52 protein-coding genes (1 of these 52 cut by a window edge) are annotated in these 56,401 nt (G+C 65.6%); 19 read left to right on the plus strand and 33 right to left on the minus strand.

The genetic code is table 11. The features are described from left to right. Window positions 1-58: 58 nt before the first annotated feature. Genes IF803_RS29850 through IF803_RS29860 form a run of 3 tightly spaced genes read right to left on the minus strand, consistent with a single transcriptional unit; the run spans window position 59 to window position 2,087 of the window. Entirely contained in the window at window positions 59-703 is a 645-nt protein-coding gene (locus IF803_RS29850) for an N-acetyltransferase (RefSeq protein WP_461194521.1), read from the minus strand. Window position 704: 1 nt separating this feature from the next. Then, the gene (locus IF803_RS29855; protein ID WP_018268725.1) at window positions 705-1,355 is read right to left on the minus strand and encodes a 3-oxoacid CoA-transferase subunit B; all 651 of its coding nucleotides are present in this window, start codon (window positions 1,353-1,355) and stop codon (window positions 705-707) included. 24 nt (window positions 1,356-1,379) lie between these two features. Further along, window positions 1,380-2,087 (minus strand): CoA transferase subunit A, encoded by a 708-nt coding sequence (locus IF803_RS29860; protein ID WP_461194522.1) that lies wholly within the window; start codon window positions 2,085-2,087, stop codon window positions 1,380-1,382. 245 nt (window positions 2,088-2,332) lie between these two features. On the opposite strand from IF803_RS29860, the gene IF803_RS29865 reads away from it, so the two are divergent. The 4 genes from IF803_RS29865 to IF803_RS29880 all read left to right on the plus strand — a co-directional run bounded on the left by IF803_RS29865 (window position 2,333) and on the right by IF803_RS29880 (window position 7,764). Further along, the gene (locus IF803_RS29865; RefSeq protein ID WP_028340606.1) at window positions 2,333-4,297 is read left to right on the plus strand and encodes an AsmA family protein; all 1,965 of its coding nucleotides are present in this window, start codon (window positions 2,333-2,335) and stop codon (window positions 4,295-4,297) included. A gap of 160 nt (window positions 4,298-4,457) precedes the next feature. Beyond that, window positions 4,458-5,843, plus strand: a complete 1,386-nt coding sequence (locus IF803_RS29870) for an ABC transporter substrate-binding protein (RefSeq protein WP_028340607.1) — start codon at window positions 4,458-4,460, stop codon at window positions 5,841-5,843. A 203-nt stretch (window positions 5,844-6,046) separates the two neighbouring features. Next, window positions 6,047-6,916: a carbohydrate ABC transporter permease gene (locus IF803_RS29875; protein WP_092085065.1), complete on the plus strand. Its 870-nt coding sequence runs from the start codon at window positions 6,047-6,049 to the stop codon at window positions 6,914-6,916. Next, window positions 6,913-7,764 carry a carbohydrate ABC transporter permease gene (locus IF803_RS29880; RefSeq protein ID WP_461194524.1) on the plus strand — a complete coding sequence of 284 codons (852 nt, stop codon included), beginning with the start codon at window positions 6,913-6,915 and terminating at the stop codon, window positions 7,762-7,764. The genes IF803_RS29875 and IF803_RS29880 overlap by 4 nt, the downstream gene beginning before the upstream one ends. 92 nt (window positions 7,765-7,856) lie before the next feature. On the opposite strand, the gene IF803_RS29885 is transcribed toward IF803_RS29880, so the two are convergent. From IF803_RS29885 to IF803_RS29895, 3 genes are read right to left on the minus strand one after another with little or no spacing between them, the layout of a single operon-like run. Then, window positions 7,857-8,675 carry an ABC transporter permease gene (locus IF803_RS29885; RefSeq protein WP_461194525.1) on the minus strand — a complete coding sequence of 273 codons (819 nt, stop codon included), beginning with the start codon at window positions 8,673-8,675 and terminating at the stop codon, window positions 7,857-7,859. After that, entirely contained in the window at window positions 8,675-9,589 is a 915-nt protein-coding gene (locus tag IF803_RS29890) for an ABC transporter permease (protein WP_461194527.1), read from the minus strand. Before IF803_RS29890 ends, IF803_RS29885 begins: the two co-directional genes overlap by 1 nt. Then, window positions 9,586-10,686 (minus strand): ABC transporter ATP-binding protein, encoded by a 1,101-nt coding sequence (locus IF803_RS29895; RefSeq protein WP_461194559.1) that lies wholly within the window; start codon window positions 10,684-10,686, stop codon window positions 9,586-9,588. The genes IF803_RS29890 and IF803_RS29895 overlap by 4 nt, the downstream gene beginning before the upstream one ends. Before the next feature lie 296 nt (window positions 10,687-10,982). Between IF803_RS29895 and IF803_RS29900 the strand changes: the two genes are divergently transcribed. Further along, window positions 10,983-12,212 carry a tetratricopeptide repeat protein gene (locus IF803_RS29900; protein WP_461194560.1) on the plus strand — a complete coding sequence of 410 codons (1,230 nt, stop codon included), beginning with the start codon at window positions 10,983-10,985 and terminating at the stop codon, window positions 12,210-12,212. Window positions 12,213-12,459: 247 nt separating this feature from the next. On the opposite strand, the gene IF803_RS29905 is transcribed toward IF803_RS29900, so the two are convergent. The 3 genes from IF803_RS29905 to IF803_RS29915 form a co-directional block, all read right to left on the minus strand. Beyond that, on the minus strand, window positions 12,460-13,926 hold the full coding sequence (locus IF803_RS29905) for a glycerol-3-phosphate dehydrogenase (protein WP_461194528.1): 1,467 nt from the start codon (window positions 13,924-13,926) through the stop codon (window positions 12,460-12,462). 337 nt (window positions 13,927-14,263) lie between these two features. Further along, a complete protein-coding gene (locus IF803_RS29910; protein WP_461194529.1) occupies window positions 14,264-15,787 on the minus strand; it encodes an ABC-F family ATP-binding cassette domain-containing protein in 1,524 nt (507 codons plus the stop codon). Between the two features lie 352 nt (window positions 15,788-16,139). Continuing rightward, window positions 16,140-18,827: a sensor domain-containing protein gene (locus tag IF803_RS29915; protein WP_461194530.1), complete on the minus strand. Its 2,688-nt coding sequence runs from the start codon at window positions 18,825-18,827 to the stop codon at window positions 16,140-16,142. Between the two features lie 262 nt (window positions 18,828-19,089). Between IF803_RS29915 and IF803_RS29920 the strand changes: the two genes are divergently transcribed. After that, window positions 19,090-20,205 carry an NAD(P)/FAD-dependent oxidoreductase gene (locus IF803_RS29920; RefSeq protein WP_461194561.1) on the plus strand — a complete coding sequence of 372 codons (1,116 nt, stop codon included), beginning with the start codon at window positions 19,090-19,092 and terminating at the stop codon, window positions 20,203-20,205. A gap of 96 nt (window positions 20,206-20,301) precedes the next feature. Here the strand turns inward: IF803_RS29920 and IF803_RS29925 are convergent, their stop codons facing one another. Beyond that, window positions 20,302-20,487: a YdcH family protein gene (locus IF803_RS29925; RefSeq protein ID WP_016847370.1), complete on the minus strand. Its 186-nt coding sequence runs from the start codon at window positions 20,485-20,487 to the stop codon at window positions 20,302-20,304. 240 nt (window positions 20,488-20,727) lie between these two features. Here IF803_RS29925 and IF803_RS29930 point away from each other — a divergent pair, with 240 nt between their 5' ends. The 3 genes from IF803_RS29930 to IF803_RS29940 all read left to right on the plus strand — a co-directional run bounded on the left by IF803_RS29930 (window position 20,728) and on the right by IF803_RS29940 (window position 21,634). Then, window positions 20,728-20,934: a YdcH family protein gene (locus IF803_RS29930; protein WP_016847372.1), complete on the plus strand. Its 207-nt coding sequence runs from the start codon at window positions 20,728-20,730 to the stop codon at window positions 20,932-20,934. A 196-nt stretch (window positions 20,935-21,130) separates the two neighbouring features. Beyond that, window positions 21,131-21,340: a hypothetical protein gene (locus IF803_RS29935; protein WP_411781816.1), complete on the plus strand. Its 210-nt coding sequence runs from the start codon at window positions 21,131-21,133 to the stop codon at window positions 21,338-21,340. 42 nt (window positions 21,341-21,382) lie between these two features. After that, a complete protein-coding gene (locus IF803_RS29940; RefSeq protein WP_018268738.1) occupies window positions 21,383-21,634 on the plus strand; it encodes a hypothetical protein in 252 nt (83 codons plus the stop codon). 88 nt (window positions 21,635-21,722) lie between these two features. Here IF803_RS29940 and IF803_RS29945 read toward each other — a convergent pair whose 3' ends face one another. Next, on the minus strand, window positions 21,723-22,418 hold the full coding sequence (locus tag IF803_RS29945; protein ID WP_461194532.1) for a GGDEF domain-containing protein: 696 nt from the start codon (window positions 22,416-22,418) through the stop codon (window positions 21,723-21,725). A 145-nt stretch (window positions 22,419-22,563) separates the two neighbouring features. Between IF803_RS29945 and purE the strand changes: the two genes are divergently transcribed. Both purE and IF803_RS29955 read left to right on the plus strand, forming a co-directional pair. Further along, on the plus strand, window positions 22,564-23,052 hold the full coding sequence (gene purE / locus IF803_RS29950; RefSeq protein WP_461194534.1) for a 5-(carboxyamino)imidazole ribonucleotide mutase: 489 nt from the start codon (window positions 22,564-22,566) through the stop codon (window positions 23,050-23,052). Continuing rightward, on the plus strand, window positions 23,049-24,155 hold the full coding sequence (locus tag IF803_RS29955; protein WP_461194536.1) for a 5-(carboxyamino)imidazole ribonucleotide synthase: 1,107 nt from the start codon (window positions 23,049-23,051) through the stop codon (window positions 24,153-24,155). Before purE ends, IF803_RS29955 begins: the two co-directional genes overlap by 4 nt. Window positions 24,156-24,328: 173 nt before the next feature. Here IF803_RS29955 and aqpZ read toward each other — a convergent pair whose 3' ends face one another. Next, window positions 24,329-25,051 carry an aquaporin Z gene (gene aqpZ, locus IF803_RS29960; RefSeq protein WP_016840586.1) on the minus strand — a complete coding sequence of 241 codons (723 nt, stop codon included), beginning with the start codon at window positions 25,049-25,051 and terminating at the stop codon, window positions 24,329-24,331. 264 nt (window positions 25,052-25,315) lie between these two features. Here aqpZ and rpsU point away from each other — a divergent pair, with 264 nt between their 5' ends. Further along, window positions 25,316-25,612, plus strand: coding sequence for a 30S ribosomal protein S21 (gene rpsU / locus IF803_RS29965; RefSeq protein WP_021078544.1), 297 nt, complete (start codon window positions 25,316-25,318; stop codon window positions 25,610-25,612). Window positions 25,613-25,725: 113 nt separating this feature from the next. After that, a complete protein-coding gene (locus IF803_RS29970) occupies window positions 25,726-26,388 on the plus strand; it encodes a tetratricopeptide repeat protein (RefSeq protein ID WP_461194538.1) in 663 nt (220 codons plus the stop codon). A 223-nt stretch (window positions 26,389-26,611) separates the two neighbouring features. On the opposite strand, the gene IF803_RS29975 is transcribed toward IF803_RS29970, so the two are convergent. The 10 genes from IF803_RS29975 to IF803_RS30020 all read right to left on the minus strand — a co-directional run bounded on the left by IF803_RS29975 (window position 26,612) and on the right by IF803_RS30020 (window position 35,653). Beyond that, window positions 26,612-27,526, minus strand: coding sequence for a hypothetical protein (locus IF803_RS29975; protein ID WP_461194539.1), 915 nt, complete (start codon window positions 27,524-27,526; stop codon window positions 26,612-26,614). Between the two features lie 276 nt (window positions 27,527-27,802). After that, window positions 27,803-28,087 (minus strand): cupin domain-containing protein, encoded by a 285-nt coding sequence (locus tag IF803_RS29980; RefSeq protein WP_028340624.1) that lies wholly within the window; start codon window positions 28,085-28,087, stop codon window positions 27,803-27,805. Window positions 28,088-28,124: 37 nt separating this feature from the next. Beyond that, on the minus strand, window positions 28,125-29,222 hold the full coding sequence (locus tag IF803_RS29985; protein WP_028340625.1) for a calcium:cation antiporter: 1,098 nt from the start codon (window positions 29,220-29,222) through the stop codon (window positions 28,125-28,127). 53 nt (window positions 29,223-29,275) lie between these two features. Next, a complete protein-coding gene (locus tag IF803_RS29990; RefSeq protein ID WP_461194540.1) occupies window positions 29,276-30,094 on the minus strand; it encodes an alpha/beta hydrolase in 819 nt (272 codons plus the stop codon). 15 nt (window positions 30,095-30,109) lie between these two features. Continuing rightward, a complete protein-coding gene (locus IF803_RS29995; protein ID WP_461194541.1) occupies window positions 30,110-30,280 on the minus strand; it encodes a hypothetical protein in 171 nt (56 codons plus the stop codon). 10 nt (window positions 30,281-30,290) lie between these two features. Then, entirely contained in the window at window positions 30,291-31,688 is a 1,398-nt protein-coding gene (locus IF803_RS30000) for an NAD(P)(+) transhydrogenase (Re/Si-specific) subunit beta (protein ID WP_018268744.1), read from the minus strand. A 43-nt stretch (window positions 31,689-31,731) separates the two neighbouring features. Next, window positions 31,732-32,049, minus strand: a complete 318-nt coding sequence (locus IF803_RS30005; RefSeq protein WP_016841609.1) for a proton-translocating transhydrogenase family protein — start codon at window positions 32,047-32,049, stop codon at window positions 31,732-31,734. Between the two features lie 11 nt (window positions 32,050-32,060). Continuing rightward, the gene (locus tag IF803_RS30010) at window positions 32,061-33,185 is read right to left on the minus strand and encodes a Re/Si-specific NAD(P)(+) transhydrogenase subunit alpha (RefSeq protein ID WP_304497216.1); all 1,125 of its coding nucleotides are present in this window, start codon (window positions 33,183-33,185) and stop codon (window positions 32,061-32,063) included. Between the two features lie 145 nt (window positions 33,186-33,330). Then, window positions 33,331-33,483 (minus strand): aa3-type cytochrome c oxidase subunit IV, encoded by a 153-nt coding sequence (locus tag IF803_RS30015; RefSeq protein ID WP_016841611.1) that lies wholly within the window; start codon window positions 33,481-33,483, stop codon window positions 33,331-33,333. 238 nt (window positions 33,484-33,721) lie between these two features. Next, window positions 33,722-35,653 carry a M3 family oligoendopeptidase gene (locus tag IF803_RS30020; protein WP_461194543.1) on the minus strand — a complete coding sequence of 644 codons (1,932 nt, stop codon included), beginning with the start codon at window positions 35,651-35,653 and terminating at the stop codon, window positions 33,722-33,724. Window positions 35,654-35,795: 142 nt separating this feature from the next. Here IF803_RS30020 and IF803_RS30025 point away from each other — a divergent pair, with 142 nt between their 5' ends. The 3 genes from IF803_RS30025 (at window position 35,796) to IF803_RS30035 (ending at window position 41,749) form a co-directional block, all read left to right on the plus strand. Beyond that, on the plus strand, window positions 35,796-37,286 hold the full coding sequence (locus tag IF803_RS30025; RefSeq protein WP_461194544.1) for a sigma-54-dependent transcriptional regulator: 1,491 nt from the start codon (window positions 35,796-35,798) through the stop codon (window positions 37,284-37,286). A 307-nt stretch (window positions 37,287-37,593) separates the two neighbouring features. Next, the gene (locus IF803_RS30030; protein ID WP_461194546.1) at window positions 37,594-39,885 is read left to right on the plus strand and encodes a L,D-transpeptidase family protein; all 2,292 of its coding nucleotides are present in this window, start codon (window positions 37,594-37,596) and stop codon (window positions 39,883-39,885) included. Between the two features lie 265 nt (window positions 39,886-40,150). Further along, complete coding sequence (locus tag IF803_RS30035) at window positions 40,151-41,749, plus strand: DUF882 domain-containing protein (RefSeq protein ID WP_461194547.1); 1,599 nt, start codon at window positions 40,151-40,153, stop codon at window positions 41,747-41,749. A gap of 36 nt (window positions 41,750-41,785) precedes the next feature. On the opposite strand, the gene IF803_RS30040 is transcribed toward IF803_RS30035, so the two are convergent. From IF803_RS30040 to IF803_RS30050, 3 genes are all read right to left on the minus strand, one after another. Further along, window positions 41,786-43,549 (minus strand): adenylate/guanylate cyclase domain-containing protein, encoded by a 1,764-nt coding sequence (locus IF803_RS30040; protein ID WP_304497221.1) that lies wholly within the window; start codon window positions 43,547-43,549, stop codon window positions 41,786-41,788. 172 nt (window positions 43,550-43,721) lie between these two features. Continuing rightward, complete coding sequence (locus IF803_RS30045; protein ID WP_016841616.1) at window positions 43,722-43,994, minus strand: DUF2312 domain-containing protein; 273 nt, start codon at window positions 43,992-43,994, stop codon at window positions 43,722-43,724. Window positions 43,995-44,168: 174 nt separating this feature from the next. After that, window positions 44,169-44,471, minus strand: a complete 303-nt coding sequence (locus IF803_RS30050) for a DUF1244 domain-containing protein (protein ID WP_026191804.1) — start codon at window positions 44,469-44,471, stop codon at window positions 44,169-44,171. A 196-nt stretch (window positions 44,472-44,667) separates the two neighbouring features. Here IF803_RS30050 and IF803_RS30055 point away from each other — a divergent pair, with 196 nt between their 5' ends. Next, window positions 44,668-45,276 carry a DUF1036 domain-containing protein gene (locus IF803_RS30055; RefSeq protein WP_035631531.1) on the plus strand — a complete coding sequence of 203 codons (609 nt, stop codon included), beginning with the start codon at window positions 44,668-44,670 and terminating at the stop codon, window positions 45,274-45,276. Beyond that, window positions 45,273-46,709 carry a pyruvate kinase gene (gene pyk, locus IF803_RS30060; RefSeq protein WP_028340635.1) on the plus strand — a complete coding sequence of 479 codons (1,437 nt, stop codon included), beginning with the start codon at window positions 45,273-45,275 and terminating at the stop codon, window positions 46,707-46,709. Before IF803_RS30055 ends, pyk begins: the two co-directional genes overlap by 4 nt. A gap of 77 nt (window positions 46,710-46,786) precedes the next feature. Here pyk and IF803_RS30065 read toward each other — a convergent pair whose 3' ends face one another. Both IF803_RS30065 and IF803_RS30070 read right to left on the minus strand, forming a co-directional pair. After that, window positions 46,787-47,215 carry an OsmC family protein gene (locus tag IF803_RS30065; RefSeq protein ID WP_016841620.1) on the minus strand — a complete coding sequence of 143 codons (429 nt, stop codon included), beginning with the start codon at window positions 47,213-47,215 and terminating at the stop codon, window positions 46,787-46,789. Window positions 47,216-47,298: 83 nt separating this feature from the next. Beyond that, complete coding sequence (locus tag IF803_RS30070; protein ID WP_069280141.1) at window positions 47,299-47,973, minus strand: TetR/AcrR family transcriptional regulator; 675 nt, start codon at window positions 47,971-47,973, stop codon at window positions 47,299-47,301. A gap of 394 nt (window positions 47,974-48,367) precedes the next feature. On the opposite strand from IF803_RS30070, the gene IF803_RS30075 reads away from it, so the two are divergent. Beyond that, the gene (locus IF803_RS30075; RefSeq protein ID WP_461194548.1) at window positions 48,368-49,870 is read left to right on the plus strand and encodes a hypothetical protein; all 1,503 of its coding nucleotides are present in this window, start codon (window positions 48,368-48,370) and stop codon (window positions 49,868-49,870) included. Between the two features lie 170 nt (window positions 49,871-50,040). Here the strand turns inward: IF803_RS30075 and IF803_RS30080 are convergent, their stop codons facing one another. The 6 genes from IF803_RS30080 to pal all read right to left on the minus strand — a co-directional run. After that, window positions 50,041-51,240, minus strand: coding sequence for an ABC transporter substrate-binding protein (locus IF803_RS30080; RefSeq protein ID WP_461194549.1), 1,200 nt, complete (start codon window positions 51,238-51,240; stop codon window positions 50,041-50,043). 120 nt (window positions 51,241-51,360) lie between these two features. Continuing rightward, window positions 51,361-51,747 (minus strand): DUF3052 domain-containing protein, encoded by a 387-nt coding sequence (locus IF803_RS30085; RefSeq protein ID WP_461194550.1) that lies wholly within the window; start codon window positions 51,745-51,747, stop codon window positions 51,361-51,363. Window positions 51,748-51,786: 39 nt separating this feature from the next. Continuing rightward, window positions 51,787-53,709, minus strand: a complete 1,923-nt coding sequence (ftsH, locus tag IF803_RS30090) for an ATP-dependent zinc metalloprotease FtsH (RefSeq protein ID WP_018268750.1) — start codon at window positions 53,707-53,709, stop codon at window positions 51,787-51,789. A 259-nt stretch (window positions 53,710-53,968) separates the two neighbouring features. After that, window positions 53,969-55,003, minus strand: a complete 1,035-nt coding sequence (gene tilS / locus IF803_RS30095) for a tRNA lysidine(34) synthetase TilS (RefSeq protein ID WP_461194551.1) — start codon at window positions 55,001-55,003, stop codon at window positions 53,969-53,971. 52 nt (window positions 55,004-55,055) lie between these two features. Beyond that, the gene (gene ybgF, locus IF803_RS30100) at window positions 55,056-56,105 is read right to left on the minus strand and encodes a tol-pal system protein YbgF (protein WP_461194552.1); all 1,050 of its coding nucleotides are present in this window, start codon (window positions 56,103-56,105) and stop codon (window positions 55,056-55,058) included. A gap of 250 nt (window positions 56,106-56,355) precedes the next feature. Continuing rightward, a protein-coding gene (gene pal, locus IF803_RS30105) for a peptidoglycan-associated lipoprotein Pal (protein WP_016846948.1) crosses the window boundary here: on the minus strand, window positions 56,356-56,401 show its end. It continues 437 nt past the right edge of the window; the window shows 46 of its 483 coding nt (coding positions 438-483); its start codon lies off the right edge, out of view; it ends in the stop codon at window positions 56,356-56,358.

Genomic DNA, 56,401 nt, shown 5'->3' on the forward strand with positions numbered 1-56,401 from the left:
ATTGCGCACTAGGCCGGGACGACAGATGTATATGCGGGCCGTTCGCCGTGCACCCCGTTCACATCATCCGCACAAATCTGCGAAAGCCCGGCGCGCCGGTCATCGCTTCGAAGGCGGCGTCGCGCTTCTCTTCGGCGAAGGCGAAGCCGGCCTTGGCATAGCAGCGTTCGGCGGCGGCGTTGCCGATCAGGAACGAGATCGATGCCTGCGTGTAACCGGCCGCCTTGCCGTCGGCGAGTGCGCGGCGGATCAAGTCCTGCACCAGACCGCCGCTACGATGGGACGCTTGTCGGGCGACATGCTCGATCAGCCAGTCGCCCTCGCCGCCTTGCACCCAGCAGTTACGGGCATAGCCGCCGCGCGCGACGATGGCATCGGCATCCATGCCGGTCTCTGCCGCGACCTCCTCGATCGCCGCACGTGCCGCGACGACCGTTCCGGATGCCGGCATCGCGCACAGCGCGGCGGCCGGCGCGCCATCGACTTCAGCGATCAGGAAATGGGCGACGTGATACCATGACCGCACCCGCGCCACGGCAAGCCGCGTCATGAACGCCAGGCATTCCGCCTCGCCCCGATCGAGCGCGATATCGAACCAGCCGCGCGGCAACGGGCCGCGCTGCGCGGCCAGGACGATGCCGGCGATGAAGCCGGCGTCGTCGGATCGTGCGGGACGGATCGAGGATCGTCCCGCGCCGATCATCTCAGGTGTTCTTCAGCGCGACGCGGAATTCGGCCTCGGTCTTGGCCTTGACCTCGTCGAGCGTGACCCCGTCGGCGAGCTCGATCAGCGCCATGCCGTCCTTGCCGTGCTTGTCGATGGTGAACACCGCAAGGTCGGTGACGACCATGTCGACCACGCGCTCGCCGGTCAGCGGCAGGTTGCACTGCTTGAGCAGCTTGGGGCCGTCCTTGGCGGAATGCTCCATCACGACCACGACGCGCTTGACGCCGGCGACGAGGTCCATGGCGCCGCCCATGCCCTTCACCATCTTGCCGGGGATCATCCAGTTGGCGAGGTCACCGTTCTGCGCCACCTGCATGGCGCCGAGGATCGACAGATCGATATGGCCGCCGCGCACCATGCCGAAGGAATCGGCCGACGAGAAATAGCTGGTCGAGGGCAGCTCGCTCACGGTCTGCTTGCCGGCATTGATCAGGTCGGCGTCGACCTCGTCCTCATAGGGGAACGGGCCCATGCCGAGCATGCCGTTCTCGCTCTGCAGGCTGACGTCGATGCCGTCGGGAATATAGTTCGAGACCAGCGTCGGAATGCCGATGCCGAGATTGACGTAATAGCCGTCGCGCAACTCCTTGGCGGCGCGGGCGGCCATCTGTTCACGGGTCCAGGCCATGAGGCTCTCCTGAAGGATTATGTTTTAGGCGGCGGGACGCGGACGGGTGTTGCGGAACTCGATCCGCTTCTTGCCGGTCCCGACCTCGATGATGCGTTTGACGAAGATGCCGGGGGTGTGGATGTGGTCCGGGTCGATCTCGCCGGCCGGCACCAGGTGCTCGACCTCGGCGACGGTGACTTTGGCGGCGGTCGCCATCATCGGGTTAAAGTTGCGCGCGGTCTTGCGGTAGACGAGGTTGCCGGCGGTGTCGCCCTTCCAGGCATGGACGATGGCGACATCGGCGAACAGGCCGCGTTCCATGATGTACTTCTCGCCCTCGAATTCCTTCACTTCCTTGCCTTCGGCGATCAGCGTGCCGACGCCGGTCTTGGTGTAGAAGGCCGGGATTCCGGCGCCGCCGGCGCGGATGCGCTCGGCCAGCGTGCCCTGCGGGTTGAACTCGAGCTCGAGCTCGCCGGCGAGATATTGCTGGGCGAACAGCTTATTCTCGCCGACATAGGACGAGATCATCTTCTTGATCTGGCGCGTTTCCAGCAGCCGGCTGAGGCCGATGCCGTCGACGCCGGCATTGTTGGAGACGACCGTGAGCCCCTTCACGCCGGAGTCGCGGATCGCGTCCGACAGGGTCTCGGCGATGCCGCAGAGGCCGAAGCCGCCCGACATGATCATCATGCCGTCCTTGAGGAGACCATCGAGTGCCGATTTGGCGTCGGGATAAACTTTGTTCATGCAGCGAATACCTGATGGAGGGCGCGGAACGGCTGTGGCAAAGCGGATTATTAGGCGAAATCTTCGCAGTGCGTCAATCATGGCCGGGTGCGGCGACGGGCGGCGGCCTGCGGCGATCAACATGGCCTTGAAAGCGACAAGAAAACCCTTCAAGTTGCGTGGGTTGGCAGGGGCCTCCGGCGAGAGCCCGCTGTGTTCGACGACGACCCGACAAAACTCAACCCGACCCGGATATGTCATTGACGATGGCCCAAGGAATTAAGCGCCTGGGGATGCCGATCGCGGCGCTTTTCGGCCTGGCGCTGGTCGGGCTGGTCGGAACGTCGTGGTTCCTCAACCGGGACGCGCTGCAGCGGGCGGTGGAAGCGCAGATCCGCGCCGTGACCGGGCTCGATCTCGTCGTCAACGGGCCGATCGACGTCTCGGTTTTTCCCGGCAGCTACGTCTCCTTTCATAATGTCGGGCTGAAGGGCGCCGATACCATCGGTCCCGCCCTACAGGTCGACGTGTTGACCGCCAATCTGCGCCTGCTGCCGCTGCTGCTGCGGCGGTTCGAGATTGCCGACGTCATGATGCTCCGTCCGCATATCCATGTGGTCCGCGACGGCGCCGGCGAGAGCAATTGGACGCCGTTCGTCGAGACCATCGCCAAGGCGATGACGCCCGGCGCCGAGAACCAGGTGTCGTTCTCCGAAATCCGGATCCAGGACGGCGAACTGAACTACCAGGACGGCACCAACAACATCTCCGAACAGCTTGGCGATATTGACCTGTCGCTGGCCTGGCCCTCGATCTCGCGCTCCTTTGCCGCAACCGGCCAGTTCGACTGGCGCGGCGAACGCGTCGACGGCTCGATCAGCGCCAGCGACTTCGTCGCGCTGTTGTCGGGCGACCGCTCCGGCCTGAAGGCACGGCTCGCCAGCGCGCCGCTGAAGGTTGCCTTCGACGGAACCGTCGCCAACCGCACCAGCCTGATGATGGAAGGCGTCGCCACAATGGACAGCCCGTCGCTGCGCAACGCGTTGCGCTGGATGGGACAGGCCCCGCCCGGCGGCGGTGGCGGCTTCGGCCGCTTCGCGCTGAAGGCCCGCGCCAATGTGGTCGGCGGCTCGGTCGCGCTCACCAATGTCAATGTCGAGCTCGACGGCAACGTCGCCGAGGGCGTGATGACCTATGCCAATAACGGCCGGCAGACGCTGCAGGCGACGCTTGCCGCCGGCAATCTCGATTTCACGCCTTACATCTCGACGTTCCGCCTGCTGGCCAGCGGTCAGCGCGACTGGAACAGGCAGCTGTTCGACCTGTCCTCGCTGTCGTCGACCGATCTCGACATGCGCCTGTCGGCGGCCAAGGTGACGGTCGGCCCGTCCAAGCTCGGCCGCACCGCATTCGGCGCCAATCTGCGCGGCGGCGCGCTGGCGCTCAGCGTCGGCGAGGCGCAGATGTATGGCGGCATCGCCAAGGGCTCGTTCGCGATCGCGCGCTCGGATGCGGTCGCCGACGTCAGGGCGCAATTCCAGTTCACCGATGTCGATCTGCAGGCCTGCGCCAGCGAATTGTTCGGCATCAACAAGCTGTCCGGCCGCGGCAACCTCAACGTCTCGCTGACGGCCTCGGGCTCGAGCCCGTTCGGGCTCGCGTCGTCGCTCGACGGCACCGCCACGCTGAACGGGCATGACGGCGCGATCGCGGGCTTCAATGTCGAGCAGCTGTTGAAGCGGCTGGAGAAGCGGCCGCTGTCCGGCGGCGGCAATTTCCGCTCCGGCTCGACGCCCTACGACAATCTCAGCATCTCGGTGAAATTCGCCGATGGCGTCGCGACCGCTGACGACATTCATGTCGAAAGCCCCACGGCGAAGATCACGCTGACCGGCACGGCCTCGGTGCCGTCGCGCGAATACGATCTGAAAGGTGTCGCCAGCCTGACCTCGGCATCGGCCGGCGGCAACGGTTTCGATCTGCCCTTCGTGATCCAGGGGCCGTGGGACGATCCGCTGATCTTCCCCGATCCGGAAAGCCTGATCCGCCGCTCGCCGGCGTCCGCCCCGCTGCTCGATGCGGTGAAGGATCGCAAGACCCGCGACGCGGTGCGCTCGGTGATCGAGCGCTTCACCGGCGGCGCCGCACGGCCCGCGGCGGCGCCCGATGCTGCGGCAGGCGCGCCCGGCGGCGCACCGGCGGCGTCGGCCGAGAATGCGAAGTCGAACTGATCGAATCCATTCACTTTGCGCATCGATGCACCGGGACCGATCCACGCGCTCGCCGCAAACCCCTACACAAGTCGGCGGCGCGACATCTTTATCGGGTCACGGGCATGCGCTAGTGTTTTCTCCAACCGGTTAAAAAGCCGGCCTCATGAGGGAGAACAACGTGAGATCCAAGGTTATCGGTGCGCTATCAATTGCGGTCGCCGCGGTCGGCCTGTTTGCCGCAACTGCACCCGCTCTCGCCCAGGGCAAGACGATCACCGTCTGGTGGGGCAAGGGATTTTACAAATCCGAAGACGACGCGCTGCTCGAGACGATCAAGAAATTCGAAGCCAAGACCGGCATCAAGGTCGAACTGTCGCAATACGCGATCCAGGACATGATTCCGAAGACGGTCGCCGCGCTCGATTCCGGCACCGTGCCCGACGTCGCCTATTCCGACTCCTACGACGTGCAGGCGCAGGGCAAATGGGCCTATGAAGGCAAGCTCGAGGATCTCTCCGACATCCTGCTGCCGATGAAGGACGCGTTCGCGCCGAACACGCTGGAGACGGCGCTGCTCTACAACGACGTCGCCAAGAAGAAGGCCTATTACGGCTTCCCGCTGAAGCAGCAGAGCATGCACGTCCAGATCTGGGGCGACATGCTCGAGAAGGCCGGCTTCAAGGCCGCCGACATCCCGACCAAGTGGGAGGATTACTGGTCGTTCTGGTGCGACAAGGTGCAGCCGGCAATCCGCAAGGCGACCGGCCAGCGCATCTACGGCGTCGGCCAGCCGATGGGCGTGGAATCCACCGACTCGTTCCAGTCGTTCTACACCTTCATGGACGCCTATCACGTCAAGCTGGTCGACGACGACGGCAAGCTCTTGGTCGACGATCCCAAGGTGCGCGACGGGTTGATTCACGCGCTGAAGGACTACACCGACACCTACATCAAGGGCTGCTCGCCGCCCTCCTCCACGACCTGGAAGGACCCGGACAACAACGTCGCGTTCCACAACAAGACGATCGTGATGACCCACAACTTCACGATCTCGATCGCGGCGAAGTGGTTCGAGGATTCCACCAACCCGGCGCTGACCGACGCGCAGCGCGCCGCCGGCAAGCAGGCCTATGAGCAGGACATCATCACCGCGTCCTTCCCGAAGGCGCCGGACGGATCGACGATCCGCTACCGCTCCGACGTCAAGACCGGGCTGATCTTCGCCAACGCCAAGAACAAGGCGGAAGGCAAGCAGTTCATTGCCTTCCTGATGCAGGAAGACAATTTGCGGCCCTATGTCGAGGGCGCGCTTGGCCGCTGGTTCCCGGTGACCAAGGCAAGCCAGGCGAGCCCGTTCTGGCAGGCTGACCGGCATCGCAAGGCGGTCTACAATCAGTTCACCGGCGGCACCGCGCCGTTCGACTTTACCAAGAACTGGAAGTTCACCATCCTGAACAACGAGAACGTCTGGGCCAAGGCCATGAACCGCGTCGTCAGCGAGAAGGTGCCGGTGGACAAGGCCGTCGACGAACTGATCGCCCGCATCAAGCAGGTCGCGGGGTAGACGTTGCAAGACCAGCTGCCGCGGCACATTTCTCTGGTCGTCCCTGCGAAAGCAGGGACCCATACGCCGCGGCGGTGATTTTGAAACATGCTGGTCACCGGCTTTCGTGCAATAACGAAAGCCGGTGGTTATGGGTCCCTGCTTTCGCAGGGACGACAGGGTAGGCGTAGGCGCAAGCGGTAGCTTGCTCAAAGAGTAACCGTATGGCGATCACACTCTCCGCATCCGATGTCCCCTCGCCGCCGTTGTCGGCGCGGCTGTCGCCGCCGCAGGTCTGGGGCATCGTGCTGCTCGCGCCCTATCTGCTCGTCTTCCTCGCCTTCGTGGTCTATCCGGTCGGCTACGGCCTGTGGCTGGCGCGCCATCCGGCGAGCTATGTCGCGCTCTATCACGACCCGATCTTCGCCCGCGCGGCGGTCAACACGCTGATCTTCCTGGTCATCGGCATCAACATCAAGATGCTGATCGCGCTGTTCCTGTCCGGCTTCTTCGCCCAGCAGCGGCCGTGGATCAGGTGGCTGTCTGTCATCTTCATCCTGCCCTGGGCGGTGCCCTCGATCCCGACCATCCTGTCGGTGCGCTTCATGCTCAATCCGGAATGGGGCGTGGTCAACCAGCTGATCTTCAAGTTCACCGGCGACGACGGCCCGAACTGGCTGAACGATCCCTCGGTCGCATTGGCGATGGCGATCGGCGTGCACATCTGGAAGTCGCTGCCGTTCTGGACGCTGATCCTGCTGACCGGACGGCTCGCCATCTCGCACGATCTGTACGAGGCCTCCGACGTTGACGGCGCCAATTGGTGGCAGAAATTCCGCTACATCACCTGGCCGTCGATGCAGACGCTCTATGTCACCTGCACGCTGCTCTCGATGATCTGGACGCTCGGCGACTTCAACAGCGTCTATTTGCTCACCGGCGGCGGGCCCGCCGACCTCACCCACGTGCTGTCGACCCTGGGCATCCGCTATCTGCGCCTCGACCAGCTCTCGCTGGCGATGGCCTCGATCGTCTGTGCGATGCCGTTCGTGCTGCCGCTGGTCTATTACATGATGAAACGGTTGTCGCGATGAAGCTGCCCACCCTCCGCGAAGTCGGCACCGAAGCCAAGCTGCTCCTGATCGGCATCCCGGTCTTCATCTGGACCATGATCCCGATCTACCATATGTTCGTGTTTGCGATCTCGCCGAAGGAGGACGCGTTCTCCGGCAAGGTGTGGCCGGCGCATCCGACGCTGCATAATTTCGAGATCGTGTTCAACCAGCAGCACTACTTCCTGCGCGACTTCTGGATCCAGTTCTGGAATTCGACCGTGATCGCGCTCGCGGTCGGCGCGCTGACGCTGTTCGTCGCCACCGCCGCCGCGTTCTCGATCTCGCGGCTGCGCGTGCCGGGCGGCCGCGCCGTCATGAACATGGCGCTGTTCACCTATTTCATCCCGGCCGCGTTCCTCGCCGTGCCGATGTACCGCACCATGGGCACCTATGGCCTCTTGAACAATCACTGGTCGCTGATCCTCGCGATGGTGACGATCGCCGCGCCATACGCGATCTGGGTCCTGAAGCAGGCCTCCGACAAGCTGCCGGTCGAGCTCGACGAGGCCGCGACGATGGACGGCGCCACCACGCTGCAGCTGTTCCGCCTGGTCTACGTGCCCTTGATGATGCCCTCGCTGGTCGCGGTCGGCACCTATGCGATCCTGCTCGCGTGGAACGAATATCTCTACGCGTTCCTGCTGCTGTCGAAGGACACCGACATCACGCTGCCGGTCGCGCTCGGCAACTTCCTCGCCGCGGACGACTCGCCGTGGGAGCTGCTCATGACCACCGGCTTCATCTACGCGCTGCCGCCGGCCGCGGTCTATTACGCCTTCAAGCGCTACATGGTTGGCGGGCTGACGGCAGGCGCGGTTAAATCTTGATGCGCTGTCATTCCGGGATGGTGCGCTAGCACCAGACCCGGAATCTCGAGATTCCGGGTTCGATGTTTCACATCGCCCCGGAATGACGGAAACTACAACGGCGCGGCGCTCTCGCCGCGCGCGCTCGACAGTTTCGAGGCGAACGAGGCGACCACGATGATCACGGCGATCAGGGCGATCACCAGCGTGCAGATCGCGTTGATCTCGGGCTTCACGCCGAGCCGCACCTCGGAATAGATCCGGATCGGCAGCGTCGCCGAGCCCGGGCCGGTGGTGAAGCTCGCGATCACGACGTCGTCGAGCGACAGCGTGAAGGCCAGCATCCAGCCGGCGACGATCGCCGGCACGATCAGCGGCAGCGTCACCAGGAGGAACGCCCGCACCGGATCGCAGCCGAGGTCCATCGCAGCCTCCTCCAGGCTGCGGTCGAGCGTGGAGAGGCGCGACTGCACCACGACGGTGACGAAGCACATCGTCAGCGTGGTGTGGGCGATCGTCACCGTCCAGAACCCGCGCTCGGCGTTGAGCGCCACAAACAGCAGCAGCAGCGACAGGCCGGAGATCACCTCCGGCATGACCAGCGGCGAGTACAGCATGCCGGAGAACAGCGCCCGCCCCCGGAACCGCTCGCCGCGCGCCAGCCCGACCGCCGCCAGCGTGCTGCCTAGCAGTGTCGCCAGCGTCGCCGACACCGCCGCGACCGACAGGCTCATCCACGCCGCCTCCAGCATGGCGCGGTCGCCGAAGAACTCGCGGTACCAGCGCAGCGACCAGCCGCCCCACACCGTCACCAGCCGCGAGGCGTTGAACGAGTAGATCACGAGGATGACAATCGGCAGATAGAGGAACGCCAGCCCGAGCGCCAGCGACGTCATGTTGAAGCGGGTGAGCCTGGTGACCGTACGCGCCATTAGCGGCCCGCCTCCAGCTGGCGGCGCTGCAGGCGGTCGTAGAGCACGAGCGGCGGCACCAGCAGCAGCAACAAGGCGACCGCGGCGGCCGATGCGACCGGCCAGTCCTTGTTGGTGAAGAACTCGAGCCACAGCGTCTGTCCGATCATCAGCGAGTTGGAACCCGCGAGCAGGTCGGGGATCACGAACTCGCCGACAACAGGAATGAAGCAGAGCAGCGCGCCGGCGCCGACGCCGGGCAGCGACAGCGGGAACGTCACCAGCCAGAACGCTTGCAACGGCGAGGCGCCGAGATCGCCCGCGGCCTCCAGCAGCGACGCGTCCATCCTGGAGAGCGTCGCATAGAGCGGCAGGATCATGAACGGCAGATAGGAATACACGATGCCGAGGTACATCGCGCTGTCGGTCGACAGCCAGACCACCGGCGTCGACACGATATGAAGCGCCAGCAGAACCTGGTTGAGCAGGCCGTCATGCTGCAGGATGTTGATCCAGGCATAGATGCGGATCAGGAACGAGGTCCAGAACGGCACGATGACCAGCATCATCGCCACGCCCTGCCAACGCTGCGGCAACCGCGCCATGCCGTAGGCAATGGGATAACCGATCAGGAGCAGGATCAGCGTCGAGCTCACCGCGACGACGAGGCTGCGCAGATAGGACAGGATGTAGAGGTTGTCCGAGATCAGCAGGCGGAAATTGTCGAACGACAATTGCGCGAACGCCGCGGCCAGCGCCGCGCGGCCATCGGTGAAATCGAACACCGGCGTATAGGGCGGCTGCGCGATCGCGGTCTGCGACAGGCTGATCTTCAGCACGAAACCGAACGGCACCAGGAAGAAAAGCACCATCCAAAGATAGGGCGCGATCGCGGCGAACCGCGCCGGCCGGGCGAAGATGCGGCGCGCGCTCATTGCTCAAGCACCAGGCAATCGTCGGCGGTGAACCATGCCACCACGCGCTGGCCGGCGAGATAGGCATCGACATCGAGCCGCGCGGTATTGGCCATCGACGCGCGCACCACCGCGCCCGTCTCCAGCTTCACCCGGTAGCTGGTCACGCCGCCGAGATAGTTGACGTCGGTGACGACACCCTCCAGCCGGTTGATCGCATGCGACGCGCCCCCGTCCGTTGCCGGCGCGCGGCGCGATAGCTTCACCTTCTCGGGGCGGATCGCGACGGCAACGACCTGCCTGGTCACCGGTGGCCGCAGCTCGCTGACCGCGAGCGTGCCCGCATCAGCGGTCGCGACCGTCAGGCGCCCATTCTCGCGGGACGTGACCTCGCCGTTGAACAGATTAATGTCGCCGACGAACTCGGCGATCCAGCGCGAGGCCGGCGCCTCGTAGAGATTGCGCGGGGTTGCGACCTGAACCAGACGGCCGGCATCCATCACCCCGATGCGGCCGGCCATCGTCATCGCCTCCTCCTGATCGTGGGTGACGATGATGAAGGTCGTGCCGAGCCGGCGTTGCAGTTCCATCAATTCGGCCTGCGTGCTCTCGCGCAGCTTCTTGTCGAGCGCGGCGAGCGGCTCGTCGAGCAGCAGCACCTGCGGCCGGCGCGCCAGCGAGCGCGCCAATGCGACGCGCTGCCGCTGTCCGCCGGAGAGCTGGTCGGGCTTGCGCTTCTCCATCCCCTCGAGCTTGACCAGCGCCACCATCTCGGCGACGCGCGCGGCGATATCGCCGCGCGCGTCGCCGGCACGCTTCAGCCCGAAGGCAATGTTGTCGCGCACCGACAGATGCGGGAACAGCGCGTAGTTCTGGAACATCATGTTGACGGGCCGCCCATGCGGCAGAACCTGCGCGATGTCGCTGCCGCCGAGCAGGATGCGGCCCTCGTCCGGCGTCTCGAAGCCGGCGAGCATGCGCAGCAGCGTGGTCTTGCCGCAGCCGCTCGGGCCGAGCAGCGCGAAGAACTCGCCGACGCGGATATCGAGCGAGAGCTTGTCGACCGCGCGGAAATTGCCGAACGACTTGGCGACACCCTCGATCCGCAGCAGCGGCATGTCCGAGACGGCCGGTTCAGGCAACGGCCTTGCCGCCTCCGCACTCGCTTCGCCCGATGTCACGTCCGTCAGCCCCGATTCCCCGTAAGGTCCGATTCTGGCGGCAAGCTAGCGGCGGATCGGCACCGGCTCAACCGCCTCACGGACATCTCCCGCAATATTGTCGGCTTCCATGCCTCTGCTAGACTCCGCAGCCAAATCCGGGAGGGCAACCGATGATTCACGACCGCTACGGCCTGCCGCTGACCACCACCTCGGACCGCGCCGCCGCTTATTATGTCGACGGCGTCGATCGCATGCTGGCGGCGCTGCACGGAGCCGATGCCGCGTTCGAGGCGGCGATCGCCGAGGACCCGGACTTCGCGTTGGCCCATCTCGGCCGTGCCCGCGTCCACCAGCTCAACATGGAAGGCACCCAGGCCCGTGCCAAGGCGGCCGATGCGCGACAGCTGGCCGCGGCCGCAAGCCCGCGCGAGCGTCAGCACATCGAGATCATCGCGTCGGTGATCGAGGGCCAGGGCAAGAGGGCGATGACAGCGGCCGAACAGCATCTCAGCGAATATCCGCGCGATGCGCAGATACTCTCGCTGTTGCTCGGCGCCTTCGGCCTCTATGCCTTCTCCGGCCGGTCCGACCATGACGCCGCGCGGCTCGCAATCTCCGAACGTTACGCCGGCGACTATGGCGACGATTGGTGGTTCCTCACCTATCTCGGCTGGTCGAAGACCGAGGCCGGCGATGTCGTGTCCGGCCGCGCCATCACCGAGCGCGGCTATGCGCTGAAGCCGGAGAACGCCGGTGCCGCGCACGCCGTCGCGCATGCGCTGTTCGAGCAGGGCGACGCGGCGGAAGGCCGCAGCTTCCTCTCCGCCTGGCTGCCGGCGAATGATCGCACCAGCTTCCTGCAGGGCCATCTCGCCTGGCACCTCGCCTTGATCGCAATCGAGGAAGGCGACGCCGACAGCGCGCTCGACATTTACGAGCAGCACATCAAGCCGGCGGGCCGGCCCTATCCGCCGCTCAATATCTTCACCGACACGGCCTCGCTGCTGTGGCGGCTGACGGTCGCCGGCAAGACCGGCCTCGAGCAGCACTGGAAGGATGTCGCCGTCTATGGCGACGGCTATTTCCCGAAGGCCGGCGCGCATTTCGCCGACGTGCACCACGCGCTGGTCGCAGCGACGACGAACAACGACGCGCTCGAGGCGCGGCTGGTCGAGATGGCGGCGCGCGACGCCGACGGCAGGCTGGCGCCCGGCCCTGCGGCGATCGGGCTTGGCCGCGGGATCGCGGCGTTCGCCGCTGGCGATCACGACGACGCCGTGCGCATCCTTGCGCCGCTGATGCCCGAACTGGTGCGGATCGGCGGCAGCCATGCGCAACGCGAATTGTGGGAGGATACCTTCATCGTCGCGTGCCTGCGCGCCGGCCAGGGCCGGCAGGCAACGAGCCTGATCTCGGAGCGGCTGCATCGCCGTCCGTCCCGGCGCGACCTCGCGTGGTCACACGAGGCCGCGAGGCAATAGCCGCTGCTGGAGCCCTTCTCCTTCCCCCTCAAAACAGGGTAATCGCATTTGGAATGAACCGATTCTTCCGCGCCGTCATGGCCGGGCTTGTCCCGGCCATCCACGTCTTTTCTTCGCGTGGAAACGGAGACGTGGATGCCCGGGACAAGCCCGGGCATGACGAGTTTGTGGGAACTCCGAATCCCCACCCGCTTTGCTCTGGCGAGCAAAGCGACCTCCCCTTTTCAAGGGGAGGTTTGAAGCGAGCTCAATCCATCTTCGCCATGAACGTCGCAAGCGCGTCGCGATCGGCTTGCGGCATGGTCAGCCCGAGCTTGGAGCGGCGCCACAGGATATCGTCGGGAAAGCGCGCCCATTCCTTGCGCATGAGGTAGCGCACCTCGGCGCCGGTCAGTTCGGGACCGAAGGCCGGGCCGAGATCGGCCTTCTCTTTGGCGTCGCCCAAAATGTCCTTCACATTCAACCCATAGGCGGCCACCAGCCGCCGCGCCGGCGCCTCGCCGAGGAAGCGCCAGCGGTCGCGGGCGATGTCGACCTCGGTCTCGAAGCGCTGCCACGCGAACTCGCCGCCCGGCAGCGGCGCCGTTGCGGTCCAGCGCGGTGTCATCGGATAGAACCGCGTGAACTCCGACACTGCCCGCTCGGCGCGGCGCCGCGCGGTGGTGACGTCGCCGCCGAAGGTCGTGAGCAGCGGCGCCTTGCCGCGCCTGATATCGAGCAGCGCTGCGCCATCGCTCATGTGCCGGCGCGCGGGCACGACCACGGAATTGGCGCCGGAGACGGTCCGCAGCACATCCACTGGAGCGATCTGTTCGCGAAAGTAGCGATTGGCGGCGTCGCAGAGATAGGCCTCCTCGCGCACGCCCATCGCGACAACCGCCGGATCACCCTTGAAGGGATGACTGACGCTGCCGATCAGGGTGAAGTCGCGCTCGTAGGGACTGGCGAAGATCAGCCGGCCGTCAGGGTTCTGAAACACATAGACGTTGTCGCAGTCGAACAGGCGGCGCACCACGATCTGGCTGATCTGCACGGTCGCAAGCTGCGGCGTGGACACGCGCAGCACGATGTCGGCGACCGAGGCGGTCCACGCGCCGGTCGCGTTGACCAGCGCCCGCGCCGTGATCGCCCGCCGGTAGCCGCGGTCGATCGCGACCAGCTGCCAGGTCTCGCCGCGCTCGGCCCGGGTCACGCGCGCGCCGGTGCGGATATCGGCGCCGCGCGCTGCGGCATCGACGGCGGTGAGCACGACGAGCCGGGAATCGTCGACGACGCAGTCGGAATATTCGAACGCGGTTCCGAACGGCCGCTTCAGCGCATTGCCGACCGGATGGTGGGTGACATCGAGCGTCGCCGAGCGCGGCAGGCCGCTGCGCGAAGTCAGCCGTTCGTAGAGCAGCAGCAACGACCGCAACTGCCACGGCGGCCGCTCCTCGGCATGCGACGGGATCACGAAGCGTACCGGCCGCACCAGATGCGGCGCGATGCGCAGCAACACGTCGCGTTCCCTCAGTGCCCTGCGGACGCGGAAGAGCTCCCGCCGTTCCAGCCCGGCCAGATCGCCATGGACCAGCCGCGGCGAAGCCTGCGATGCGCCGGAACCGAGATCGCCCTGTTCCAGCAGGATCACGCGCAGGCCGCGGCCGGCGGCATCACGGGCAATGCTCGTGCCGTTCAGGCCACCGCCGATGATCGCGACGTCATAGTCCGCCATGGGCAACGCCTATCGCATTTTCATGCGAACAAAAGACGGGTTCGCACGAAAAATGCGTCAAGGCGCGGCGCTGAACTACATGATGTCCGGGTGAATCACGGCGCACTCACCTCTCCCGCTTGCGGGGGCGAGCGTACGCTTGCACGATTTCGGAATATTGGAATAATGCCCCTGAGTTGCCCGACGTGTCAAGTAGCCTGCTCGAATGCCGGCCGCCGCCGGCTACTTTGCATGGGGTTGTTTTCGATATTTTGGCAGCGCTCCTCCTGCGACGGCCCCGCAAGCGGGAGAGGCACACCGTCTTCGCGACGGCGATCCAATCTGACTCCATCACCCGCTAGTCCGCACCGGCCGCGGCAAAGAACTGTTCCGGTCCATCGACCTCGATCAGCTTCCTGCCTTCGATTACCCAGAACCGGTTGGCCACCGTGCGCACGAAATGGCGGTCGTGCGACACCAGGAGGCAGCTGGCCTGCTGTTCCATCAACTCGTCCTCCAGTGCCTCCTGGCCCTCGACGTCGAGGTGGTTGGTCGGCTCGTCGAGCAGATAGAAGTTCGGCTGGGTGAGCCGCAGCACCAGCATGCCGAGACGGGCCTTCTGCCCGCCCGACAGCCGCCCGATCGGACGGCCCTGCATCTCGATCGAGAGCCCGGCACCGGCGAGCAAGCCGCGCGCCCGCTGATCGCCGGCCTCGAAGCGCCGCGTCAGCATGCGCATCGGCGTGTCGCTATCGGCGAGATCGGCCAGTGCCTGGTCGCAATAGCCAAGCACCAATGACTCGGTGGCCCGGATCTCGGCCGCTGCCGCTGCGGCATTCTCGATCGCCAGCCGCAGCGCCGCGACGAACCGGGTCTTGCCGGCGCCATTCGGCCCGAGCAGCGCAATCCGGTCGCCCTTGCAGATGAACTGCTGGCCGGTCCTGAACAACAGCCGGCCCTCGGGCGCGGCGATCCCAGCGTTGGTCAGCCTGATCAGGACCTTGGCATGGGTGTCGCGGTTGGCGAGCCGGATCGTTCCAACCGAGCGTTCCAGATGCGCGGGCTTCGCCGTCTCCTCCAGTCTCTCGGCGCGCTGCTTCAATTGCCTGGTCTTCGACAGCAAAAGGTCGCTGCCGGAATTGATGCCGAGGTTGTTGAGCTTCGCGGCCTGCTGCCGGAGCCGCCGCACGGCCTTCATGTCGCGCTGATAGCGCCGCTCGTCCGAGGCATCGAATTCGTCGATCGCCGCGCGCGCCGCGGTATAGGGCAGCGAGAACAGCTGCGACCGCTCCGGGCGCAGGAACAGCGTCCGGTTGGTCGTTGCATCGAGAAAGGCGCGATCGTGGCTTGCGATCACCACCGGCATCTCGCGCGGCAACGCGTTCAGCCAGGCCTCAAGCCGGCCGATCTTGGCGAGATCGAGATGGTTGGTCGGCTCGTCGAGCAGCAGCACATCGGGCTCGGTCACCAGCACGCAGGCGAGCACCGCAAGCCGCAACCAGCCGCCGCTCAGCTGCTTCAGCGGTCTCGTCCACAGCTCCTCCGGAACTTCGAGCGATTGCAGGGCGAAGTCGACCCGCCAGCCCTCGCTGGCGCGCTGCTCGCCGGGAAGCGCCTCGAGCACGGCGGCGTGGAACGGCGTATCCAGCAGTCTTGGCGGCGCATCCTGCTCGACATGGCCGACGGTCAGTCCGCGCGCACGAGTGATGTCGCCTTCGTTAGGCTCCATCGCATCTGCGATACAGCGCAAAAGCGTGGACTTACCGCGGCCGTTGGCGGCCACCAGCCCGATACGGTCGCCGGCATTGACGACAAAATTCAGTTCGGAAAACAGCGGCGCGTTCAGCGTCACGCCGAGGTTGCGTACATTGATGAGGGTCACGATCAATTCTCTGGTCTTGCCGGCGATCGCGACATCCCGAGGCGTCCAGCCATCATCGGATGTGCGTGTCGAAGCGCGGCGAGGGATTCATGTGCAGGCACGAACGCTCAAACGTTCGACGCCGCACGGCCACGAAGGGCAGACCAGGAAGAGATGTTGCGCGAGTTTCCGGTCAGCCCTGCAAACGCATCTGCAGGGCGTTGACGGGGCCACGCTTGAGGTGGGGATCGGTGTATCTCGCCACGACGCGGCCCTCCTTTCTCGGCTGAAATGATGTGGTGGGTCGAGATGTAGCCGGGCGAGCAACGGATGGCAAGCATAGCCGGCCGGGCCGGCGACCATTCAGGCCAAATTACCCGGCTCTGCGCACGGTCTCCGCAAGCTGGTCGCCACCGACCAGCCCGGCAAATTGGCCGATCGGGGCCGGCCTGCCGATCAGATAGCCCTGCACCGCGTCGCAGCCCTCTTCGGCGAGGAAGCCGAGCTGTGCCTCGGTCTCGACGCCTTCGGCGACGATCGACATTTCAAGGCCGTGGCCGAGATCGATCACCGCGCGCACGATCGCGGCCGATTGCGGGTTGCGGCCGAGATTGATGACGAAGGCGCGGTCGATCTTGATCTTGTCGAACGGAAACGCCTGCAGGTAGCTCAGCGAGGAATAGCCGCTGCCGAAATCGTCCATCGAGATGCGGACGCCGAGCGCCTTCAGCCGCCGCAGCAGCGACAGGCCGCGGTCGAAATCCTCGATCAGCACGCCCTCGGTGATTTCGAGCTCGAGCCGGTCGGGCGTGAGCCCGGTTTCGAGCAGGATCGAATGCACGAGGCCGACGAGGTCGCCATGGGTGAATTGCGCCGGCGACAGGTTCACCGCAACCTGCAGCGGGATCGCCCAGGAGGCCGCCTCCCGGCAGGCTTCGCGCAGGATCCATTCGCCCATCTCGACGATCAGGCCGCTTTCTTCCGCGAGCGGAATGAAGTCGCCGGGCGGCACGAAGCCGCGCACCGGATGGTGCCAGCGCGCCAGCGCCTCGAAGCCGATGATCCGGCTGGCCGCCACGCTGCCGCCCGCGGCGGCCTGCGGCTGGTAGTAGAGCGACAATTCGCCATTCTTGATCGCGACCGACAGCTCCTGGTGCAGCACGCGGCGATCGCGGATCTGCTGGTCCATCTCCGGCTCGAAGATCGAGATCGTGCCGCGCGACTTCGCCTTGGCGCGAAACAGTGCCGCGCCGGAATTGGCCAGCAGCGAGGCCGCGTCGGATCCGTTGTCCGGGAACACCGCGATCCCTGTGGTGAGCCCGGTCCGCACCGACTTGCCGTCGATCAGGAAATCCTGCCCGAGCGCCTCGGCGGCCTGCTCGGCCAGTGCGATGCCGGCGACCGGCTGCTTGCCGTCGATGATGAGGCCGAACTCGTCGCCGGACAGCCGCGCCACCACGCCGCCGCGCGCCACGGTCTGCAGGCGCTGCGCGACCTCGATCAGCACCTTGTCGCCCATCGCATGGCCATAGACGTCGTTGATCTCCTTCAGCCCGTCGAGGTCGACGCAGAGCACGGCGAACTCCTCGTCGGTGCCGTCGCAGGCCTCGATCATCTGGGTCAGCGCCTGCAGGAAGGCGGCGCGGTTCGGCAGATCGGTCAGGCCGTCATGATAGGCCATGTGCGCCATGCGCGACTCGGTCTGGCGCCGATCGGTGACGTCCTCATGGGTCTTGATCAGATATTGCGGCTCGCCGACATCGTCGAGCACGGTCATGCGGCGGGTCAGGAACAGCCGCAGGCCGTCCTTGGTCGAGATCGGATGCTCCTCGGCGATCATGCTGCGCTTCCTGATCGCGGCCTCGTCGCGGGCGATGATCAGCTTGGCTTCACGCGCATTGAAGATGTCGGACGCGGTCAGGCCGGCGGCGTCCTCGCGGCGGCGATTGAGGATCGTCTCGGCGCTGCGGTTGGCCAGGAGGTAGCGGCCGTCGCTGACCCGCTGCACGATCAGCGAGACCGGGATGTTGTCGACCACGAGCTCGAGGAACTTCTTGTTGTTCTCGAGCTCGCGCGACAGCGAACGGCGATCGGTGACGTCCTCGAACAGTGCGATCAGGAATTCCGGCTCGCCGGCCTCGTTGCGGGCGATCACGCGGTTGGAGGCGAGGATCCGCTTGTCCGATCCGCGTTCGACGAAGAATTCGCTGCGATGATAGCCTTCCGCCGCGTTCAGTGCCGCGCGGTCGGCGGTGTCGATGCTGGCGGCGGTCTCGGGGCGGAAGATCTCGTCGGCGCGCTTGCCCACGATGTGATCGCGCGAGAAGCGCGAGAAGCGCTCGAAGGCGCGGTTGGCGAAGATGTAGCGGCCGTCCTCGATGTTCTTGGCCGCGACGCAGACCGGAACGTTGTCGAGCACCGATTCCAGGAATTGCGTGGTCGAGGCGAGCTTCCGCGACAGCTTGCGCTGGTCGGTGCAATCGAGATGGGTCGCGACCGAGCCGCCGTTCGGCAGCGGAAAATACTTCACCAGCACCGACCTGCCGCCGGGCAGCTCGGTGACCAATCCCTCGGGCGCCGCGGCCCTGGCGAAGAAATCTTCGGCGCTGAGGTCGAGCACGCCGCGGTCGCGGCGCAGCTCCAGCAGCTCGACGCCCGTCATGTTGCGCCGGATGTCGGCACGCGACAGGCCGTAGATGTCGAGGTAGCGGTCGTTGCAGAACACGATGCGCTCCTGCGCATCGGTCATCACCACGCCCTGGTTCAAATGGTTGAGTGCCGACGAGACGAAGGCGTTGCGCCGCAATTGCGCGCGCTTCGCCTTGCGCAGCGCCGAGAGGATCCACAGCCCGACCGCGCCGAGAAAGGACGCCACCACCACGCTGCCGATCAGCAGCTCCCAGACCACGCCGGGATCGAGGCTGCCGAGATAGCTGGACGGCGCGAACGCACCGGTGCCGGCCCGGGCTGCAGCGCACGGCGCGACGGCGGCAATCAGGCAGAGCACGGCCTTTGCCGGAATCGAATTCTTCCCGCCCGCCTGCACCTTCCTGCCAGCCATCGATCACCCGCGGATTTCCGGGGCGAGTGTCCGGCTCCGGCGGTTTGGATCGGGTAAACGCGTACTGATGCAACCGGAAAATGCTGACTCAATTAATGGCAATTGCCCTGACATGATTAATGCTCCACTAACAGGGCATGGCTTCCCAACTATTTGAGATGGCCCAAGCACTTGCCTAATAAGCACTTGCCCAAAGCGACCGGATCGGCTGAACGATGTTGGCGGCAGCGGCCAGGGCGCGGCCGGGCGGAAATTTTCGGACCTGAAGGACGAGATGGACAGGGTTGATTGCGTGATCGTCGGTGCGGGGGTGATCGGCCTCGCGGTGGCGCGGCGGCTGGCACAGGCCGGCCGCGAAGTGATTGTGATCGAGGAGGCCGAGGGGATCGGCACGGTGACCTCGTCGCGGAACAGCGAGGTGATCCACGCCGGCATCTACTACCGCGCCGGCAGCCTGATGGCGCGGATGTGCGTCAGCGGCAAGCGGGCACTCTACCGCTACTGCGCCGAGCACGGCGTTCCGCACAAGAATTGCGGCAAGCTGATCGTGGCCACCACGCCTGCGGAGACTGAGAAGCTGCAGTCGATCCGCGCGCATGCGAAAGCCAATGGCGTCGACGACATGCAGCTGTTGTCCGGCGAGGCGGCGCGCGCCCTGGAGCCGGCGCTGAATTGCGACGCAGCGCTGCTGTCGCCCTCGACCGGGATCATCGACAGCCATGCTTACATGCTGGCGCTGCGCGGTGACGCCGAGGAGGCCGGGGCGGCGTTCGCCTTCCATACGCCGCTGCTCCACGCCAGGGCCACCGCCGACGGGTTCGAGATCGAGGCCGGCGGCGCGGCGCCGATGACACTGGCCTGCGATCTCCTGGTCAATGCCGCCGGGCTCGGCGCGACGGCGGTCGCGCGCAACGTCGAGGGCATGCCGATCGAATTGATTCCAACGGCCTATTTGGCCAAGGGCAATTATTTCAGCTGCAGCGCCAGGGCGCCGTTCTCGCGGCTGATCTACCCGGTGCCGGAACCCGGCGGGCTCGGCGTGCACCTGACGCTCGACATGGCCGGACAGGCGAGGTTCGGGCCCGACGTCCAATGGATCGATCACATCGATTACGCCGTCGACCCTGATCGGGCCGAGCGGTTCTATCCGGCGATCCGGAAATATTGGCCGGCCCTGCCGGACGGCGCGCTGATGCCGAGCTACTCGGGAATCCGCCCCAAGATCGTGCCGCCGGCGGTGGCGACGCAGGACTTCCTGATCCAGGGGCCGGCCGATCACGGCGTCGCGGGCCTGATCAACCTGTTCGGGATCGAATCGCCCGGACTGACGTCATCGCTCGCGGTCGCCGACCATGTCGGCGAGTTGGCGGAACTCTGAGCAAATACAGTATGGCCGTCCGGGGGATGCGCGCGCACTTGTGCGTTCATCCCTCGGTGAAAGGCCAGGCTATTTGCTAATTTGCAGGGGGGCGGTCTAGTGGACCGTGTCGTCGGCGGACAGTCTCAACCGCTCGATTTGATCCTTGACCATCAACTTGCGGCGCTTCAGCTCGCAAATATGCAGGTCGTCTACGGAGGGGTGAACGAGCGCTTCGTGCAGTTCGTTCTCGAGTATTTTGTGTTTACGCTCCAGCTCAATGAGATGGGCCTGTATTGCCATTGCGAACTCTCCTCGGTGCGTTAAACCTCAGGTTCGATCCGGATCGCCGAGTGTACACAAGTGGACGGCGCTGTCGATGGGGAACGCGAAATGCCGCACGCACTCATTTCGGTTTATCTGTAACCAATCGTGACTATGGAACCGGTCTGGCTTGCGCGGCGCGCGCGCAAGGAGGATATTCCGGCGAGCGGCGACTTCCGCCGCAACAACCTCATCGTGCTTATCAGTTAATATACAACCATGAACGATCAGGATGAGCGCGAACTAATCGCCGAGCTCGCGCGTCTGCAACAAGAGCACCGCGACCTCGATGCCGCGATCGACGCGCTGCACCAGTCGCCGGCGCCGGATCTCTTGATGCTGCAACGCTTGAAGAAGCGGAAGCTGCAACTCCGCGATCGCATCGCCTTCATCGAAGACCAGATCACGCCCGACATCATCGCCTGACGCGCGTCGCGGCGCGGGCCTTCGCGGTTCGGCGCTTCCGGTTCAGGCCGGGCGGCGGTTTTCCCCGTCATCCACAGCGCCGCACCGGCTTCACGTTCGCGGCAACGGACGCGAGGCGGTTTCCCGGCGCTTGACTCTATCGGAACAAAAAGAGAACATAACGATCCAGCCGCCAGCCATCAGAGGGAGTTTCGCCATGTCCGCACCGCCTTCCCTGCCCGACAACAGCCGCTACGAGAAGGCCTGCGATCAGGCGATCGCGATGTGCGACGGCAACCTGCGCAGCACCATCAAGGCGCTGATCATGGCCAACGAATATCTGGAAGCCGAGCTTGAGGAATTGCAGGCCGCGATCACCGCCGGCTGCGTGCCGGCGCAGACCCCGGCGGCGAGCGATGCCGCCTGATCCTTGGCCTGATCCTTGGCCTGATCTTCAGGGAGCACAGCGATGGCCGATGTAACCTATTACGTGGCACTGCCCTTCATGCAGGATGATGACGGCACGCCGGTCGCCGGCAATGCCGAGGAATGCCAGAGCTCGGCGGTCGCGCTGCGCCGCGCGGAGACCATGTCGCGGATGCCCGGCAGCATCGGCGCCGTCGCGTTCAGCCGCACCGGCGATCCCGCGATCGGCGAATTCGGCGATGCCAAGCTGTTGCGGGCCTACGGCAATGTGCCGGAGGATCTGAGCGCGCTTTGATCTCTCAAGCGCGATGGGATCGGGTCGAATCATCATCGTTTGAGCATGATCTTTTCGGAAAACCGCTTCGCACTTTTCCGGATCATGCTTAGGATTCGTGGCGCCGCTGCGCTTTGCGCACATACATCGCACGGTCGGCCTCATCGAGAACGCGATCGATGTCCGAATGCGCGGTGAGGATCGCAACGCCCGCGGAGGCACCTGCGGTGACCTGGCTGTCCCGGAACATGAAGGTCAACCGATCGATCGCCTCTTCCAGCGCAGCCGCCTTGGCGCGGGCATCGATCTCGCTGAGATTCCACAGCAGCACGGCGAACTCGTCGCCGCCGAGACGGCCGATCACGTCGGAAGCGCGCACCTGATCCGATATCGCGGCAACGATCGCCTTCAGCACCTCGTCGCCCGCCGCGTGGCCGAAGGCATCGTTGATCGGCTTGAGGCGATCGACGTCGAGCACGATCAGCGCGCCGGAGGCCTGATAGCGCTTGATGAAGGAGAGCGAACGGGCGAGCTCGCGCTCGAATCCGCGCCGGTTCAGGATGTCGAGCAGGAAGTCGGTCTCGGCGGAGGCCTGCAGCTCCTCGATCCGGGCCTGCGCCCGCGCCAGCTGCGCCCGCAAGCTGCGGATCGTCGATTTGTCGCCGGATGCGACCGCGCCTCGCGTGGAAGCTTCGGTTCCAGCCCGTTTGGTTCCAGCCCGCTTGGCTCCAGTCTTGCCCGGCCCGGATTTGCGTCGTTTCGCGGCCCCGGAGGCGGCCGCCGTCGTCTTCTTCTTCATGCGCATCCTTGTTGAGGCCTGCTTATGAAGGCTTGCCGGGATTCACCAAGACAGGATAGTCCATTCTAACTCCCTTGCCACGCCTTGGATGACGCCCGGGCCGCCCCTATAATCGGCCTATGCTTTTGGATTCCTGCACAGAATTGAAGAGATGACCGCTCCGATCGCCATCATCATGGGAAGTCAGTCCGACTGGGAAACCATGCGCCATGCCGCCGAGACGCTGGCTGCGCTCGGTGTGGCCTGCGAAACGCGCATCGTTTCGGCCCACCGCACCCCGGATCGACTCTACGCCTTTGCCAAGGGCGCCAAGGCAGCCGGCCGCAAGGTGATCATTGCCGGCGCCGGCGGCGCCGCCCATTTGCCGGGCATGACGGCCGCGCTGACCGAACTCCCGGTGTTCGGGGTTCCCGTCGAGTCGAAGGCGCTGTCGGGCGTCGATTCGCTCTATTCGATCGTGCAGATGCCGGCCGGCGTCCCGGTCGGGACGCTCGCGATCGGCAAGGCCGGCGCGATCAATGCCGCGCTGCTCGCGGCGAGCGTGCTCGCACTCAACGATCCGGCTCTGTCGGCCCGCCTTGCGGCCTGGCGCAAGCAGCAGACCGACGCGGTCAACGAGCATCCGGAGGGCGCGGCGTGACGGCTTCGAACGGAGTGAAGCTGAAGCCGGGCGACACCATTGGAATCCTCGGCGGCGGGCAATTGGGCCGGATGCTGGCGATGGCGGCGGCGCGCCTCGGACTCCGCTGTCAGGTGTTTTCGCCGGATCCGGACTCCCCGGCGTTCGACGTGGTGCAGAACGCGACCTGCGCGGAATATGCCGACGTCGAGGCGCTCGAACTGTTCGCCAACGACGTCGACGTCGTCACCTATGAATTCGAGAATGTCCCGGCCGCGACCGCGATGGTGCTCGCCGCGCGCCGCCCGGTGCTGCCGGCCTATAAGATCCTCGAGACCACGCAGGACCGGCTGATCGAGAAGGATTTCATCAGCAAGCTCGGCATCGGCACCGCCGACTACGCCGACGTCTCCTCGGTCGGCACGCTGCGCACGGCGATCGAGCGCATCGGCCTGCCCGCGGTGATCAAGACTCGCCGCTTCGGTTATGACGGCAAGGGCCAGGCCATCATCCGCGCCGGCGACGATCTCGAACAGGTCTGGCAGGACCTCGGCACCAAGTCGGCCATCCTCGAAGCCTTCGTGCCGTTCGAACGCGAGATCTCGGTCATCGCCGCCCGCTCCGCTTCAGGTGACGTAGAATGCTTCGACGTCACCGAGAACGAGCATCGCGACCACATCCTGAAAACTTCCCGCGCGCCCGCCGCGATCCCCGATGAGCTTGCCGCGCAGGCGCGCGCGATCGCCGAAAAGATCGCCTCGGCGCTCGATTATGTCGGCGTGCTCGCGGTGGAGATGTTTGCGGTGCCCGGCAACGGCAGCAAGGCGACGGTGCTGGTCAACGAGATCGCGCCGCGTGTGCACAATTCCGGTCACTGGACGCTCGACGGCGCCTCGATCTCACAGTTCGAGCAGCACATCCGCGCGATCGCCGGCTGGCCGCTGGGCAAGCCGGTGCGTCACGGCGATGTCGTCATGACCAACCTGATCGGCGACGATATCCTGAGCTACGAGCAGTGGCTCACCGTTCCCGGCGCCACGGTGCATCTGTACGGCAAAGGCACGCCGCGCCCCGGCCGCAAGATGGGGCACGTCACCGAAGTGACGCCGGCCCGCAAGCCATAGTTCACACGCGGCCCGCAAGCCGCCTTCGACGCATCGATGGAAATGGGATCGTGGCAGCCACGATCCATTAGAGCATCGGCTCTGATTCAATCAGAACCGATGCTCTGGATTCTTGTTTACGCGTTTTCTTCACGCGAACCGGCGTCCACTTCGCTCGAAAACGCTCTCGCCGATCACGCCGTCTTCGCGCCGGCGACGATGCCGGCCGGCTCGTCGCTGAGCCAGCGATAGATCACGCCGCCGAGCGCACCGCCGATCAGGGGCGCGACCCAGAACAGCCAGAGCTGCCCCAGCGCCCAGCCGCCGACGAACAGCGCCGGTCCGGTGCTGCGCGCCGGGTTCACCGACGTATTGGTGACGGGAATGCTGACGAGATGGATCATCACCAGCGCGAGGCCGATAGCGAGCGGCGCGAAGCCGGCAGGCGCCTTGCCATGGGTCGATCCCATGATGATGAACAGGAACATCATGGTCATCACCACCTCGGTGATGAAGCACACCACCATGTTGTACTGGCCGGGCGAGTGCGCGTCATAGCCGTTGGAGGCAAAGCCCTTGCTGACATCGAAGCCGGGCGCGCCGCTCGCGATCACATAGAGCAGCCAGGCCGCGATGATGGCGCCCACGACCTGCGCGATGATGTAGGGCAGCACCTGGCCGCCCGGGAAGCGCCCACCCGCGGCGAGCCCGACCGTCACCGCCGGGTTGAGGTGGCAACCCGAGATATGGCCGATCGCATAGGCCATGGTCACCACGCTCAGCCCGAAGGCCAGTGACACGCCGACCAGGCCGATCCCGACCTGCGGAAAGCCGGCCGCGATCACCGCGCTGCCGCAGCCAGCGAATGTGAGCCAGAACGTACCGATGGCCTCGGCAGCGTATTTCTTCATCTCCATCTCGCATCTCCCCTATTTCCAATGTCCGGGTTATCCAAAACGCCGGGAGCGGCCCTCATCTGGGCGCCAAACCACCCAAATCAGGGCCGCACAATGGCATTTTCGCCCTATTTCGTGGCTTTACTAGGCCCGAAAGTCACTCGACCGGTGGACATCTGCGCGTTTCTCTGATACATGCGCGCGCCTAGGGTTAAGAGGCAGGCCTTTTGCCGCCTCTTCACCTCGCCAGAATTCCGAACCGATCAATTCAAAAGAGGATGCCGCGTGCAGGTTCTCGTCCGCGATAACAATGTCGACCAAGCCCTGAAGGCGCTGAAGAAGAAGATGCAGCGCGAGGGCATTTTCCGCGAGATGAAGCTCCGCGGTCACTACGAAAAGCCCTCCGAGAAGAAGGCCCGCGAAAAGGCCGAAGCCGTGCGCCGCGCACGCAAGCTGGCGCGCAAGAAGCTGCAGCGCGAAGGCCTGCTGCCGATGAAGCCGAAGCCGGTGTTCGGCGCTGGCCCCGGTGGCGACCGCGGCGGCCGTCCGGGCGGTGCAGGCGCTGGTCGCGGCCCTCGCTGAACCGTTTTGCCGATATGGAAGTCTAACAGCGCGGGCCACGGGCCCGCGTTGTCGTTTTGAAGCACGCCGCGTTCCGGGGTACCCATGCAAAACGACCGGCAAGAGCATTTTGCATGACGGCTGATCCGGCAGCCCGCCCGCCCTTTCCAGGACCCGCGCACCGCCGTTGCGCGCCGCATCTCGTCATCATTGCAGTGGTTCTCGGCCTGCCGCTCGGGGGCTGCTCCTTCGACCTCGGTTCATGGGGCTCCTCGGACGACAAGCCGAAGCCGGCTGCCACCGCCGACAAGCCCGCCGCCGACACCATCACCCCGCAAGACGTCAACAGCGCCAAGGATCACACCACGCGCGCTCAGGTGCTGGCGCGCTCCGGCAAGCTCGACGAGGCGATGGCGGAGTTCGAACAGGCACTGGCGGCCGACCCTTACAACATCCAGGCGCTCTACGGCCGCGCTCTGATCTATCAGGGCCGCGGACAGCATCAGCAGGCGATCGACGATTTCACCGCGGCCAGCGGGCTGTCGCCGCAGAAGGCCGAGCCTCTGGTCGGCCGTGCGACCAGCTACCTCGCGCTCGACAAGGCCAAGCAGGCCGCCAGCGATCTCGACGAGGCCGTGCAGGCCGATCCAAGCAATGTTGCGGCGTGGAGCGCTCGCGGCCAGGCCTATGAGCGGCTCGGCGACAAGGCCAAGGCGGCGGCGTCCTACAATCGCGCGCTCGCGCTGCGGCCAAGCGACGGCAACGCGCGCAGCGGGCTGGCGCGCACCGGCGGCTAAGCATGATGAGATTAGGTTGAGCTGGAAACGGCGTCGAAGGTTCACCTCTCCCGTGGGAGAGGTCGATTTGCGCAGCAAATCGGGTGAGGGGTTACGGTCTATCGAGAGGGCGAGAGCCCTCACCCGGATTGCACTGGACGATGCTTCGCATCGCCAGGCGCAATCCGACCTCTCCCCGACGGGGAGAGGTGGACCGAAATCGCGGCAAGCCGATTCGCTGCGGCTACTTCGGCAGGACGGCGTGGAACATCGACTTCATGCCAGAGAACATGTCGTCGGTCACCGACGTGCGCTCGTTCTTCTGCGCCGGCATGATCGCCTCGGCGCGCAGGTCGAGCGGGGCCTGCACCACCGGGACCGGAATGTCGGCCGGCGGCGTCAGCCGGTTGGAGTCCTGGCCGCCGGCGGCGTAGGGCGGACGCGGCTGCGAGGATTGATCGACATTGTCAGTGGACGGGCTCGACACCATGATCGGCGGCGGCAAAGGCCGGATCGCCGAGGCGGCTGCCGGACGCTGCGCCTCTGGCAGGCGCGCAAGATCGGTGCGCGCAGCGTCCTGGGAACGCGTAGCGTCCTGGGAACGCGCCGCCTCCTGCGGACGCTCCTTGCGCAGCCGCTCGATGGCGGCGCGCGCGAGGTCGTTGGCGTCGCGGCTTTCCTCGGGCGTCACCGCAGCCTCGACCGGTGCGGCTGGCGTCGCGGGCGCGGCCGGCTGCGGCGCAGCAGCGGGCGCGACCTTCGCGACGGCCTTCGGCGCCGCCGGGTGATGGCGGGTGTCGGCGGGGATGCTGGCGGTATCTGCCGGCGCATCAGGCTTCACATCGGCAGATTTGGGGTCGGCCGATTTCTCGGCGGGCTTCTCGGTGACGGTGGCCTTCTCGGACGCCGACCGCTCGATCAGCGTGCGCTCGGACATGCCCTTGGCCTTCACACCGGCTTCGGGGAGGCTGCTGACGACGGTGGCCGGCTTGGCGGCGGCTTTCGGATCTGCCTTGGGATCGACTGCGGCGGTCACCGCTGCGGCTGCCGGCGCCTCCGGCTTGGCCACGATGTAGTGATTAACGATGTACGCCCCGATGATGGTCGCTGCCACCGAGGGTAAGATGTCCATCACAAATTTCTTCAGGTAACTCAGCATGACCTGCCACTCCCCACCCCGGTATTACATGCTGGAACTTTGAGGCACATTCAGGGATCAACTGCGTCGGATCGGTGGCAAACCCCCGTTCCGACGTCACCTTTGGTGTCGCTTTGGTTTCAGCCGGAGGCGCCCCCTGCGCAGGCCGCATCCGCCTGCTAGATCATCGCGCAGCCGTTAACGGGTTATGAATTTCCACAGCCGCGCCGGCTCGGACCTGCCATTCGCCGGGTGCAGGGTTCCTTGCCGGATTCCTTGGAGGGTTCTTGCGCCGCATCAGGGCTTGAGTTCGACCTCGAGGAACACGATCTCGCTGGCGGTCTCGTTGAGCACGTCGTGCTGGACCCCTGCCTTGCGGAAATAGGATTTGCCGGCTCCGAGCTGCGCCTTCGAGCGCTCGCCGTTCGGCGCCACGATCGTCATCTCGCCGGCCGTGATCGGAACGATGACATAGTCCATCTCATGGGTGTGGTGGCCGGTGGCGCTGCCCGGCGCGAGCCGCCATTCGGTCACGCGGACCTCCGCGGTATCCACCTGCACATCCGATTTGGCGCTGAGCATCGTCATTCTCTCCATTTTTATTTGAGCGGATCATGCTCTACGGCACGAAAACCATGAACACGAACACGGCGAACACCACCATGTGAACGAGCCCGAACAGGATGTTGGTGCGGCCGGTTCCGAAGGTGAGCATGCTGACCATGAAGGTGAGCAGCAGGATCAGCATATGCTGGTTGCTGAGCCCGAGCACCAGCTGCTTGTCGAGCGCATAGGCGGCTACGGCGACCGCGGGAACCGTGAGCCCGATGGTGGCGATCGACGAGCCGAGCGCAAGGTTGATGCTCTTCTGCAGATCGTTCTTGCGCGCCGCCGACACTGCGGCAACGCTCTCCGGCAACAGGATCAGGGCCGCCACCACCAGGCCGGCAAAGGCCGGCGGCGCGCCGATCTTGACGGTGACGACATCGACCACCAGCGAGAATTTCTTCGCCAGCAGCACCACCGCCAGCAGCGAGATCAGCAGCAGCGCAACGCTGATCGCCGTCATGCGGTCCGACATCACCTCGCCATGCGCCGCCGCCTCATTGGCGCCGCTGACGAAATAATCGCGGTGACGGATGGTCTGGGTGTAGAGGAACACCGCATAGAGCAGCACGGTCACGACGCTGACGACGGCGAGCTGGGCCGTGGAAAACACCGGGCCCGGAGAGGCCAGCGTGAAATTGGGCATATCGAGCGTGATGGTCGCGAGCACGAACAGCACGCTGAGGTAAAGGTTGGCGCCGGTGATCTGGAAATCCTGCTCCTTGTAGCGCAAGCCGCCGATGAAGATGCAGAGCCCGACCAGGCCGTTGCAGACGATCATCACCACCGCAAACACCGTGTCGCGGGCCAGGGTCGGCGCCGGCGTGTCGCCCAGCATGATCGTCGAGATCAGCGCCACCTCGATGATCGTCACCGCGAGCGTCAGCAGCAATGTGCCGAACGGCTCGCCGATCCGCTCGGCGATCATCTCGGCATGGTGGACCGCCGCGAACACGGTGCCGAACAGAATGACCAGCAGCACCGCCGCAAACACCCAGCCCCCGGCCGATGGCGCGAAGCTGTAGCCGGTGGCCGTGACCGCGGCAAACAACAGCACCGCCAGAACGGGATACAGCCAGGCCGACCGCGGCATCGGTCCGTGTGCGCTCATCGTGGGGTCCCCTCACTTCGGTGGCGCGATTATGCGACAGACAATCGCCGCCGTCAGCCTCTTGCGGCGTCGATAAACCGCCGCGCCGTCGCCATCGCACCGAAATCATCGAGATTATCGTGCCCGCCACCGGGCAGTCGCACGAATTGCTTGGGCTCATGGGCGAGGCCGAACAGGCGCTCGCCGAAGCGAATCGGGATCACCGGATCGTCGGTGCCATGCATGATCAGCAGCGGCGCCTTGACCTGCGCGATGAGCCGGTCGGAGTGGAATTGATCGCGCATCAAGAGGCTGACCGGCACATACCAGAAATGCGCGCCGGCGACGTCGGCCGTCGACGTATACGGCGCCTCAAGGATCAGCTTGCCGAGCGGATGTTCGGCAGCGAGCGCAACCGCAACGCCCGTGCCGAGGGAGAATCCCCAGGCCACGATCTGCTCGGCGCGGTAGCGCGCGGTGGTGAAGGCGTAAGCCGCCGCGGCGTCCTGCAGCAGTCCCTGCTCGCTCGGAGACCCGCTCGACCCCGCGTAACCCCGAAAGGACAGCGCCACCAGCCCGGTGCCGTCGGCCGTGATGGCCTTGAAGCGCGCCACCCGTCCGGCAAGAAAATCGCCATTGCCGTGAAAGAACAGCACGACGGGCCGGCCCGGCTTCGCCGGCACGTGCCAGACGATGACCTTCTCGCCGTCGTCAGTGGTCAGGACATGCTCTTCCGCTTCGGGAAGCCCCGCGGCTGCCGGCGCGGTTCGCCCGACCGGCGGGATCGGAAACAGCAGTTCGCGCTGCTTGACGTACAGCACCACGAGCCCGCCGAGATAGATGACGAACGCGACGATCAGGAGCCATTTCAGGATTGCGAGTGCCAGTGCCATCAGCGGTGGCCGCGGCTATGTCTTGCCGCGGAGCTTGCGCAGCTTCTCGACATCCGCCTCGATGCTGTCGGGGACCGGCCGGCACGCGCACGCCGCCGCGTGCGCGACGTGCCACTTGATGCGTTGCTCGCGCGTCGCCCGGGGCGGCATGCGATGCGCTCGATGCCACTCCCGGTTCAGCGTCATCGCTACCGCCTTACATCGCCTTGACGATGTTCTCGGTGACCTTCTTGGCGTCGCCGAGCAACATCATGGTGTTGTCGCGGTAGAACAGCGGGTTGTCGATACCGGCGTAGCCCGAGGCGAGCGAGCGCTTGATGAACATCACGGTGCCCGCCTTCCATACCTGCAGCACCGGCATGCCGTAGATCGGCGAGGTCTTGTCCTCTTCCGCCGCCGGGTTGGTGACGTCGTTGGCGCCGATCACGAAGGCGATGTCCGCCTGGGCGAACTCCGAGTTGATGTCCTCGAGCTCGAACACCTCGTCATAGGGCACATTGGCCTCGGCCAGCAGCACGTTCATGTGGCCGGGCATGCGGCCCGCGACCGGGTGAATGGCGTATTTCACCTCGACGCCTTCCTTCTTCAGGATGTCGGCCATCTCGCGTAGCGCGTGCTGGGCCTGCGCCACCGCCATGCCGTAGCCGGGCACGATGATGACCTTGGAGGCGTTCTTCATGATGAAGGCGGCGTCATCCGCCGAGCCGAGCTTGGCGGGCTTCTGCTCGCCGCTGCCCCCGCCGGCCGCCGCGGTCTCGCCGCCGAAGCCGCCGAGGATCACCGAGATGAACGAGCGGTTCATCGCGTGGCACATGATGTAGGACAGGATCGCGCCGGAGGAGCCGACCAGCGCGCCGGTGATGATTAGTGCCGAATTGCCCAGCGTGAAGCCGATGCCCGCCGCGGCCCAGCCGGAGTACGAGTTCAGCATCGAGATAACGACCGGCATGTCGGCGCCGCCGATCGGGATGATCATCAGCACGCCGAGCGCCAGCGCGATGATGGTGATCAGCCAGAAGTCGAGCGCGCTGCCGCTCATCACGAGGCCGACGATGAAGAACACCAGCGCCAGCGCCAGCACGATGTTAATGACGTGACGGAACGGCAGGATGATCGGCGCGCCGCTCATCCGGGCCGACAGCTTCAGGAACGCGATCACCGAGCCGGTGAAGGTCAGCGCGCCGATCGCGACGCCGAGCGACATCTCGACCAGGCTCTGCGGATGGATGTTGCCGGGCGTGCCGATGTCGAACGCCTCGGGCGCATAGAACGCACCGGCGGCGACCAGCACCGCGGCCATGCCGACCAGCGAGTGGAATGCGGCGACGAGTTCGGGCATCGAGGTCATCGGCACCCGGCGCGCGATGACGGCGCCGATGCCGCCGCCGATCGCGACCGCGAGGATGACCAGCACCCAGGCCACGCCGTCGGCCGGCGGATGGCTCGCCAGCGTGGTGCCGACGGCGATCGCCATGCCGATCATGCCGAACATGTTGCCCTGGCGCGACGACGCCGGGCTCGACAGGCCGCGCAGCGACAGGATGAACAGCACCCCCGCCACGAGATACAACAGTGCAGAGAGATTGGCGCTCATCTCAGGTCCCCCAAAATCCTCATCACCCCGAGGTGATTGCCGCTCACTTGGCTTTCTTCTTGTACATCGCGAGCATGCGCTGGGTGACCAGGAAGCCGCCGAAGATGTTGACGCAGGCGAAGATCAGCGCGACGAAGCCGAAGCCGCGGGCCCAGCCCGAACCGCTCGAGACCATGCCGACGCCGACCGCGAGCAGCGCGCCGACCACGATCACCGAGGAGATCGCGTTGGTCACGCTCATCAGCGGCGTATGCAGCGCCGGGGTCACAGACCACACCACGAAATAGCCGACAAACACGGCGAGGACGAAAATCGACAGCCGGAACACGAACGGATCGACGGCCTGCGCGAGATGCTCCATGGCTTCTCTCCTTACTTCGGCTGGAAGTTGGGATGGATGACGGCGCCGTCCTTGGTCAGCGCGGTGGCCTTCACCAGCTCGTCGTCCCAATTGACCGCGAGCGCCTTGTTGGCCTTGTCGACCATCGTCTCGATGAACGAGAACAAATTGCGCGCGTAGAGCCCCGAGGCCGACGCCGCGACGCGGCCGGCGACATTGGTGTAGCCGACGATCTTGATGCCGTCGGTCTCGACCACCTCGCCGGGCCTGGCGCCCTCGACATTGCCGCCGCGCTCGACCGCGAGATCGACCAGCACCGAGCCGGGCTTCATCGATTTCACCATCTCGCCGGTGACGAGCTTCGGTGCCGGACGGCCCGGGATCAGCGCGGTCGTGATCACGATGTCCTGCTTCTTGATGTGCTCGGCGGTCAGCGCGGCCTGCTTGGCCTGGTACTCCTTGGACATTTCCTTGGCGTAGCCGCCGGCGGTCTGCGCGTTCTTGAATTCCTCGTCCTCGACGGCGAGGAATTTCGCGCCGAGCGATTCGACCTGTTCCTTGGTGGCCGGGCGCACGTCGGTCGCAGTGACGACGGCCCCGAGCCGCCGCGCGGTCGCGATCGCCTGCAGGCCGGCGACGCCGACGCCCATCACGAACACCTTCGCGGCCGGAACGGTGCCGGCGGCGGTCATCATCATCGGGAAGGCGCGGCCAAAGGCCTCGGCGCCCTCGATCACGGCGCGATAGCCGGCCAGATTGGCCTGCGAGGACAAGACGTCCATCACCTGCGCGCGGGTGATGCGCGGCATCAATTCCATCGCGAAGGCGGACACGCCGGCATCGGCCATCACCTTCAGCGCGGCCTCGTTGCCATAGGGATCCATGATCGCGATGACCAGCGCGCCGCGCTTGTATTTGGAGAGTTCGGAGGCTTCCGGCCGCTTCACCTTGATGATGATGTCGGCGTCCTTGAGCGCGTCCGCGCTGACGGTGGCGCCAACGGCGGTGAACTCCGAATCGGGAAGGCCCGACTTGATGCCCGCGCCCGGCTCGACCGCGACCTCAGCGCCGAGTGCCTTGAACTTCTTCACGGTATCGGGCGAGGCCGCAACCCGCGGCTCGGACGGATCAATTTCCTTGGCAACGGCAATCTTCATGGGCCCTCCGGCGGCGCGAGCGGCGCACGCGTCTTCAAACTAGCGTTATTTTCGCCAGATTTGGATACCCGGTTTTTACACATCCGGGTTCGACAGGAATTCCGGCACCGCCGCGGGACGGCGGCGCCGCTAGCCGATCTAAGGATCAGACCAGGAAATAGGCCATCAGGGCGAGAATAATGGCGACGCTGATGGTGCCCCATTTGACCAGCATGATAAACCCTTCATAGGTCTGCTCATGCGCCACGTAATCGTTGCCGTCGGCGGTCGTGTAGGCCACTTCGCTATGGTCTGCCATCGCTGTCCCCAGTCAGAAATTCGCGTTCCTCCGCGAGCCATTACCGCAAACGGGTAGGCAGGGCAACGGCACGGTCCCGATCAGGCGATTTGAAGCGCAAATCGTCCCCGATCCGGGCGGCCCGCCAACGGCCGCGTCCGGGCCGGATTGATCTCCCCAGCGCGGACGCCAAGGAAAGATCATGCCGTCCGGCGCAAAAACGCCGGCTTCAGGCCAGGGACAGCATGGCGGATGGGCCTCAGCCCATCGTTTCCAGCTCGTCGATCATGCCGGCGATGACGGACAGGCCGCCGTCCCAGAATTTGGGGTCCTTGGCATCGAGCCCGAACGGCCGCAGCAGCTCGGAGTAGTGCTTGGTGCCGCCGGCGGCGAGCATGTCGAGATAGCGCTCGGCAAACCCTTCGGACGCGTGCTCGTAGACCGCATAGAGCGAGTTCACGAGGCAATCGCCGAACGCATAGGCATAGACGTAGAACGGCGAGTGGATGAAGTGCGGAATGTACATCCAGAACGTCTCGTAGCCCGGCTTGATCTCGATCGCCGGCCCCAGGCTCTCGCCCTGCACGCTGAGCCAGATCTGACCGATCCGCTCGGCGGTGAGTTCGCCGTTCTTGCGCTCGGTATGGACCGCGCGCTCGAATGAATAGAACGCGATCTGCCGCACCACGGTATTGATCATGTCCTCGACCTTGCCCGCGAGCAGTGCCTGGCGCTGCTTGGCGTTCCTGGTCTGGGACAATAGCCGCTTGAAGGTCAGCATCTCGCCGAACACGCTTGCGGTTTCCGCCAGCGTCAGCGGCGTCGGCGCCATCAGCGCGCCGTTCTTCGCCGCCAGCACCTGATGGACGCCATGACCGAGCTCATGCGCCAGCGTCATCACGTCGCGCGGCTTGCCCTGATAGTTCATCAGCACATAGGGATGCGCCGACGGCGTGGTCGGATGCGAGAACGCGCCGGGCGCCTTGCCGGGACGGACCGGCGCATCGATCCAGCGATCGTCGAAGAAGCGCTCCGCGATCTCCGCCATCTTGGGCGAGAAGCCGCTATAGGCCGACAGCACCATGTTGCGTGCCTCGGGCCAGGCGATCGTGCCGGTCGCCGCGAACGGCAGCGGGGCGTTACGGTCCCAGTGCGGCAGCTTCTTCTTTTTGAACCAGCCGGCCTTCAGCGCGTAATAGCGGTGCGACAGCTTCGGATAGGCCGCGCGCACCGAGGCGACGAGCGCATCGACCACCTCGCGCTCGACGCGGTTGTTGAGATGGCGGGAGTCCGCGACATCCTGGAAGCCGCGCCAGCGGTCGGAGATTTCCTTGTCCTTGGCGAGCGTGTTGGTGATCAGCGCGAAGCTGCGCTCATTGTCCTTGAAGGTCTTGGCGAGCGCCTGCGCGGCAGCCTTGCGCTTGTCCCCCGCCTTGTCCTGCAGCAGGTTCAGCGTCGGCTCGATCGCGAGCTCCTTGCCGCCGACCTTGAAACGCAGGCCGGAGATGGTCTGGTCGAACAGCCGGTTCCAGGCCGCGTAGCCGCTTTGCGCCTTTTCGTGGAACAGCTGCTCGACGCGATCCTCGAGCTGGTACGGCTTGTCCTTGCGCAGATCCTCGATCCACGGCCGGTAATGGCCGAGTTCGGGTTCGGCCATCGCGCGCTCGATCACATCATCGTCGACGCGATTGAGCTCGAGCGAGAAGAACAACAGATGCACCGACGCGGCGGTCAGCCGCTCGGAGACGTCGCCGTAGAATTTCGAGATCGCGGGATCGACGCTGTCGCCGGCATGGACGAGGCCGGCGTAAGAGCCGAGACGGCCAGCCAGATCGTCGATCGCCTCATAGCGCCTGATCGCCTCGGCCAGCCACTTTCCGCCGCCCTCCTTGGCGGTATTTTCGGCAAGCTTGCCCTTGTAGTCGGTCTCAAACGCGACGCAATCTGCGTCCATTTTCTGCAAGTCGCGTGCGACTTCAGGCGCATCGATACCGGAGTAGAGATCTGCCAGATTCCATTCCGGAAGCTTGCCGGTCTTGCTGGCTGCCTTTTTCGCCGCCGGGCCGCCTGCGGACGATTTGCGTTGCGCGGCCGTCTTGCGCAACGCGGCTTCCTTGCGGAGAGCGGCCTTGCTGAGAGCAGACTTGCTGAGGGCAGACTTGTTGGGTGCAGTTCTGGAGCGCGAGGTCATCTTGTTCGTAACCTTAGTTCAGTCGGAAAGATGTCGGCGGCGGCGGAATGAATGCGGGTTTGCAACATTTAAGAGTGCGTTAATCGGCATCGGCGACATTGCCCCGATTCGAGACAAATAAACGTAGCGTGCGGGGAAAACCATGGCTGCCACCATTTTGATCGCCGATGACGACGCAGTACAGCGCCGTTTGGTTGAAAACATGGTGCAGAAGTGCGGCTATGAGCCCCTCGTCGTGGACAGTGGCGACGCGGCGATCGCGGCCCTGACCGCATCCGAGACGCAGGCGATTGACGCCATCGTGCTCGACCTCGTGATGCCGGGCCTCGACGGTCTTGGAGTCCTCGCAAAAATTCGTGAAGCTGGTTTGACCGTCCCGGTCATCGTGCAGACCGCGCATGGCGGCATCGATAATGTCGTGTCGGCGATGCGCGCCGGTGCCCAGGATTTCGTCGTCAAGCCGGTCGGCTTCGAGCGGCTGCAGGTTTCCCTGCGCAACGCCCTCAACGCCTCGGCGCTGAAGGGCGAATTGCAGCGGATCCGCCACAGCCGCGAGGGCCGGCTGACCTTCTCCGACATCATCACCCGCAGCGAGGCGATGGCCGGGGTGCTGCGCACCGCGCAAAAGGCCGCGTCCTCGACGATCCCGGTGCTGATCGAGGGCGAATCCGGCGTCGGCAAGGAACTGTTCGCGCGCGCCATTCACGGCAGCGGCGAGCGCAAGGCCAGGCCGTTCGTTGCGGTGAATTGCGGCGCGATCCCGGACAATCTCGTCGAATCGATCCTGTTCGGCCACGAGAAGGGCGCCTTCACCGGCGCCACCGAGCGCCATCAGGGCAAGTTCGTCGAAGCGCATGGCGGCACGCTGTTCCTCGACGAGGTCGGTGAATTGCCGCTGGCCACGCAGGTGAAACTGCTGCGCGCGCTGCAGGAAGGCACCGTCGAGGCGGTCGGCGGCCGCAAGCCGGTCAAGGTCGATGTTCGCATCATCTCGGCCACCAACCGCAAGCTGCTCGATCTCGTGAAAGGCGGCCAGTTCCGCGAGGACCTGTTCTATCGCCTGCACGTGCTGCCGCTGACCATTCCGGCGCTGCGACAGCGGCGCGAAGACATCCCGCATCTGCTGCGGCATTTCCTGGCGCGGTTCTGCGCCGAGGAAAACCGCAACATCACCGGCATCAGCGGCGAGGCGATGGCGCACCTCGCGCAGCTCGACTGGCCGGGCAACATCCGCCAGCTCGAGAACACAGTGTATCGCGCCGTGGTGATGAGCGACGGCGACCAGCTCGGGCTCGCCGATTTCCCGCAAGGAACGGCGCATCCCGTGCCGGAGGGCAAATCGCTGCAGGGTGAGCCGCTGGTGGTGTCGCCCTCCACGGCTCCGGCCATGATTTCCGGTAATGAAATACCGGTCGCTGTTTCCCTGCCCACCGTCGGCGGCCTTGCGATGCTCAATGCCGCGGGCGAGGTGCGCCCCTTAGAAGATCTCGAGAACGAGATCATCCGCTTCGCGATTTCGCATTACCGCGGACAGATGTCGGAGGTCGCGCGCCGCCTCAAGATCGGCCGTTCGACGCTCTACCGCAAGCTCGACGAAGCTGCGGCCGGCGCGCGCGCAAGCGACGCCACTTAGCCCTTGAGGCCGACAGGGCCACACCAGGGAACCTTTTGAACCGTGTCGTGGCGGTGACAGACAAAGGCTGTGCCGCGTGGCAAAAACGCACGGCCTGGAGTGAAATCAGCTGCTTCGAGGTCAGTTTGTCGTGAGTTGCCCCGCATGGCGCTGGCTGCATGAGAGGGGCAAATGTATCGTCTGCGTTCGTTGTGTGCAGGCGTGCGAGTCGATCGAGAGGCCGGCGCTTCGCGCAAGCTATGAAACCAAATTCTGAATTGAACTGTTCCAGTTTGACGAGGGGCAGTTTCACCCAGGGGGTGTGACGATGCGTGACTGTTCGAACAACCGTCGAGGATTTGACCGCGTATTGATGGCCGTCGCGGCAACCTTCCTCACGGTGTCCGCGACCTCGGCCCTCGCGCAGGACACGCCTCACTCCAGCGCATCGGAACTCGCGATCGACGCGGCGATCCCGCGCCCCGAACCGGCCAACGTGCCGCCCCCCACCGCAAGCGATTTCAAGGCCGACACCACCGCAGCGCTGCCCGATGCAGCCAAGCCGGCCGACGTGAAGCCCGCCGATGTGCAAGCCACCGAGGCCAAGCCTGCTGAGACCAAGCCGGTCGACGCCAGGCCGGCAGAGCCGAGCGCGACTGCAAAGGCGGTCGAGCCGAAGCCCGCCGATGTAGCGACCGCGCCGGCCACGAAGCCCGCCGATGCGCCGAAGACCGATACCGCGGTCGCGCCGCCGGCCCCCGCCCCTGCAACGGCCACCGCGCCGGCCGCAAGCCCCGCGCCCGCAACGGCCGCGGCGCCGGCCACAGCGCCTGCTCCCGCGACCGCCGCAGCTCCGGCGAGCGAACCGGCGAAGGCAGCGAGCAACGTTGCCGCCGAGGATCAGCCGGTTGCCGACAAGCTGCGCGAACTGCTCGCCAGCAAGTCGCTGCGCACCTTCGATCGCAAGAACGAGCGCGCGGCGGCCGAGAAATTCTACTCGGCGCGCGACTACGCACCGGTCTTCACCAAGGCCGGCAAGCTCACCGACGCCGGCAAGGGCGTCATTGCCCGCCTGAAGGACGCGGCCGCCGACGGCCTCGATGCATCAGACTATCCGGCGCCGGATTTCGCCGCGGCGACCTCGCCGGACGCGCTGGCCGACGCCGAGCTGAAGCTCGCGGCCGGCATGCTGGACTATGCCCGCCAAGCCCAGAGCGGCCGCATGCACTGGTCGCAGGTGTCGGGGGACATTCTCTATCCGGAGCACCCGATCGATCCGGCGGAAGTGTTCGCCAATGTGACCTCCGCCAAGGACGCCTCCGCCGCGCTCGACGGCTATAACCCGCAGCAGAAGCTCTACAAGGAGCTGAAGAAGAAGCTCGCCGAGCTGCGTGGCCAGGGCGACGGTCCGGTCATCACGATCGCTGACGGCCCGGCGCTGAAATATTTGCCGGCGCGCAAGAAGCAGGCCGCGGTCGAGATGGACGATCCGCGCGTGCCGGACCTGCGCAACAAGCTCGGCATCACCGAGGATGCCGACAGCACCAAGTATGACGCGACGGTCGCGCGGGCCGTGGAGAAATTCCAGAGCAGCGTCGACCTCAAGCCGACGGGCGTTCTCGACGAGCGCACGGTCAAGGCGCTGAACAATCCGAAGCGCGATCGGCAGATCGACACCGTGATCGTCAACATGGAGCGCTGGCGCTGGCTGCCGCGCCAGCTCGGCGCCGCCAGTGTCGGCAACGCCTATGTGATCCTCAACATCCCGGACTACACGCTGAGGGTGATGCAGAACGGCGCGCCGGTCTGGACCACCCGAGTCGTCACCGGCAAGCCCGGCCAGCATGCCACGCCGCTTTTGACCGAGACGATGAAGTACATCACGGTCAATCCGACCTGGAACGTGCCGCCGTCGATCATCTACAACGAGTATCTGCCGGCCCTGCAGCAGGATCCGACGGTGCTGCAGCGCATGGGCCTCAGGCTCGAGCGCAACCGCGACGGCTCGATCCACATCTCGCAGCCGCCGGGTGAAGCCAACGCACTCGGCCGCATCCGCTTCAACTTCCCGAACAAGTTCCTGGTCTATCAGCACGACACGCCGGACAAGTACCTGTTCGCGAAGGACGAGCGTGCTTTCAGCCACGGCTGCATGCGCGTGCAGAATCCCGATCAGTACGCCGCCGTCCTGCTCAACATCACCGAGCCGAACCAGCACTACACGCCGGAGCGGATCCGCAGCATGTACGGCTCGAGCGAGGTCGACCTGAAATTCCCGACGCCGATCCCGGTGAACATCACCTACCAGACCGCGTTTGTGGACGATGCTGGCAAGCTGCAATTCCGCAGGGACGTTTACGGCCGCGACGCCGCCATGCTGTCGCTGCTCAGGAACAGCCGCGGCAAGGATCTCGAGACGGTGGTGGCGCACGCCCAGCCGAGCTACTCGCGTCCGCCGAGCAGCAGCCTGCCCGCCGGCGTCAATGTCGCCGGCGACAACGGCTTTGGCTCCTCCGGACCAAACTTCTTCGAGCGCCTGTTCGGGGGATTCGGACAGCCGGAGCCGCAGCCGATCCGTCGTGGGCAGGCCCAGCAGCAGCGCCGGGTGATCACCCGCTAATCTGCATTTCCGCCCGATTGGGATAAATTTTGAAGCAAAATCAACGATCTCGCTCAAAAGGCGAGATCGTTTACGTTAACCATTTCGGGTCTCGGCTGGGGAGCAGGGCTATCTTTTGCCACAGTCGCCCAGTTAGTTAAGCCTAACTTGGGGGCGGGTCGGTAAACCTCGGTTAACCCTCCCGCTTTAAGAAAGCGTTCACCGTCTTCCGCAGGGGGTCTGCGAAAGATGCCGACCGAACGCTCGTCGACTGGGTGGGCTCATAGTGCTGGCTGTCTTCGCACGCCGCTGCAATCCGCTGTCGTTGCCTAAGGCCGGATACCAAGTCGGCCTGACTGCGCTATTGCTGTTGGCGGGCGCGGGATCGGTGCACGATGCCACCGCGCTGAACCAGACCCGCACCCTCTCCTTCCACCACACCCATTCCGGCGAAGACCTCACCGTCACCTTCAAGCGCGAGGGCCGCTACGACGAAGGCGCGCTGAAGCAACTCAACCACTTCCTGCGCGACTGGCGCTCCCAGGATGAAACGGTGATGGACCGTCACCTCTTCGACATCCTGTGGGACGTCTATAACGACGTCGGCGGCAAGCAGCCGATCCAGATCATCTCCGCCTATCGCGCCCCTGCCACCAACGCCATGCTCCGCCGCCGCTCCTCGGGCGTTGCGCGCCACAGCCAGCACATGCTGGGGCATGCGATGGACTTCTTCATCCCGGGCGTGCCGCTGGAGCAGATCCGCTACGCGGGCCTCCGCCTGCAGCGCGGCGGCGTCGGCTTCTATCCGACCTCGGGCTCGCCGTTCGTCCATCTCGACACCGGCAGCATTCGCCACTGGCCGCGCATGACCCGCGAGCAGCTGGTCAGGGTGTTCCCCGACGGCCGCACCGTCCATGTCCCGACCGACGGCACGCCGCTCAAGGGCTATGAGCTCGCCAAGGCCGACATCGAGCGCCGCGGCAATGGTGACGATGCCGCGACCATCGGCAAGCCGAGCCTGTTCGCGAAGCTGTTCGGTGGCGGCAAGCCGAGTGACGATGAAGACGAAGGCGCGGCCAGCGTGAACGACAAGCCCGCCGCCAACACCGTGGTGGCCGCCGCCGCGCCCGCCAAAGCCGCCGATCCGGTTCCGCTGCCGCGCGCCAAGCCGCAGTTCGCCGCCGCCATCCAGCTCGCCGCCGCCGACGCCCAGCTCGTCCCGATGCCGAAGGCGAAGCCCGCGGTGCAAATGGTGCAGGTGGCCGAGAACACCGCGCCGCAATCGCCTGCCGACATCATCAACGCCCGCGGCTTCTGGGGCGACGAGGGTGAGGCGCCGAAGCAGGCGTCGGCGGCGCAGATTGCCGCGCTGAAGGCCCGCGAGGCGGTCGGCGGTACCGATCCGCAGACCACTGCCAGCACGACAACCGAAAACTTCAACAAGGCGCTGGCCTATGCGCCGGCGGCGGCGTCACCGGTCGATCGCGCCAACATCGTCGCAGCGACCGCGCCGATCCCGCGCAACGTACGCCCGACGCGCAATGCCGCGGCTCCTAGCATCGAAATCAACACCGTCGTTGCCAAGGGCGCACCGAGCCAGGGCGTGATCACGACCTCCGCGCGGATCTCGGCTGCCAAGGGTAACGATATCTGGATGCGCGTGGTGATGCTGGCGCCGAGCGCCAGCAATGCCATGCTGACCACGGTGCTTGGCGACACCGACATGACGATGATGCGGGCTCATTTCGTGAAGCCGCAGGCCGCCGTCGTCATGACCTTCTCGGAAGATCCGATGATGGGCATGACCTGCGACCGCTTCTCGGGCTCGGCGACCGCCCTGCTGACGACCCAGTCCTTCGTGCTCCGCACCGCCTCGCTGCGCTGAGCCGCGCTTCTACCGACAAGATAGCTTTGCGCCGGTTCAGGCCGGCAGCCCTGCCTTGAGCAGGCCGGCCTCGTAGCGCGCCCGATCGGGCTCGCACTTGTAGCGCTGGGTTGTCAGGTGCGCGGCAACCGAGAAGGTCGGCTCGCGCTTCAGCACCTCGGCGGCGTGGGCGGAGGCCGCCACCGTGTTGCCCATCTGCGCGAAGGTCGCCGCGAGGAAGGCGTGATGGGTATGGTCGGGGCGCGTGATCCGCGAGAACGCCTCGGCGGCGTCAGCGTATTTCTCGGCGCAATAGCAGGCCCGGCCGAGATGGCTCCAGAAGCGCTCCGGATGGAACGGATTGAGGCGCATCGCCCGCTTGATCCAGTCGATGCCTTCCTCGGGCCGCCCGAGCCACGTCAGGAGCTCGCCCTGTTGCACGACGACGAGGTCGTAATTCGGGTTCAGCGCGAGCGCGCGCTCCTGGTGGAAGGCCGCCTTGTCGTGGTCGTCGCGGTTGAGGTTCAGCGCGGCGAGGATCCGGTGCACGTCGCTGTCATTGTCGTCGAGCTTGAGCGCGATCTCGAGCTCGGCAGCGACCTGCGCCATGGTCGCGTCGCGGTCGGTGCACCAGTTGTAGACCCAGGTCTGGCCGAGCACGCAGGCCCGCCAGGCGTGGGCATGGGCATAGTTCGGGTCGAGCACGATGGCCCGCTCGAGCAGGCGCTGCGCCTCCGCGTTGTCGTCCCGTGCCGAGCGATGATGCAGCACCTTGGCGGCGAGCACGCACTCATAGGCCGCCATATTGTCGGTCGGCTTGCGCTTGACGCGGTCATGCGCGGCAGCCTCGAGGCGCCCAGGCAGGGTCGCTACGATCGCGCGCGTCATCTCGTCCTGGATGGCGAAGATGTCGGCAAGCTCGCGGTCGTAGCGTTCGGCCCAGACGTGCCGGTCGGCCACGGCGTCGATCAGCTGCACCGTGACGCGGATCCGGCCGCCCGCCTTCCGCACGCTACCCTCCAGCACGTAGTCGACGGCGAATTCCTTCCCGACATCCTGCACCTTCACGGCCTTGCCCTTGTACACGAAGGTCGAGTTGCGCGAGATCACCAGCAGATCGTGGAAGCGCGACAGCTCGGTGATGATGTCCTCGGTAAGCCCGTCGGCGAAAAATTCCTGCTCGGGATCGCCGCTCATGTTGACGAGCGGCAGCACGGCGATGGAGGGCTTCTTGGCGACGACAGGGGCGGCCACCGCACTCGGGTGCTCCGGAACGGGCCTGGCACGGGCTTCGAGATGGACGCGGAAAACCCGGATCGGGCGCGCGATGTTCTTGACGGTCTGGTCGCCGAGATCCTCGAAGCTCAGATCTTCCAGGCGATCGCCGACCTGATCGCGGACCGCGCCGGAAATGCAGATGCCGCCGGGCTCGGCCAGCGTCTCCAGGCGGGACGCGACGTTGACGCCGTCGCCGAAGATATCGGCGCCGTCAACGATCACATCGCCAAGATTGATGCCGATGCGAAACTGCATCCAGCGCGCCGGCGTGACGTCGGCGTTGCGCTTCGCCATCCGGTTCTGGACCTCGGCCGCGCACAGCACCGCATCGACGACGCTGTGGAATTCGACCAGCAGGCCGTCGCCGGTGGTCTTGATGATGCGGCCGCGATTCTTGGCGATGGCCGGATCGATCAGCTCGATGCGATGGGTTTTGAGGCGCGCAAGGGTGCCCGTCTCGTCAGCCTCCATCAGGCGGCTATAGCCGACCATGTCGGCGGCGAGGACCGCAGCGAGCCGACGCTCTGGTCCTGGCACGTCCATCTGAACGATCTGCCCGGTTACCTCGCCGGCAGTGTAGCAAATCCCGGGATTTCACCCAAGCCTCGACAGGAGGCCCGCCAGCAGCTTTGACCTGAGCCTTTGGGGGCGTGCCTTGGAGGACGCCTTGGGGGCGCCTTGGCGAACGCCCGGCAGGAGCGGCCGCTGGGCCGCCTCAGAGCATCCCCAAAGCCTGCATGTAGGTTTCCAGGATGGTCTCCTGCTCCTGGCGCTCGTTCGGATCCTGCTTGCGCAGACGGATGATGGCGCGCAGCGCCTTGACGTCGAATCCGTTGCCCTTGCTTTCGGCATAGACGTCGCGAATGTCGTCCGAGATCGTCTTCTTCTCTTCTTCCAGCCGCTCGATGCGCTCGATGATGGACTTGAGCTGGTCCTTGGCAAATCGCGTTGCGGGCTCTTCCTTGACGGCGGCAGACGTGGTGGCCATCGCGCACTCCTGAACAGGTATCAAAATGTTACGCGAATACGCGCCTCGCGCACCGCTTGCTGCGGGCGACCCTCGATTTTGGCGCGCGTTCCGTCAAGGAAACATCGCGCTCATCCACAGCGCGCCCACAGGAGATGCGGACGGCCGCGGAACTGACGTCACACAGGCTGAGGTTCAATGCCCGCTTTGGGCCTTCTTCATCGCCGCGAGCTGCTCCGGCGTCGCGCTGCCCTGATGCTTCGCCTTCCATTCCTCATACGGCATGCCGTAGACCGCCTCACGGCTCTCGTCCTTGCTCACCGCAAGGCCCTTGGCGTCGGCCTCTTCCTTCATCCAGTTGGACAGGCAGTTGCGGCAGAAGCCGGCGAGGTTCATCAGGTCGATGTTTTGCACATCGGTGCGGTTGCGTAGGTGGCTGACGAGACGCCGGAAGACCGCGGCCTCGAGTTCCGTTCTGGTTTTGTCGTCAATGCTCATGATCGTGATCCCGTGTGTCGCGCTCACCATATTGATATCAGGTGGGAATTGTCACAGATTTTGCCATATCGGCGCGCAGAACGGACCTGTCCGGCCACTCCGGCCACGGTCCGGCAGCGTCGCAGACGGGCGCCCGCCCGTTGACAGTGCCGGCCGGGCACGCGAAATCGTCCATGATTTGATATAGCTTCGCTGCATGAGCCCAACAGATTCCCTCGCCTCAGCTCCCCGCAATATCCGCCTGATCCTGGTCGGCCTGCTGCCGGTGCTGGCGCTTGTCGCGGCCTGCCTGTGGACGAGTCCGGCGGCCGCCGATTTCCGGCTCTGCAACAACACCTCGAGCCGCGTCGGCATCGCGCTCGGCTACAAGGACGCCGAGGGCTGGACCACCGAGGGCTGGTGGAACGTGTCGTCGCGCACCTGCGAGACCTTGCTGCGCGGCAACCTTGTGGCGCGCTACTACTACATCTACGCTCTCGACTATGATCGCGGCGGCGAATGGTCCGGCCAGGCCTTCATGTGCTCGCGCGACAAGGAATTCACCATCAAGGGCACCGAAAATTGCCTGGCGCGCGGGTTTGACCGCACCGGCTTCTTCGAGGTCGACACCGGCGAGCAGCGTGCATGGACAGTCCAGCTGACCGAAGCCAACGAACAACAGCCGCAGAAAGTACCGGGAATGCCGGGCGGCGTGGGTCCAGGAAGTCCCGGGGCGATGCCGGGCCTGCCCAACCCGCCGCCGGGCGCAGCGCCTCCGGGCGCGTCTGGTCTGCCGCCAGCCGCACCACCCGGAAACAAACAATGAGACGACTGCGTCGCATCAAGATCCTCGCAACACTCGGCCCGGCCTCCTCAGACAGCGCGATGATCCGCAAGCTGTTCGAGGCGGGCGCCGACGTCTTCCGCATCAACATGAGCCATACCCCGCATGACAAGATGCGGGAGCTGGTCAAGACCATCCGCAATGTCGAATCGAGCTACGGCCGGCCGATCGGCATCCTGGTCGACCTGCAAGGGCCGAAGCTGCGGCTCGGCTCGTTCGCGGAGGGCTCGACCCAGCTCAAGAACGGCCAGAGCTTCATTCTGGATTCCGACAAGACGCCGGGCGACAACAGCCGCGTCCAGCTTCCGCATCCGGAGATCCTCGCCGCGCTCCGCCCGGGCCATGCTCTGTTGCTCGACGACGGCAAGGTGCGGCTGATCGCCGAGGAAACCTCGCCCGAGCGCGCGGTCACGCGCGTCGTGATCGGCGGCAAGATGTCGGACCGCAAGGGTGTCAGCCTGCCCGATACCGATCTGCCGGTGTCGGCGATGACCGCAAAGGACCGCGCCGACCTGGAAGCCGCGCTGCCGGAGGGGATCGACTGGGTCGCGCTGTCCTTCGTGCAGCGTGCCGAGGACGTGATCGAGGCCAAGAAGATGATCCGCGGCCGCGCCGCCGTGATGGCCAAGATCGAGAAGCCGCAGGCGATCGACCGCCTTGCCGACATCATCGAAGCGTCGGACGCGCTGATGGTGGCGCGCGGCGATCTCGGCGTCGAACTGCCGCTGGAACGGGTGCCGAGCCTGCAGAAGCAGATGATCCGGATGGCGCGCCGCGCCGGCAGGCCGGTGGTGGTCGCAACCCAGATGCTGGAATCGATGATCCAGGCGCCGGTGCCGACGCGCGCCGAAGTCTCCGACGTCGCCACCGCCGTCTACGAAGGCGCCGACGCCATCATGCTGTCGGCGGAATCCGCCGCCGGCAAATTCCCGGTGGAGGCGGTCTCGACCATGAACCGCATCGGCGAGGAAGTGGAGCGCGACCCGACCTATCGCAACGTGATCAACGCGCAGCGAGTCGATCCCGAAGCGACGGTGGGTGACGCCATTGCCGACGCTGCGCGGCAGATCGCCGAGACGCTCGACCTGTCGGCGATCATCTGCTGGACGTCATCAGGCTCGACCGCGATCCGGGTGGCGCGCGAGCGGCCCAAGGTGCCGGTGGTCGCGATCACGCCGAACCTCGTCACCGGCCGCAAGCTGTCGGTGGTGTGGGGGGTGCATTGCGTGGTCGCCGAGGACGCGCACGATCTCGACGACATGGTCGACCGCGCCGGCTCGATTGCGTTCCGCGACGGTTTTGCCAAGGCCGGCCAGCGCGTCATCATCGTCGCCGGCGTGCCGCTGCGCGCGCCCGGCACCACCAACATGCTGCGCATCGCCTCGGTCGGCCCGAGGGGCGACGCGCAGCTCTAGATTCTTGTTTGACGCGTTTTCTTCACGCGAACCGGTGCCCACTTCGCTCGAAAACGCGCTAGCCCGCCGCGCGGCGATCAACCCTGCAACGACGCGTCGAGCGTGATCTTGGTGTTGAGCAGCTTCGACACCGGACACCCGGCCTTCGCCTTGCCGGCCAGTTCCTGGAACGTCGCGTTGTCGGCGCCCGGGATCTTCGCCGACAGCGTCAAATGCACCGCGGTGATGGCGAAGCCGTCGGCGACCTTCTCCAGGGTCACATCGGCCTTGGTCTCCATATGCTCCGCCGTAAGCTTGGCTTCGCCCAGAATCAGCGACAGCGCCATCGTGAAGCAGGCGGCATGCGCCGCGCCGATCAGCTCCTCCGGGTTCGAACCCGGTTTGCCCTCGAAGCGGCTGGCGAAGCCGTAGGGGTAATCCGAAAGCGCGCCGCTCTTGGTCGAGATCGCGCCCTTGCCGTCCTTGATGCCGCCCTGCCATTTGGCCGAGCCATGGGTCGTCGTCATGCGTTGCTCCGTGAGGTTGGTTGAACCCAGCCCGCAAAACTACAACGCCATTGCGACAGAAGTGTTCTTCGCGCGTGTTGGCCTCAGGCGCCGACCAGCGCCTTCGCCGGGGTCGTTGCCTGCACCACCAGGCCACGCGCGCGTGCGTCCATCACGCCGACCGCGCGCAGCGCAAGCAGCGTCACGGTCTGCACCGCGTCACGCAGCTTGATCGGATCGTCGAGATTGGACGGCGCCAGCGGGCCGACCAGCGCCTCGTGCAGCGCGCCGAGCAAGGCGGTGGCGGCCAGCGCCGTGTCCTGCGCCGGCAGGTGGCCAGCGCGCACCGCGGCATCGATGCGCATGGCAAGCTCGCCGGAAATATCGCGGCGGCTGGCGAGGCGCGAGGCGGTGACGTCGACGTCGACCGGCTCGGCCAAAATGCCCCAGGCAAGCTTGCGTTGCGAGAGCACGTGGACGGCGATCGTCGTCACCGCAGCGGCGAGCGCCGATGACGGCCCTGGCGCGGCATCGGCGGCGCGCCGGATCGCGGTGAGCTCGTCGCGCGAGACTTCCGTGATCAGTTCCGAGATCAGCTCGGCCTTCGACGGGAAATAGCGGTAGACCGTTCCGGCCGCGACATTGGCCCGCACCGCGACGGGTGCGATCTGGACCGCCGCCATGCCGCCCGCCGCCGCCGCGTCCCGCGCAGCCGACAGGATGGCGCTGCGCCGTGCGGCCAGCCGTTTCACGACCTGATGAGTTCGCCGGTAAACCATGGCGTTCCGTCCCCCCGCCGTGCGCCCCGGCCGGCGCCCACCGGCAGAACACACGAGTCTTCAACGTTTTGAACGATTGATCCCGCAATCGTCTGAAGAAGTGAACAACTATTCAGACTGAATGACAAGCTGGAATTGTAAGGATTTTTTGCAACCTCTGGTACCACCTCTGATTGAGCCGGCGGCGCTCCGGCCCCTCCCGAACCGGATCAGGGCCGCGATGGTAAATCGCTGGCTAAGGCGATCGCTCGAAATCGAGACATCTGATCTTGCGCATGCGCGCGATATCGCTGCGGCATTTACCCGAATTTATCGGAAGCCGTGGTCGAGTGCGCGCTGGCGTCACGCGTGGCGTTGGCTCTGGATGCCCCGGCCGAAACAAGCAAGAAAGCGCATGTCACTCTCCATCACCAGCAGCGTGAGCAGCCGTAGCGCGGCACGAGGACTGGTGCCGCTGTGCGCCGCCGTGGGCGCCTATCTGTTTTATCTCTCGGCCGGCGAAATCCTGCTGCGTGATTCCGACACGATGTGGCAGATCAGGGTCGGACAGTGGATTCTCGAACACGGCGCGATGCCGACATCGGACGTGTTCTCGTTCACCCGTTTCGGCGAGCCCTGGATCTCGAGCTCGTGGCTGGCGCAGGTGGTGTACGCGCTCGTGTACGGCGGCGATTGGGCCGGACCGGTGATCCTGTCGTCGATGGCGATCGGCGCGACGGTCGCGATCTTCCTGCATCTGTTGAGCCCGTATTTCGATCCGGCGCGCGCGCTCCTGATCGCGGCGCTGGCGCTGCTGTTGTCGACGATCCACTTTCTGGCGCGGCCGCATGTACTGGGGCTGCCGGTGCTGCTGGCGTTCATCGGCGGCCTGCTCGTGGCCGCGGATCGCCGCACCTCACCGTCATGGTGGCTGCTGCCGCTGATGACGCTGTGGGCCAATCTGCATGGCGGCTTCGTTCTCGGCCTGGCGCTGATCGGACCGATCGGACTGGAGGCGGTGTGGAACGCGGAGCCCGGCCGCCGCCGTCAGCTTGTCGTGCGATGGGGCCTGTTCGGGCTCGCCGCGCTGGCCGCGAGTTGCCTGACGCCCTATGGCTGGAATAGCCTGCTCGGCGCGACCAAGATCCTCAGCCTCGGCAAATTGCTGACGCTGATCGGGGAATGGAAGCCGGCGGATTTCAGCAAGCCCAGCTTCTTCGAAGCCACGCTGCTCGGTCTGATCGGCCTGATCTGCTATCGCAGGCTGACGCTGTCGGTGCCGCGGATCCTGCTGCTGCTCGGGCTGATCTGGATGGCGCTGAGCCATGTCCGCAACATCGAGGTGTTCGCGTTCATCGCTCCGCTGGTGCTCGCCAAGCCGATCGCCGAGCAATGGGGAACGACAGGCGCCACCGCCGCCCGCTTCGGAGAAACGCGCTCATTCCCGCTCGTCACGATCCTGGCTGTGATCGCGATGGTGATCGGCGCCTGGGTGACGACGGCGATGTTCGTCGCGCAGCATCAGTTCAAGTTCCTGCCGATGTTCTCGCCCGTTGCCGCGGTCGATGTGCTGCAGCAGCACAAGGCGCAGCGCGTGTTCAGCACCGCGCCGTTTGGCGGCTACATGGTGAGCCGAGACATGAAAGTGTTCATAGACGGCCGCGCCGAGCTCTATGGCGAGCAATTCGTGCTCGACTATTACGATGCGCTCGATGCCCGCGACGTCGGCCAGCTGCTGGGCCTGCTCGACAAGTACCGGATCGATGCCACGCTGCTGAGCTCGGACTCTCCCGCCGGCAACGCGCTGGATCATCTGAAGGGCTGGAAGCGGCTGTACAAGGACGACATTGCCGTCATCCATGTGCGGTCGGACAATGCCAAGGCCGGCGCGGCGGCGGCGGCCGAGGGGGCGAAGTAGCGTACGCTATTGCTTCCTCAAGCGTCGCGCGCTGCTTGTCCCGTCATCCTGAGGTGCGAGCGGAGCGAGCCTCGAAGGATGCACGGCCGCATTGTGGCCGATTCATCCTTCGAGACGCCGCTTCGCGGCTCCTCAGGATGACGGGCTTAGAATGGCGATAATACCCGTCCTCAATTCCCCGTCTGGAGCTCGCCGAAGCGATCCCAGGTCTTGCCGTTGAAACGCATCAGCTGCATCTGATCGACCGGCACGTGGTCGGCCGGTGAGGTGTTGACCTTGATGCCCGGCAGCAGCATCGGCAATTCCAGGCCCTTGATCGCGAATGCCTGACGCAGGATGTTCTCGGTCGAGAGATCGTCGCCGCAGGCCTTCAGCACCGCCTCCAGCGCCATCGCGCTGTTGTAGGCGTTGACGTAGTTGGTGTCGTGCTGGTCGCCTTCCGGCACGTATCTGGTCATGAACTCGCGCCAGCCCTTCATGCCGGGATCGTCGCTCCAGGCCGGATCGTCCGGGTCCTTCACATAGGCCGTAGAGATGATGCCGGTGCCGGCCTCGAGGCCGGCAGGCTGCATCACGGTCGAGATCCACACCGCTGTGTTGGACAGGAAAGTCATCGGCCGCCAGCCGATCTCAAAGGCCTTGCGGATCGACTGCGCCGCGAATTTCGGCGTCGCCGCGATCACGAAGACGTCGGCATTGGTGGCCTTCAGCTTGACGATCTGGGAGTCGATCGTCGGATCCGTGATCTCATAGGTCGCAACGGTGACGACGGCATCATACTTCTCGCCGAGGACGTCCTTGATGCCGGCGAGATAATCGCGGCCGTAGTCGTCGTTCTGCGAGATGACGGCGAACCTTGCATTCGGATTCTTTGCCAGCGCGTAGCGCGCATACAGCCGTGCCTCGTAGCGGAACGGCGCCTGCACGCCCATCGTCGCCTGCGGGAATTGCGCGACGTCGCCGAATTTCGAGGCGCCGGAGGCCAGGAACAGCTGCGGGATGTTCTTGCCCTGCAGGTACTTTGCGATCGCGGTGTTGTGCGCGGTGCCGATCGAGGAGAAGATCAGCGCGACCTCGTCGCCCTCGACGAGGCGGCGCGTCTGCTCCACCGTCTTCGGCGGCGCGTAGGAATCGTCCAGCGAGATGAAGTTGATCTTGCGGCCGTTGATGCCGCCGCGCTCGTTCAGCATCCTGAAATAGCCGGCCTCGCCCTTGCCGAGTGCGCCGAACGCCGACACCGGCCCGCTATAGGGCATGGTCTGGCCGATCCTGATTTCGGTTGAGGTGACGCCGCGCATCTCGGCGGCGACGGAAGACGTGGGCAGCAGCAGGAACGAAATGGCGCCAAGCGCGCCGAATGCCTTGCGCATCGGCCTCCCCTCCCCTTTTCTTGCCGCGCCTTCAGACAACGCGGCCGTGCCGTTTGACGGCTTGGCGCGAGGATGCCACGGCGCCGCAACGGGGGCCAAGGATATTCGCAAGGCGCGATCTCAGCGCTTGCCGCGGTCCTTGACGGGGATCACGAATTTCAGTCCCGACCAGACGTCATCGACCGCACAGACCTTGACGTCGACCAGGCCGTTCGCGAGCCCGGTTTCGCGGACCTGTCTCTCCGTAAGATCGGTCGCGACACCCGAGCTCTTCTTCGGCCACGACACCCAGATCATTCCGTCAAGGGCGATCGCCTGACGGTAACGCCGCAGCTTGGCCGCAAGCCCTTGGGCCTTGGCGGCGAACAGGTGCACGGCATCGAGCGGTGCGCGTGCGGTCTTCGCCACCAGCACATCGGCGGGCAGTTCGCCGACAACGTCACCGTAGGGAACGGACAACCCGTCGACAAAAATACAAAAGCCCGGCTTGAGGCCGAGCTTTTGCACAACTGGTTTGCCGCACGTGCCGGCCATCGCGGGCGAGGCTTACGCCTGCGGCTGCGGCTCCATGCCGGTGTCCGGATCGGGACGCGGGCGCGGCTTGCCGGCCGGCGGCACGGCGGATGCGCGCGGCGTCGACGGCTCCAGCACCGACTCGCGGTTGGGCTTCTTGCCCTTCAAGAGGTCGATGATCTCGTCGCCGGTCAGCGTCTCGAACTCGAGCAGGCCCTTGGCGAGCGCCTCGAGATCCTCGCGCTTCTCGGTGAGGATCTTGGTCGCCTCGTTGTAGCCTTCCTCGACCAGACGCCTGATCTCGGAGTCGATCTTCTGCACGGTCGCCTCGGACGCGTTCTGCGTGCGCGAGACCGACATGCCGAGGAACACCTCGTCCTGGTTCTCGCCATAGGAGACGGTGCCGAGCTCTTCCGAGAGGCCCCAGCGCGTCACCATCATGCGTGCAAGGCGGGTCGCCTGCTCGATGTCGGAGGCGGCGCCCGAGGTCACCTTCTCGCGGCCGAAGATCAGCTCTTCGGCGACGCGGCCACCCATCATGATAGCGAGGCGCGAGGTCATCTGCTCGAGCGACATCGAGAGCTTGTCGCGCTCGGGCAGCTGCATCACCATGCCCAGCGCACGGCCGCGCGGAATGATGGTCGCCTTGTGTATCGGATCGGTCGCGACGACGTTGAGGCCGACGATGGCATGGCCGCCCTCGTGATAGGCCGTCAGCAACTTCTCTTCCTCGGTCATCACGAGCGACTTGCGCTCGGCGCCCATCATCACCTTGTCCTTGGCCTCTTCGAACTCGGCCTGCGTCACCATCCGCTTGTTGCGGCGGGCGGCGGTCAGCGCAGCCTCGTTGACGAGGTTCATCAGGTCGGCGCCCGAGAAGCCCGGGGTGCCGCGCGCGATGGTCTTGAGGTTGATATCCGGCGCCAGCGGCACCTTGCGGACGTGAACCTTGAGGATCTGCTCGCGGCCGACGACGTCCGGGTTCGGCACCACGACCTGGCGGTCGAAGCGGCCGGGACGCAGCAGCGCGGGATCGAGCACGTCGGGACGGTTGGTCGCCGCGATCAGGATCACGCCCTCATTGGCCTCGAAGCCGTCCATCTCGACCAGCAACTGGTTCAGCGTCTGCTCGCGCTCGTCATTGCCGCCGCCGAGACCGGCGCCGCGATGACGGCCGACCGCGTCGATTTCGTCGATGAAGATGATGCAGGGCGCGTTCTTCTTGGCCTGCTCGAACATGTCGCGGACACGGCTCGCGCCGACGCCGACGAACATTTCGACGAAGTCAGAACCGGAGATGGTGAAGAACGGCACATTGGCTTCGCCCGCCACCGCGCGCGCGATCAGCGTCTTGCCGGTGCCGGGAGGGCCGACCAGCAGCACGCCGCGCGGAATCCGGCCGCCGAGCCGCTGGAACTTGCCGGGGTCGCGGAGGAATTCGACGATCTCCTGCAGATCCTGCTTGGCCTCGTCGACACCCGCGACGTCCTCGAAGGTAACGCGGCCGTGCGCCTCGGTCAGCATCTTGGCGCGCGACTTGCCAAAGCCCATCGCCTTGCCGGCGCCGCCCTGCATCTGCCGCGACAGGAATATCCACACGCCGATCAGCGCGATGAACGGCAACCAGGAGACGAGCAGCGAAACGAACCACGGCACGTTGTCGCCGGGCGCCTTCGCGGTGATCTGCACCTTGGCGTCGTAGAGACGCTTCACCAGCGACGGATCGCTCGGCGCGTAGGTCTGGAAGCTCGTGCCATTGTTGAACGTGCCGTGAATCTCAGGCCCCTGGATCACGACGTCACGGACATGGCCCTGATCGACCTCAGTGAGAAGCTGCGAGAACGAGATGTCCGAGGACGACGAACGCTGGCCAGGATTCTGGAAAAGCGTGAACAACGCCAGCAACAGCAGGACAATGATGACCCAGAGGGCGAAATTCCGCAGATTGGCGTTCATGGTCTTCCTTCGTGGTCGCGCGGATCGCGGCCTCTCTCTAATCCTTGGGCAGGCTCTGTGGGAATCCCCAGGGAATCCATCCCGTCGATGCCTTACAATCTAGGTGCCGCTGGGGTCGATGCCAAGGGAACCACGCACGACTATTTACCGCATCCTAGCGCGATTCCCGGTCAAAAAATGGCGCTGAATCCGGTGTTTTTCCGGGGTGGTTAAGCCTCCTTGCCGGATTATGACAGCGATTGAAACAATCGAACCCGGCTCAGCGGGAGCGCGCCCGGCGGGGTGGCGCCGGCCCGATCCTGATACGGCCGGCGGCGACGCTGATGACCGCTCCGGCAAGCGTCTGTTTCAGCTTGGATTCGCGTTTTCCCAAGGCGCCATCGATGGCCTGATCGACCGCGGCGAGCAGGGTTTCGACCTTGCCGAGTTCGGCCGGCCCCTCATGCCCGACGCGGTCGATCGCGCGCTTGAGCAGACGGACGCGGATTTCCTCGGGCATCACCGCGAACAGCGCAGCGTCGAAGCCGGTACGAGGGTTATCCTCGCTTTTCAACGCAAGATAGTGTTCGGCGCCGTCGACCAGCAGTTCCAGGGTGGCGTTGGCGCGCGCGATCCTTGCGGCGAGCCGCGCCAGGTTCCGCGCGTCGCCGCCCTCCTCCGCGAGCATCGGCATCAGCGCGCGCAACCGTGGACGCGTGTAGGATCGATCGCGGTTGGTCGGATCGTCGGCAAAGCCGATGCGCGCCTTCTTCAGCGTCGCGATCAGCTGCGCCTTGGAGATGTCGAGCAGCGGCCGTGTCAGCAAGACGCCGTCGCGCTCGGTCTCGCGCGCCATAGCCGAGAGGCCCGCAACGCCGCTGCCGCGCAGCATCCGCATCAACAGCGTCTCGGCCTGATCGTCACGGGTGTGCGCGGTCAAGATATGCGTGGCGCCATGCTTGCGTGCGGCCTGCGCGAGCAGGCGATAGCGGGCCGCGCGCGCGGCCGCCGGCACGCCGGTTCCAGGCTTTGGTCCAGTCCAACGCAACGTGTGATGCGGCAACTCGAGACTTCGCGCCAGCTGCTTGACGTCGCGCGCCTCGCGAGCCGCTTCAGGACGCAGGCCGTGATCGACGGTGACCGCCACCAGCCGCGGTCCCTGCGCTAGCGCACGGCGCCAGCGCGCGGCCAGCCACATCAGCGCGACTGAATCGGGACCGCCGGACACCGCAAGCAGGATCGCCGGCGCGCCCGCGAGGCCCGCGAACAGGCGCTTGGCGTCCCTTGCCGGGATAGCGGATTGATCGTCGGGCATCGCAAAACCAGCTGCTGGCGGAGAGGCCGAAAGCGGCCTTCCCGCATCTGGTTTAGCACTTCACGCGCTTCTGCTCGCGGTCAACCGCGGTCTTGACCCCGCCGGACGCGCGCGGGTACTTCCGCGAGATCTCGCCGAACGCGGCGCAGGCGGCTTCCTTTTCCTTCAGCGCCGCCAGCGACTGGCCGAGCCGCAGCAGCGCGTCGGGCGCCTTCGCGGACTTGTCGAACTTGGTGGTCACGCCGAGGAAGGTCTCCGCAGCGTCGCGATATTGCTGGCGCTGGAAATAGCTTTCGCCGAGCCAGTATTGCGAGTCCGCCACCAGCGGATCGCTCGGATATTTCACCGCAAAGTTCTTCATCGTCTCTTCGGCGAGCGCATAGTCCTTGCGCTGCATGTAGCCGATGCCGAGGTCGAACTCGTCCTTCGGCGTGGCCGACGGGGGCAATGTGGTCAGGGCCGCGCTCGCGCCGGGGGCACGCTGCGGGCTTGTGTTGCCGAGATCGAGCGGCTCGCCCGCCCCGCGGCCGCCGGGGGCACCGACCGCCGCATTGCTCTGCACCGGCATCTGGCCGCCGCCACCGAGCACGCGCGGGGCGCCAGGGGCGTTCGGGTTCTGGCTCGGATCGAACGCATCGCCGCGACCGCGGCGGCCGGAAGCCGCCGCCGGCGCGGGCTCCTGCACGACCGGCGCGGGCGCCGCGATCTGTTGCTGCTGGTCATAGCCGCCCTGCGGCTGCCTGCCATATCCTTGCTGCGGCTGGCCGTAGCCTTGCTGGGGCTGGGCGTAGCCCGGCTGCGCTTGCGGGTAGGCCTGCGGTTGCTGCGCCGGCGGCACCGCCGCGACGCCGGGCTGCGCCGCTGGGGCCTGTCCACCAGGGCCTGGCGGCTGGCCGCCGAGCTGGCGCAAGCGTTCCTCGAGCTGACGGTTGCGGTATTGCAGCTCCTCGTTCTGGCCGGTCAGCTGCCGCAGCTGGTTTTCGAGCCGCTCGATCCGCATTTCGGCATCGGAATCGTCGGATTGGGCAAACACTGGCGCGGAAACGGCGAACAGCGCCGCGATCGCCGCGGCGGAAGAAAGAAAATGAATCCTGGATGACATTTTGCCCTGACGACGAGATCGACGTGAAAAGCGAGCGACATTGAAAGACGGAGTACGCCGGAATTGTGACTGGCACTTCAAATCCGGGTCAGCGTCGCGGGATACCGGTTTAGTACGGACGCTGGAACAAGCAAGCGGCCAATTGCGCGCAGCTTCGTTCATCTTGATGACGTCAGGCCGGGCTTTCACGTGGCCAAAACAAAACCGGCGCCCGAAGGCGCCGGCTTGAAAGCAGTTATCTCGGATCGCGTCAGGAGCTGGCGTTCAGCACAGTGACGGCGCGACGATTCTGCGAC

This window comes from Bradyrhizobium sp. UFLA06-06, assembly GCF_054820065.1.

Excerpts from the sequence above, each read along its gene's own strand:
- IF803_RS29850 (WP_461194521.1), bottom strand. The coding sequence starts at position 703 with ATGATCGGCGCGGGACGATCCTCGATCCGTCCCGCACGATCCGACGAC.
- IF803_RS29855 (WP_018268725.1), bottom strand. The coding sequence starts at position 1,355 with ATGGCCTGGACCCGTGAACAGATGGCCGCCCGCGCCGCCAAGGAGTTG.
- IF803_RS29860 (WP_461194522.1), bottom strand. The coding sequence starts at position 2,087 with ATGAACAAAGTTTATCCCGACGCCAAATCGGCACTCGATGGTCTCCTC.
- IF803_RS29865 (WP_028340606.1), top strand. The coding sequence starts at position 2,333 with ATGGCCCAAGGAATTAAGCGCCTGGGGATGCCGATCGCGGCGCTTTTC.
- IF803_RS29875 (WP_092085065.1), top strand. The coding sequence starts at position 6,047 with ATGGCGATCACACTCTCCGCATCCGATGTCCCCTCGCCGCCGTTGTCG.
- IF803_RS29880 (WP_461194524.1), top strand. The coding sequence starts at position 6,913 with ATGAAGCTGCCCACCCTCCGCGAAGTCGGCACCGAAGCCAAGCTGCTC.
- IF803_RS29885 (WP_461194525.1), bottom strand. The coding sequence starts at position 8,675 with ATGGCGCGTACGGTCACCAGGCTCACCCGCTTCAACATGACGTCGCTG.
- IF803_RS29890 (WP_461194527.1), bottom strand. The coding sequence starts at position 9,589 with ATGAGCGCGCGCCGCATCTTCGCCCGGCCGGCGCGGTTCGCCGCGATC.
- IF803_RS29895 (WP_461194559.1), bottom strand. The coding sequence starts at position 10,686 with ATGCCGCTGCTGCGGATCGAGGGTGTCGCCAAGTCGTTCGGCAATTTC.
- IF803_RS29900 (WP_461194560.1), top strand. The coding sequence starts at position 10,983 with ATGCTGGCGGCGCTGCACGGAGCCGATGCCGCGTTCGAGGCGGCGATC.
- IF803_RS29905 (WP_461194528.1), bottom strand. The coding sequence starts at position 13,926 with ATGGCGGACTATGACGTCGCGATCATCGGCGGTGGCCTGAACGGCACG.
- IF803_RS29915 (WP_461194530.1), bottom strand. The coding sequence starts at position 18,827 with ATGGCTGGCAGGAAGGTGCAGGCGGGCGGGAAGAATTCGATTCCGGCA.
- IF803_RS29925 (WP_016847370.1), bottom strand. The coding sequence starts at position 20,487 with ATGGCAATACAGGCCCATCTCATTGAGCTGGAGCGTAAACACAAAATA.
- IF803_RS29930 (WP_016847372.1), top strand. The coding sequence starts at position 20,728 with ATGAACGATCAGGATGAGCGCGAACTAATCGCCGAGCTCGCGCGTCTG.
- IF803_RS29935 (WP_411781816.1), top strand. The coding sequence starts at position 21,131 with ATGTCCGCACCGCCTTCCCTGCCCGACAACAGCCGCTACGAGAAGGCC.
- IF803_RS29940 (WP_018268738.1), top strand. The coding sequence starts at position 21,383 with ATGGCCGATGTAACCTATTACGTGGCACTGCCCTTCATGCAGGATGAT.
- IF803_RS29945 (WP_461194532.1), bottom strand. The coding sequence starts at position 22,418 with ATGCGCATGAAGAAGAAGACGACGGCGGCCGCCTCCGGGGCCGCGAAA.
- purE (WP_461194534.1), top strand. The coding sequence starts at position 22,564 with ATGACCGCTCCGATCGCCATCATCATGGGAAGTCAGTCCGACTGGGAA.
- aqpZ (WP_016840586.1), bottom strand. The coding sequence starts at position 25,051 with ATGGAGATGAAGAAATACGCTGCCGAGGCCATCGGTACGTTCTGGCTC.
- IF803_RS29970 (WP_461194538.1), top strand. The coding sequence starts at position 25,726 with ATGACGGCTGATCCGGCAGCCCGCCCGCCCTTTCCAGGACCCGCGCAC.
- IF803_RS29975 (WP_461194539.1), bottom strand. The coding sequence starts at position 27,526 with ATGCTGAGTTACCTGAAGAAATTTGTGATGGACATCTTACCCTCGGTG.
- IF803_RS29980 (WP_028340624.1), bottom strand. The coding sequence starts at position 28,087 with ATGCTCAGCGCCAAATCGGATGTGCAGGTGGATACCGCGGAGGTCCGC.
- IF803_RS29985 (WP_028340625.1), bottom strand. The coding sequence starts at position 29,222 with ATGAGCGCACACGGACCGATGCCGCGGTCGGCCTGGCTGTATCCCGTT.
- IF803_RS29990 (WP_461194540.1), bottom strand. The coding sequence starts at position 30,094 with ATGGCACTGGCACTCGCAATCCTGAAATGGCTCCTGATCGTCGCGTTC.
- IF803_RS29995 (WP_461194541.1), bottom strand. The coding sequence starts at position 30,280 with ATGACGCTGAACCGGGAGTGGCATCGAGCGCATCGCATGCCGCCCCGG.
- IF803_RS30000 (WP_018268744.1), bottom strand. The coding sequence starts at position 31,688 with ATGAGCGCCAATCTCTCTGCACTGTTGTATCTCGTGGCGGGGGTGCTG.
- IF803_RS30005 (WP_016841609.1), bottom strand. The coding sequence starts at position 32,049 with ATGGAGCATCTCGCGCAGGCCGTCGATCCGTTCGTGTTCCGGCTGTCG.
- IF803_RS30010 (WP_304497216.1), bottom strand. The coding sequence starts at position 33,185 with ATGAAGATTGCCGTTGCCAAGGAAATTGATCCGTCCGAGCCGCGGGTT.
- IF803_RS30015 (WP_016841611.1), bottom strand. The coding sequence starts at position 33,483 with ATGGCAGACCATAGCGAAGTGGCCTACACGACCGCCGACGGCAACGAT.
- IF803_RS30020 (WP_461194543.1), bottom strand. The coding sequence starts at position 35,653 with ATGACCTCGCGCTCCAGAACTGCACCCAACAAGTCTGCCCTCAGCAAG.
- IF803_RS30025 (WP_461194544.1), top strand. The coding sequence starts at position 35,796 with ATGGCTGCCACCATTTTGATCGCCGATGACGACGCAGTACAGCGCCGT.
- IF803_RS30030 (WP_461194546.1), top strand. The coding sequence starts at position 37,594 with ATGCGTGACTGTTCGAACAACCGTCGAGGATTTGACCGCGTATTGATG.
- IF803_RS30040 (WP_304497221.1), bottom strand. The coding sequence starts at position 43,549 with ATGGACGTGCCAGGACCAGAGCGTCGGCTCGCTGCGGTCCTCGCCGCC.
- IF803_RS30045 (WP_016841616.1), bottom strand. The coding sequence starts at position 43,994 with ATGGCCACCACGTCTGCCGCCGTCAAGGAAGAGCCCGCAACGCGATTT.
- IF803_RS30050 (WP_026191804.1), bottom strand. The coding sequence starts at position 44,471 with ATGAGCATTGACGACAAAACCAGAACGGAACTCGAGGCCGCGGTCTTC.
- IF803_RS30055 (WP_035631531.1), top strand. The coding sequence starts at position 44,668 with ATGAGCCCAACAGATTCCCTCGCCTCAGCTCCCCGCAATATCCGCCTG.
- pyk (WP_028340635.1), top strand. The coding sequence starts at position 45,273 with ATGAGACGACTGCGTCGCATCAAGATCCTCGCAACACTCGGCCCGGCC.
- IF803_RS30065 (WP_016841620.1), bottom strand. The coding sequence starts at position 47,215 with ATGACGACGACCCATGGCTCGGCCAAATGGCAGGGCGGCATCAAGGAC.
- IF803_RS30070 (WP_069280141.1), bottom strand. The coding sequence starts at position 47,973 with ATGGTTTACCGGCGAACTCATCAGGTCGTGAAACGGCTGGCCGCACGG.
- IF803_RS30075 (WP_461194548.1), top strand. The coding sequence starts at position 48,368 with ATGTCACTCTCCATCACCAGCAGCGTGAGCAGCCGTAGCGCGGCACGA.
- IF803_RS30080 (WP_461194549.1), bottom strand. The coding sequence starts at position 51,240 with ATGCGCAAGGCATTCGGCGCGCTTGGCGCCATTTCGTTCCTGCTGCTG.
- ftsH (WP_018268750.1), bottom strand. The coding sequence starts at position 53,709 with ATGAACGCCAATCTGCGGAATTTCGCCCTCTGGGTCATCATTGTCCTG.
- tilS (WP_461194551.1), bottom strand. The coding sequence starts at position 55,003 with ATGCCCGACGATCAATCCGCTATCCCGGCAAGGGACGCCAAGCGCCTG.
- ybgF (WP_461194552.1), bottom strand. The coding sequence starts at position 56,105 with ATGTCATCCAGGATTCATTTTCTTTCTTCCGCCGCGGCGATCGCGGCG.